Here is a 57671-nt window from a genome sequence, read left to right on the forward strand (position 1 = left end):
TGCAAGTCGATACATTGATGGTGATCGCTTTAGGTCTTGTTGCCTTCATCATGGACTCTGTAGGTGGTGTCTTGTTTGCAAAAGTGCTGAACCTGTTCAGAAAAGAGAAAATCAATCCAATGATTGGAGCCGCGGGAATTTCTGCATTTCCTATGTCAAGTCGAGTGATCCAAAAAATGGCAACGGATGAAGACCCACAAAACTTTATTTTGATGCATGCAGCCGGTGCCAATGTTTCTGGTCAGATTGCTTCAGTTATTGCAGGTGGTTTATTGCTTGCCTTACTAACCTAAGAAAGGAGAGATTCGATGTCAGCAGATTTAATGAAATCACTGGAATTATTAGTGCTAGGATGGGGCGGCGTCTTCGTGGTTATCTTGATTATCTATCTTGCTTCGATGCTGCTCAGCAAACTTTTTCCAATAAAAAAATAAAAAGATAAAGAAGAGACGTTTATGTATTCATTAAAACGGCTATGGCTAAGAGATCAAGGAGTCTATAAACAGTGGGCTTCCTTGATGGATCGAGCCGGTCTGAATAAAGAGGAAGAACTTGATTACACAGTGGGAATCTACGATAACGATTTACTGGTTGCTACTGGATCCTATTATCACAACATATTGAAATGCTTGGTTGTTTGCAAAGCCTTTCAATCAGAAAATCTACTGACGGAAATCATTCAGCATCTGGTTGATCGCTTGGCAGAAGAAGGAGAACAGCATTATTTCTTGTATTCAAAACCTAGCAATGAATTGATCTTTCGCTCACTAGGGTTTCAGAAAATCATCGCAACCTCAGAAATTCTTTTTATGGAACGAGGATTGCCAAATTTTGCGAGCTATCTTTCTACGCTGGCTAAAGGGAAAAAAATGGGGATCGGAAGCGGCATAGTGATGAATGCCAATCCCTTTACCAAAGGACATCAGTATCTTGTCGAGACAGCTGCGCAACAGAGTCAGCAAGTTTATGTCTTTGTGTTATCCGAAGATCGTTCAGAGTTTTCGACTGCAGACCGGATGGAAATGGTAAAACGTGGAGTCGCACACTTGTCCAATGTAACGGTTTTTCCCACCAATGATTACCTTGTATCTTCCGCAACGTTTCCTTCCTATTTTCTGAAAGACAGTGCCATAGAAACAGTAGCGAAGATCCAGGCAAAGGTTGATGCGCAACTGTTTAAAGAGAAGATAGCACCTGTATTAGACATTCGGACACGGTTTGTCGGAGAAGAACCCTATTCAAAGGTGACCGATACGTATAATCATGCGATGCAGGAAATGTTTGGCGACTCATTAGAATTGGTTATTTTACCTAGATTGAGTATCGATGGTGAGATCATAAGTGCTACTAAAGTTAGAGAAGCCTTGAAAAATCAGGATGACCGCCGTTTGAGACAATTTTTGCCATCAACGACATATCATTATTTAAAAAACGAGAGGTGAAACCCTATGGAAATTACACAAATCGCAGTGGCCGGTACAGTAGAGTCGAGCGACATTTTGATTACTGTCGAGCCGACTGAAACAGACGAGATCCAAATTTCTTTGGAAAGCAGTGTAGAGAAACAATTTGGTCAACAAATCAAAAAGGTGATCGAAGAGACCATCAAAAATTTAGGGATCAAGTCTATTCGAGTAGCTGCCGTTGATAAAGGCGCTTTGGATTGTACGATTCAAGCTCGAACCATTACCGCGATTCATCGGGCAGCAAAAAAAGACGAATATGATTGGAAGGAGATTGATTCATGGAACGCTTAAGAAGAACCATGATGTTTGTTCCAGGTGCAAATGCAGCAATGCTAAGGGACGCACCCTTATATGGTGCAGACTCAATTATGTTTGATTTAGAAGATGCCGTTTCTCTTAAAGAAAAAGACTCCGCGCGTACATTGGTGCACTTTGCATTGAAAACATTTGATTACAGCAATGTAGAAACAGTCGTACGGATCAATAGTTTGGAGGCAGGTGGCGCCCAAGATGTCGAAGCAATGGTTTTGGCTGGCGTTGAGGTTATTCGCTTACCAAAAACAGAGACAGCACAAGATATTTTAGATGTGGATGCGGTCATTGCATCTGTTGAAAAAGACAATCAGATTCCAGTGGGCACAACAAAAATGATGGCAGCCATTGAATCTGCAGAAGGGGTATTGAACGCACGGGAAATTGCCAAAGCGTCAGAGCGACTGATCGGAATTGCTTTAGGAGCAGAAGATTATGTCACAAATATGAAAACCAAGCGCTATCCGGATGGGCAGGAATTATCCTTTGCCCGCAACATGATTCTGCATGCAGCCAGAGCTGCAGGAATCGCGGCTATCGATACCGTCTATTCGGACGTGGACAATGTAACAGGATTCCAAAATGAAGTGCAACAAATCAAGCAACTAGGATTTGATGGGAAGTCCGTGATCAATCCACGACAAATCCCATTGGTAAATGCGATTTATACACCGACTGACAAAGAAATCCAGAATGCCAAAGAAGTCATCTGGGGCATTCGTGAGGCGGAAGCAAAAGGCTCCGGAGTTATTTCAGTCAATGGAAAAATGGTGGACAAGCCCATCGTTGAACGGGCACAGCGAGTGATTGCATTGGCTAAGGCCGCGAAGTTGATTACGGAGGAGGAGATTTAGGCATGGTCATGAACAAAGTAGGCAAAGATATTCCACAAGTATATGCGGATCAATACGGTGTGTTCGAAGGAGAATTGGTGCATATCGATACGTATCAAGAAGCGAGTCGTACCGTTACTCCCGTTCGCCCAAGAGATACCAAACTTCTTGGTAGTATTCGTGAAGCCATCGAAAAGACAGGGCTGAAAGATGGCATGACGATTTCCTTCCACCATCATTTTCGTGAAGGGGATTATGTCATGAATATGGTCTTGGAAGAAATCGCTAATATGGGTATCAAAAATATTTCGATTGCCCCGAGCTCCATCGCAAACGTCCATGCACCATTGATTGACCATATCAAAAATGGCGTTGTCACCAATATTACTTCCAGCGGATTGAGAGACAATGTAGGGGCGGCGATTTCAGCAGGAATCATGGAAAATCCTGTTGTGATCCGTTCACATGGCGGTCGTGCTCGGGCCATTGCCGCTGGTGATGTGCATATCGACGTGGCTTTTTTAGGCGCACCAAGTGCAGATGCTTATGGTAATGCCAATGGGACAGTAGGAAAAGCCACCTGTGGGTCATTAGGGTACGCAATGATCGATGCAAAATATGCAGATAAAGTCGTGATCATCACAGATACGCTGGTACCATTTCCGAATACACCAATCAGTATTCCGCAAACCGATGTGGATTATGTGGTTGAAGTGGAAGCAATCGGTGACCCACAAGGGATTGCCAAAGGGGCAACTCGCTTTACCAAAAATCCGAAAGAACTATTGATCGCAGAATACGCAGCAAAAGTGATCACAAATTCTCCTTACTATAAAGAGGGTTTCTCCTTTCAAACAGGTACCGGTGGTGCTGCATTAGCTGTTTCCCGCTTTTTGCGCGAAGCGATGCTGAAAGACGGAATAAAAGCGAGCTTTGCATTAGGCGGGATTACCAATGCAATGGTGGAACTATTGGAGGAAGGATTGGTTGAAAAAATTATTGATGTACAAGATTTCGATCATTCTTCAGCCCTTTCATTAGGAAGCAATGCCGGACACTATGAAATCGATGCCGAGATGTATGCTTCGCCGTTAAGTAAAGGCTCGGTGATCAACCAATTAGACACCGCCATTTTGTCTGCATTGGAAATCGATACAGACTACAATGTGAACGTAATGACAGGATCTGATGGTGTGATTCGCGGCGCATCAGGCGGGCACTCTGATACGAGTATGGCATGCAAAATGAGTCTCGTTATTTCCCCATTAGTGCGAGGCAGAATTCCAACGATCGTTGACAAAGTAAATACGGTGGTCACTCCAGGAACAAGTATCGATGTGATCGTGACAGAAGTAGGGATTGCCATCAATCCAGCACGTCAAGATTTGATTGAACAGTTTAAAACATTAGATGTGCCTCAGTATACGATCGAAGAGTTAAAAGAGAAAGCTTACCAGATTGTTGGAACGCCTGAAGCCATTCACTATGGCGATAAAGTAGTGGCATTGATTGAATACCGCGATGGCACCCTCATTGATGTTGTGAGAAATGTGTAGCTTGTTATTTGAGGGACCGGAAGTTTCATTAGCAGAAGTATTGGCGGCGAGAGAACAGCGTGCAAAACGGCAAAAAGAGTTACTGGAGTCGGCGCCCCAATACACACTGCTGTCGGCCACCATGAATATTCCCGGACCTGTCAAAACATCAGCTGGATTAGAAGTCGTTTTTAAAAGTTTGATGGATGAAGTCGAATTAGCTGTGGCCGATGTTTTTTCTTTCCTTCATCTTTATCGAAATGAAAAAACTGGTTATGAATATTTTCTTTTACTTCCTTTAAAAAAAGAAGAATTAAAGAAAAGGATGGTGAAACTTGAAGAAAGCCATCCTTATGGGCGATTAGCCGATCTTGATGTGCTCTGGCTAGAAGCGGGTGAAGTGCAGTCGATCAGTCGCGAAGCGTTAGACTACCCCAAACGCCGCTGTTTTGTTTGTGACAAGGAAGCAAAACTATGTGGACGATCAAGAAGGCATTCTGTCGAAACAATACAGCAAAAAATAAATGAACTCGTTTCAAAAGGAAGGATGCAAGCAGATGACTAAGAAAATTCAATTCATGGAAACAGTCTTACGTGACGGCCAACAAAGCTTGATTGCTACCAGAATGCCGACGTCAGATATGTTGCCCATCATCAAAACATTGGATGAAGTAGGCTACCATTCATTAGAAATGTGGGGCGGAGCAACCTTTGATTCATGTATTCGTTTCTTAAATGAAGATCCTTGGGAACGTCTACGGCAGATTCGCCGCGAAGTGAAGAACACCAAATTGCAGATGCTTCTTCGGGGGCAAAACTTACTGGGATACAAAAATTATGCGGATGATGTGGTGCGAAAATTTGTTGAGACGTCGATCAAAAACGGCATCGATATTATTCGTGTATTTGATGCGTTGAACGATACCCGAAATTTGGCGACTTCTATCACAACAGCTAAAGAAGCTGGCGGTCATTGTCAAACAGCGATCTCTTATACAACCAGCGAAGTGCATACCGTTGCATATTTTGTGCACTTAGCAAAAGAAATGGCGGATCTTGGAGCTGATTCGATTTGTATCAAAGATATGGCTGGTGTGCTGACCCCTCAGATCGGATTTGAATTGGTCAGTCGAATCAAAGATGCTGTGGATCTGCCATTAGAGGTCCACACCCACGCCACCAGTGGTATTTCAGAAATGACTTATTTGAAAGTTGCAGAAGCTGGAGCAGATATAATTGATACAGCAATTTCTTCATTTGCAGGGGGAACGAGTCAGCCAGCAACAGAATCTGTGGCGATTGCCTTGGAAGAACTAGGATTTGAGACAAACCTGGACAAAAAGAAATTGGCTGAAGTTGCTGATTATTTCAATCCAATCCGTGATCGGTTCCGAGAGGAAGGGATCTTGAATCCGAAAGTCAAAGATACAGAACCAAAAACATTGATTTATCAAGTGCCTGGTGGGATGTTATCCAACTTATTGAGCCAGTTGACAGAACAAGGTCTGCAGGACAAGTACGAAGAAGTATTGGCCGAAGTGCCAAAAGTGCGTGCCGATCTTGGATTTCCTCCTTTAGTTACCCCTTTGTCTCAAATGGTTGGCACACAGGCGTTGATGAATGTGATTTCTGGTGAACGCTACAAATTAGTCCCAACGGAGATCAAGGATTACGTTCGTGGTCTTTACGGTCGTCCTCCGGCACCGATCAAAACAGAGATCCAAGAAAAAATCATTGGAACAGAAGCGATGATCACCGAACGTCCAGCAGATTTGATTCCGCCGCAGCTCCCTGCATTCGAGCAAGAAATCAATGAATATGCCAAAACGGAAGAAGATGTGCTGATGTATGCACTTTTCCCAGCTCAAGCAAAAGATTTCTTGGGAAGACGAGAAGATCCGTTTTATGATGTGGCAATCCAGACAGTCGACGTAACTATCGCGATCCCATAAAAAGAAAATGACTGAAACGTTTCTGAACGAGAAAACACTTTGTTTCAACTCAGACGTTTCAGTCATTTTTTTATGGCTAATAGAAGTAAAAAGGGGAAAAAATGACCATTCAACAATTGATCGCAGCAGTGTATTTTTATTTTTGGCAAGCGAGAAATAAAAACAAATAGAAAAAAGGATTTGCTAGAGAATATTTTTTAACAAAACAAAAAGAGTGGTCAACAATCAATGGTCGACGACTCTTTTTCAATAGTTTAGGTTATCCAATTTTTTTAACTCTCCCGCCAATTTTATTTGCGAAGCGTTCGGCATCTTCTTTGCATGTATAAGTCAAAGCAATTGATTTATCTCGAGTTCTTTTTCCTTGTGCTGTCAGATAACCATGAAATATCTTGATAGCATACACTGCACTATCCACCTCCTCTACCTTTAAAGAATAACAAAAATACCGCTTACAATCAAGGGTTCTTTAACAAAAAATAACAAATTTAACAGATTTTCGATCTATTTTCGTCAATTTACCTTTTTTTGCATAACAGACTCCCTTTTTCTCGTATAAATCATGAAAGCAGGTGCCTGCTAAAAGCCTGGAGTCGGTTATAATTCCTTCACAGAGCGTATAATAAGTGAAGGAACATATACGAAAGATGTGAACAGTTATTTTAGTAATAAGACCACTGAACAATCAGGAGGAGAAAAGGGATGAAGGACTTTCAACTAAAATTTATGACCAACAAAGAAACTGTGAGATGGCTGAAGATCTTGCACGCTTTCGAGCGAACGCCGACTCGTTCAGTCAAAGAATTAGCCCAGATCACAAAAAGCACTTCTCGGACAATCATTGCCGATATCACCGGCATTCGGCAATATTTTCGGCAATCGATCCTAATTGAAAACACAACAGCAGGTTATTTTTTCAAAGAAACGATCCGTGAGGAATACCAAAAAGAAAAACGAGCTCTGCTTAAAAATGAACCACTCTTTCACATTATGGAAGGGATTTTTCAAAAGCAGATCAAAGATATAGGCGAGTGGGCAGACCAACTTCATTTCTCAGAAAGCAGTTTACTGCGCTATTTTAAAATGGTGGAAAATGAATTAGTGCGTTACCAACTGACACTGTCCTCAAAGAAAGTAGACTTCATTGGAAAAGAAGTCGATATACGCAGTTTCTTTCATGACTTTTATTATGAATCAGAAATCACACCCCATACGGTCTTACCATCGATCGCGATTCACGAGATTGCCTTTGCCTTACAAAGAAAGCATTTCTTCAGCAGCTATCCAAATATTTCCTTGGGGGATTTTAGTTATACGCTTATGATCACTTTAGAACGTGAGGGGAACTTGGTTATTGAGTCAGAGATGATCCAATCCCTAAAAGAGAAAGAGGCCTTCCAGCGCTTCTCAGTCATCAATGATGTGATCGAGGAATTCGCTGGCAAACGTTTATCAGTAGAAGAACTATTGTATCTTTATGTGATGATTTTGTGTCGGCGCTCCTTGACAGATCTTGATGGGGAAAACCAGTTTGTGCGTGAACTTCAACCTCATGAAGCGATTACCGATAGCGCCAAACAGTTTTTAGTTGCTTTTGGTCAACAAAGCAATGATCGGGAACGGGATCTTGTTTTTGTCCGCTCCTTTTTTACCATGTTGTATCTAAAAGAGCAATTATCACCGGTTACGAATCGGAACATACACGACGTTCATGAAGTCGTTCAAAGAAAATTTTTTCATATGTATACGGATTTTTTGGCTTTTTTTTCTGAGCATCATCAACGAGTGACAGGCGGCAAGACGCCGGTGACAGAAATCACCGTGATGGCCGTGCTTTTTATGGACTCTTTACAGGAAATCCATTGGGGGACACCCAAGAATATTGCTTTTTTATTGGAAGGAAACAGTCTTGTTTGTCAAAATATTCAAGCAGCCGCAATCAAATATCTTGGTCGGTTTCAACACCTGTTCTTCCCTAATGCATTAGAAATGAACTTAGATTATTTGGAACAAAATCATATTGATCTGGTAGTGACAAATTATAGTGAATATGTCAGTGAACAACTGATTGGAAGACGGTATTTACTTTTTCATTCGATTCCAGACGCAGAGGATTGGAATCGGTTATTGCGAGAGATTAATCCTCGTATTATCAAAGAATTTTCATTAAGAAATGGTCAATAACACTTATTTTCTCGCAACTAAGCAAAACAGTATTAACAGAAGCAAATAAGTGAGTCGTATTTAGAGACACATCCAATCAAAAATACGATACAAATCTGGTAATGAGGTTCTGCTTGGATAGCAACAGACCAAAGTATGTCACTACAGAATAAAATACTTATTGTTTAGAAGAGCGTATTTGTTTATGAATAGGCTCTTTGTTTGATTTAGCAATAAAGTGAGAGGAGTATTCTGCTTGAAAATCGATTTGCTGTTACCTATTTTTTTGCTATTTTTCATTGGCAGCTGTCTTAGTTCTTTTTTGATGGTCGTTGTCTATCGTTTGCCTCGTCAGGAATCACTAGGAGGTCGTTCTCATTGCGAAAACTGCGGACAGATACTTGCCCCATGGCATCTGATCCCGATTTGGTCATTTTTTCTATTAAGGGGAAAGTGTAGGACTTGTTCCGTACCTATTAGTCGCAACTATCCAATAAGTGAAATCATTGGAGGAGTCCTGTTAGTCATTTTGTATATTCTTTGAGGGATTGAGAAATAGAGGAGATGAAAGGAATAAATGAGGGAGTGAAAGCATTCAATAAGAACAATCGAATCAAAAAAATCGCAGCGATCAGTAATAAAGAGTAAACATATCTTGGCATGGAAGCAGCCAAATGGAAGCCGCTAATTGGAAAGTAACTTTGGGGTCATTAGGTGTTTTGTGACAAAAACACCCGAATAACAAGGTTGACTAGCGCAAAGTCAGCCGGGGACTTCGATGAGATCCAGCGGACTAGAGGAGCAGATCAACCATTATTCGGGTATTCAAGGGATATTGCATGTAATGGGCTAAAAATTTTGTTGCGAAGTTTAGTCTTTTTGATAGACAAATGCACCGTTAAAAATGGTTGCAGTGACTTCTACCTCAAGTAGCTCTTTTTCAGAAAGGGGAAGAATGTTTTTTGAAAGAATACAAAGATCAGCCAACTGCCCGACTTTGATCAAACCAATGTCTTGTCGACTGAGTGCCCGAGCTGCATCAGCGGTATGAGCAACCAGAGCATCCGCCACATTCATCACTTCAGAGGGCATCAATCCTTCTACTGGAGAGCCGTTTTTTTCTTTTCTAGCCACTGCATAATAGATCGAATCCAATGGAGACACATCGATCACTACTGGGCTGTCGGTTCCAAATGCTACTACAGCATCGTGGGCCAAAAAGGATTGAAAAGGAAACATTTGACTAGCACGTTGCGGACCTACTTCTTCATCTAACGTTTCATAGCCGACTAATAAATGACTAGGTTGAACAGAAAGAACTAAATTGTCTTGTGCCACTAAAGAAAGATCTGCAGGATCCATGACTTCCAAATGCTCCAGTGTATTATTTTTACCGGCAGAGAGAGGGGAGCGCGCATGACTTTCATTAAAAAAAGACAACGCTTGATGGATCGCTTGGTCACCGATCGTATGGATGCGCATCGGCCAATCTTGCTGGTTTGCCAAGAAAATCAACTGGCGCATTTTTTCGATGGCAATCAGCGGCATACCAATATCACCAGTAAAGTAAGGCGTTTCGTACTCCGATTTCAACAAAGCAGTATGGGTACTCGTTACACCATCAAAGAACTGTTTCACACCGCCCATTTGGACTTTCTCAGATCGATAGTTTTGATAGATATCAGTTAAATGCTCTATCTCCGTACGCATCGCAGGGTAAAAAACCGCCCGTAAAGTCGCTTTTTCGGCAACTTTTTGGTAAAGCTCTGGATAAATCAAGTCGTCCCAGCTTTCGCCAGTCAGGGCAACATCGCCGATTGTGGTAATGCCATAACGATTGAGCTGCTTCATGTAAGAAAGGTACGTTGAGTGACTGTTGGCTTGAAAAGATTGCAGCACCTCCGCCAAGTAATTAATAGCAACTGCCTCAAGAAAACAACCCGTCAATTCGCCATCTTCCATCAATGCTTCTCCACTGATTCCGGTAGGAACTGAATCGGTTGTGATTTCTAAGGTTTCCATTCCCTTACTGTTTAACCAAATGCTGTGGGCGTCTCCTGAGATCAGCATGACGGGTACCTCATCACAATAGTGATCAATCGTTGCTTTTGTGGGATAGACTTGTTGTCCAAAGTCACTGCTGAACCAACCAATCCCAATTTTCCAGCCATGGGTCACAGGAATTTGCGGTACTTGCTGGGCAACTGCTTCTTCAGTTGTTCCAGTAACATGAGTTAAATGCCCTGCATGAAGCAAAGCGGAAAGATAAAAGTGAATATGGGCATCGATAAAGCCAGGGATGATCATTTGGTCATGACAATCAATGATCGTTGTTTCAGCAGGTAAGTTGGTCGGTGTGGCATCCAAAGGACCCACATCCTTGATCCTAGTTCCTTCAATCAAAATAAAACCAGCAAAGGTCGTTTTTCTTTCTGTATCAAAAATGTAGGAAGACTTCAATAATATATGCATTTTATAATCCCAACTTCCATTCGAGAAAAAGATCGTTGTACTGTTCAACGGCATTTTTTCCTAAGTATTCGTAGTGTTCCATCTGTTGCATTGCTTCCGGCTCTGGATAGAAAGCTTTATTGGAGGTCAATTCAGTCGGTAGCAGTTGCTTCGCGGTCTCACTCGGTGTCGCATAACCGACATACTCAGCGTTTTGAGCGGCGTTTTCAGGACGCAGCATGAAATTGATAAACGCATAAGCTCCTTCAAGATTGCCGACTGTTTTTGGAATCGCAAAGTTATCTGTCCAGATAGCCCCACCATCATCAGGGACGACATAGGTTATAGCAGGATTCTCAGACATGACATACGCTGCATCTCCTGAATAGCCAATGCCGATCGGTGCATCGTTGTTGATCATCAATGTCTTGATCTCATCAGTGAGGACTGCTTTGACATTGGGGCGTAATCCTTCCAATTTCTTGACGGCTTGTTGAAGGTTTGCTGTATCTAGCTCATTTTGAGAAAGATCTAAAGTCTGCAAAGCCATTCCTAACGTTTCTCTTGCACCATCAACAACTAGAATATCGTTGGCAAATTCCGGGCGCCATAAATCTGCCCAGCCATGAATGGTGGCAGGATCGATTTGGTCACTATTAACCATGATTCCAATAGTTCCCCAAAAATAAGGAATAGAGTAATGATTGTTTTTGTCAAAGCGCTGATCCATCAGAAAATCAGAAAGATCTTCACTGCCGACGAGTTTATCATGTTCTAAAGGAATCAGCAGCTGTTCCTCAATCATTTTAGGAATCATCGATTCACTGGGGAAAATCAAATCGTACCTGGTACCGCCTTGTTTGACCTTTGTTTCCATTGCTTCATTCGAATCAAATGTATTATAAATCACTGAATAGCCACTTTCAGTTTCGAATTTTTTTATCAGATCGGGGTCAATATATTCTCCCCAATTATAAATAATAACCGTGTTAGCATCGTTTGCTGATGCACTTCCTGTTTCATTGGACAGTACAGATTTGCCAACAAAAAGAATACCTAGGATCGCAATGATCCCGCCAAAAAAAACGTGCAATCTTTTCAATTCATCAATTCCTTCTTTCTTATCACATTCTTATTCCTGTAGAATAAATGAAACCTTTTAAAAAGGCAATAAAAAGTTAATCAGTGAAAAAACTGCTTTTTCTGATAGAAATGGGAAAGTCGAATCATTTGTAAAATCAGGGATCATTGCCTAAGCTATGAAAGAGACCTTTCGTTTCTTTAGAAAAATGACGGAAGCTCATTTACATAATCTCAAGGAGTGATTTGCATGGAAACACGAGCAGTTGTTATTAATGAATATGGTGGTAAAGAAAAACTAGCAGAAGCGAAAGTTTCACTACCTGAACTTGGTGCGGATCAAGTGTTGGTGAAAGTTGCAGCAACTTCGATCAACCCAATTGACTGGAAATTACGCGAAGGATACTTGAAGCAAATGTTTCCTTGGCCATTTCCGATTATTCTGGGATGGGATGTTGCTGGAGAAATCGTTGAAGTTGGTCAGAAAGTTAAAGACTATCACGTTGGCGATCGGGTTTTCGCTCGTCCGGAGACGACACGATTTGGGACCTATGCGGATTATACGATCGTGGATACCAACTTATTGGCACCTCTGCCAGAATCTATTGCCTTCACTGAAGCTGCAGCTGTGCCTCTAGCAGGATTGACTGCATTACAAGCTCTATTTGATCATGGCTCGTTAAAAGCTGGCGAAAAAGTGTTGATTCATGCCGGAGCTGGCGGAGTTGGGACCTACGCCATTCAACTTGCGAAAAATGCCGGCGCCTATGTCATCACGACGGCAAGTCCTCGCAATCATGAACTTGTTAAAAAATTAGGTGCAGATGAAGTGATCGACTACCATACAACGGATTTCGAAGAAGTTCTTTCTGACATTGATTTAGTTTTTGATACAATGGGTGGCGAGATCCAAAAGAAAAGCTTCTCCGTTCTAAAAGAGCATGGCCGCTTAATTTCTGTATTGAGTATTGAAGATGAAACATTAGCCGCAACAAAACAAATTGAAGCAAAAGCAATTTGGTTACGTACAAATGGAGAACAGTTAAGTGAATTAGCTAAACTAATGGCTGATGGCAAATTAGTAAGTGTGATTGGCGAAACTTTCCCATTGACTCGTCAAGGTGTCTATGATGCCCATGCATTAAGTGAAACACACCATGCGGTAGGGAAAATCGTGCTCGACAACCAAGAGAATCTGGATAATAATCAAGTGAAGTAGAGGAACAGAGAAAATGAGATTGTGGCATGAAGCACTTTTGCCTAAATTACCCCGGCAGCAATTGCTGGGACAGCATCGGGAAGTAGCAGCGCTGAGAGGCGCTGGCTGGGGAAAGAAACATGCGACAGTCGATTATGTTTTTGATCATTCTCCAAATAAGTTGTATCAATACCATCTACTCGTCATGGCAGAGATGCAGCATCGGGGATACCGTCCAGCAGCAGCGTGGTTAGAGCCTACTTATCGCGGTCAAAAGACACCTCCTTATCAGGTGTTAGAGCCGATTGAGCAATCAGTCCCTATTTATCCTGAACATACAGCAATGTATTTAGAGGAGTGTTTAGCTAATTTAAGAAGCAAAGGGATCTATCTCTGATGGCTAATTAAAAAACAAAAAAGTGCGCGTTCTTGTTTGAAGCAAGGACGCGCTTTTACTTTCTAAAACAATTCGTACATGTTCAACTTACAAAAAGTAAGCATATCTTTCGCGTTAATAAAAAGAAGTTGTTATAGTGAATGCAGGAAGTATTTGAAAAGAGGGAAATGACATGACAATCAATAACAAACAATTAGAATTTGGGTTAGATACCTTTGGCGATCTTGCCTTTGATGACCAAACCCATCAAAGAATCAGTTACAGCCAATCATTGAGAAATATTATTGCAGAAGGAAAGTTGGCCGATGAAGTCGGTGTCGATATCCTCGCATTAGGCGAACACCATCGAGAAGAATACGCAATCTCAAGTCCAGACACCGTACTAGCTGCGCTGGCAATGGTCACTAAAAGAATCAAATTAGGAACGGGAGTAACTGTATTAAGTTCTGATGATCCAGTTCGGGTCTATGAACGATTTGCAACAGTTGATGCCCTTTCAAATGGTCGTGCGCAGATCATGTTAGGACGAGGGTCATTCACTGAATCTTTTCCACTATTTGGCTATGATCTACAAGACTATGAAGAATTATTTGAAGAAAAAGTAGCGATGTTTCACGAACTCCTTAAAGGGGAGCCACTGACCTGGAAAGGCAAATTCACTCAATCTTTAGAGAATGCCGAAGTTTATCCAAAACTCGAAGGAACACTTGATACGTATATTGGTGTGGGAGGAACACCGGAGTCGATTATTCGTGCTGTTCGCTACGGCTTTCCAGTTATGCTGGCAATCATTGGCGGGGAGCCTGCTCGATTTGCCCCGTATGTACAACTTTATCAAAAAGCAGCGCAACAAATGGGCAAACCGATTCTTCCGGTAGGGATGCATTCCCATGGGGTGATTGCTGAGACGGATGAGGAAGCGTACGAAATCGGTTGGCACTATATCAAGAAAAGTATGGATAAAATCGGAGAAGACCGTGGCTGGCCCGAGATGTCGAAAGAACGTTTCGATTTTGAAGTAGAACATGGCTCTTACTATGTAGGCAGTCCTGAGACTGTGGCACAAAAAATTGCGCGAACGATGCCGCAAGTCGGCGTCGAACGGTTTGATCTTGTTTATGGAACCGGGGGACAATTACAAAAAGACCGTTTGCGGACTATCGAACTTTATGGTACAAAAGTAATCCCTAGGGTCAAAGAACTATTGAGATCAGGTGGAAAATAATGGGAAAATCTAGAATTGGTATCTTAGGAGCCGGCAAGTTGGGGTTGGCTTTAGCAAAATTAGGAGCAGAAGCTGGGTATGAGGTCTGGATCGCTAGCAGAAAGCCAGCGGAAAAGAATGCGCTAGCTGTTGAAATCCTTGCTCCAGGTGCAAAGGTGAAGAATGTCTCAGAGATCCTGACGGAAATGCCAGTCATTTTATTAGCGATTCCTTTAAGCAACTATCCGTCGATTCCCAAAGAGCAGCTAGCTGGTAAACTTGTGATCGATGCAATGAACTATTGGTGGGAAGTTGATGGAACCAGCGAAACGTATTCGAGTGTTGAAGAAACATCTTCAGAAAGGGTCCAAAAATATTTTGACCAAAGCAGAGTTATCAAGGCATTCAACCATATGGGTTATCATGATGTTCAAGACGAAGCTCGGCCGGCTGGTTCACCAGCCAGAAAAGCCATGGCAATCGCTGGTGATGATCCGGAATCAATGTCTCAAACGGCCAAAATCGTTGACGACTTTGGCTTTGATCCGGTAGTGATTGGTCCTCTAGCCAATGGCCTTATGCTAGAACCTGGCGGTGAGCTTTTTGGCGCCAGTGAGACAAAAACAAATTTAAATCATTTAATTGAAACGTTTTATCAGAGTACTCAAGGCAAACAATTACTCGAACGACAAAATTAAAAAGAACCTCTTTAGCGAAACTCACTTTTTCAGTGAGTAGGGCTAAGAGGTTCTTTTTGTTTCTCAATCTGCTGGATCGCTTTTTCTTGAATACTGTTTGCGATATAGCCAATCTCATTTCGTGTAATAAAGATGTCTGTTGCTTTGAAAGGAACTTTCTGAGAAGGAGGGACAATATTTCCGATAATCAAATCATAGGTTGCTTTGACAGCAGGGATTGAAAAAGAATCTAACGGATTGAGAATCGTGATTTTCAGGTCATAGGGGACGAACTGTTTGATTTGTGTTCGGATCATTTCCGTATGGTCGCTATTGGTATCGTAGAACAAGGCGAGATGATAATCTGCATGTTGATCAATGATTTGTTTTGTAAATAGTGGAAAAGAAGTATGAAAAATATAAATCAAATGGTTGATCGTAGCAGGGCGAATCGCCGGTAATTCAGAATGAGTCACTAGCTGAACAATATCCTTGTTGATTGCTCGCTGGACATAATCGCAGTTATCAACAAAACGGGCCAAGCGATCATTCAAAATACAATAGGGAACATTCAAATTCGTTTCCAGCAAATATTTGAAACTAACAGCATCCAATTTTTCTTGAAAGTCTGTTTCGGTGTAATGGTATTTAAGAAAAATTTGTTTAGTCAATTGATAGAAGATTTTTTTTACTTGTTTATAGATAGCTGGGTCGGCTGTGATATGAGAAGTCAGATAACCCATAACTTTTTCTAAATAAGATCGTTTGTAGCGAGAGAATTCAGCGAGGTCGATTTTTTCTAGAAAATATTCAATTTTATTCGATTGAACTTCCGTGGCAAAAAGCCTCTCCCGTTTACTATGTACATAAATGATAAACGCTATTTTTCGTATGTCAGAAAAATACAGCTTTAATGGAGTAACTTCAGCCAAAAGTTGTGCAACTTTTAAAAATTCTTGTTCCTGATTTTTACTGGCATCTCTAAACTCATGTTGGTATTTCTCCAAAAAGAAAACCATGTAAAACTGGCGAATAGTAATTTCATTTCCAGCTATGCGGATAGGCTTTTTTTCTATATGAAAATCAAAAGGACGTATGACCTCGTTGATTTTTTTAATTAAACGAATAATTGAGGATTTGCTCAGATTCAATTCAATCGCTAGTGTCTCATAACTGGAAAAGTGGGATGAAAACAGAAGTTCCAAGAGTTTGAAAGCAGAAGAGTCAGCCAAGAAAAAACTATAGACATCCGATCGAGAAGCGAAAGAATGGAATTCCAGACTCACTTGGGAATGATTGTCTATATTTATTTGAAGAAAGGACAGATCGTGATTGATCTCTGTCACATACTTTCTGAATAACGACAAAGACAGGTCAAATTCATCCAGCAAATCAGCAATAAAACAGTGACGGTCATGCAACAAACTTTCAATCAACTGCAATTTTATTTGTGAAGCAGTTGACAATAAACCTCTGAACATAGCTTTCCTCCAATCAGTTATGTATTGATGGTAGCACGTTTTTCCAAATAGTCAAAAATATTTGAAAAATGATTTTTTTTGAACACTTAGTTTGTGCCAAATTTGGGAAAATAAGGGTGAGATAACACACGCTTTTTTATTGATATTTGTTTCTGATTTTCTATAAAAAAGGTATGTTATTGAATAAAAAAAAGGTTCTGGTCTAGCTATATCAATCGTTATGCTGTCTTCGGAAGAAAGAGGGAAGAATGCGCAGTACGGTGCCATCATAAATAATTTTATTGGTTGGTTCTTTTAGAAAGACTTATATTTTAGAAAAGTAAAAAATTAAGTTTTTCTAAAAAGTAACAGTTGTTTTTTTAGAAAGGATGAATCACTATGAATAAGAAGTTATGTGCATATTTGAGCTTGTTGATTTTGTTAGGTGCGACTTTTTGTACACCGGCAATTGCAGTAGCTGAAATGGTTTCAAATATAGAAGTTGAAAGTCAAACGAATCAATCGAATCCACCTGCGACAGATACAAAAACGGAAGAGTCAACAACAATTTCAGAAAACGCGGAGAGTACTAGTCAAACAGTCGAAGATACCTCAAACAGTCAAACGGAAAAAGCGACCACTACTACGACACCTGAGTCTTCATCTGAGGAGCTGAATCGGAATAGTATTCAGCCAAGAGCACCCAGTGAATCAGTTGAGCAGGAAGTCGTTCCCTATGCTGCTGATCCTAACTTAAACGCTCGTGGCTTACAATTGTTTGATAATGTAAGCATCACAGATATGGATGATCAGCCATTTACTGAGAGCAATCCACCATTTTATAACGATAATGTCAAAATACATTTTGATTGGTCTTTGTCTGACCAAGAAGAAATCAAAAGCGGAGACTACTATACCTATCAGTTACCAAGTTATTTTGCAGTCCATAACGAAGTGTCTGGAACACTTGAGCGTTCTGATGGCAGTGGTTCGCTTGGTGAATTTTATCTAAGCTCAAGCGGTGAGTTAAAGATTGTTTTTAATGAAGCTGCAGAAAATTTGTCTGGCAGAAGCGGGACCATTACTTTAGAAACAGAATTAAAAGTGACGTCTCAAACCGACGACGTAGTGATCGAAACCGGGATTTATGATCGAGACGGTAAAGAAATTCTGATTACTCTACCTATTTACCAAATAGATATCACAAAGAGCGGAACCGTCAACGCCAGTGGTTCTGTGGTTTGGGAAATTATTTTTAATATGGAAGGAAAAAACCTCGATAATGTCGTTGTAACAGATAAACTGCCTCAGGGGCTATCCTATTCTCATTCTTACGGCTATCTTTATGACGGACAAAATTGGGTCAGAACCACGAATCTGTATACCTATAATTCGACAACGGGAACTTTTACGTTCAATCAGAAAATTGATCGACCGGTTAAAATTGAAATCAACAGTGTGGTCAATGATACTTCTATTGAAAGTTTTAAGAACATCGCCCAAATTACGGGGGATAATTTTCATGATAAATCGGCAGAAGCAACTGTTAGCTATCATGAATCCTCAGAGTATAAACGCTTCTTAGGCTATGATGAAACCACCGGACGAGCAATGTGGGAAGTTTCATTGGATCTGAGTACGGATGGCGCAGTGATGACAGACAAAACGTATTCTGGAACTCTTTCAGAGAATGCATTACATTATTTAGTGCCTGACTCGATAGTGGTGAAAAACAAGAGTGACAATAGTGTTACGAATGATTGGCATTTTAATGAGGCAGGAGAAATCAAAAAAGAGGATCAGCTAGTTCAATTTCAAATGGTCTTTGATCATGCGGGACAATACATCATTCGTTATGAGACACAACTCTTTGATCCTGTTTTAACGAGTACCAGAATCACCAATTACCTCACGGTCAAAGATGACAAAACAAATTCGTATACTGGATCGGGAACAGTGACACCAACCAGCAAAATTGGTGTGACGAAAACGGCTGGTGTCAAGAACTATCAAGATCAAACTATGCAATGGCAAGTAGTGGTCAACCAAACCAATCAAGAAATAGCCAATCTAGTCATTACCGATCGCTATCAAGAAATTGCAGGAACAAATATCAGTGCACTAGAATTGATTGAAGATTCATTGGTTATTACCGCAACCAATAAAGCCGGAGTAAGCAGAGACTTAGATGCTTCGGAGTATGAGTTGACTAAGTTGCACGCCACTACCTCGGGTCAAAATAGTTTTGAATATGAATCAGGATTTCAAATCAAGCTCAAAGGAAGTAATACGAAGACATCAGACAAATTCACTGTAAAATTCAAAACAACTTTTAACATTCCTAAACAGATTGAATTAGGTGGGTCTCAAACACGATTCACCAATGCTGCGTTTGCGGAATATGAGATCGATGGTCACTCATTCACCGAAGCAGCGCAAGCCAATTCATGGCTGGATACGACTTGGATATTGAATGCATTAAAAGCCGGTCTCTTCATTCCTAAAGGCGGCGATGTGATAGCTTATCTCCAAGCGGTGTTTAGTAAAACTTTCCCAAATGTCTTTTCAGAAAACATTGCTTCTAGTGATCAAGTGTTTTGGATGGGTTATTCAATACCTACAAATCAACACTTCATCAAGGAACTGTGATCGAAGACCAATTACAGGCAGGGCAAACATTCAGAGAGGCATCTGTTTATTCGGTGGAAGTTTCTGGAACTGGGAATCAAGTGAAGTCTCTGAAAGAAAAATTAACGGAGGATGACTATAAGCTGACTTATGATCCTGTTACTAAAAAAATCAGTATCGAGTTGCTGAAAGACACCTCGGAAACAATCGCCGTTTTCATCGCAACTGATGCTGCGGAAGATACCTTTAGATATAAAAACATGATTTCTTTAACAGATGGCGATACTACGCTGAAAGCAGAAGCACAAGTGGATAAATCTGCTAAAGATAGCTGGATCAGTAAGACAGGTGTCCAAAATACCGAGAACAATCGTTTGCTGGACTGGGAAGTTTTGATCAACCAAGATAGCCGAACGATCAAGAATGCCGTTGTAGAGGATACGATCAACTATAATCAACAAGCTTTCTTGTATGATGAAACAGGAAAAGTAATCGTGGATGTCTACAAAGCTGTCAAAGTAGGAAATCAATGGGAAAAAGGTGAAAAAGTCACTTTCAACAATGAAAACAATCCGAAAGTCACGACAGATGGTAGTAATGGTACCTTTACTTTAAGTATTGCTTTTGAGCAAGACATTGACAGTCCTTACTTTATTGTTTATCAAACGAAACTTGATCCAGGGATACGTAATAATGAGATTGTTTCTAATGATGCCACTCTCAAGGGCGGTACCACTGAAATTCATCAAGTAACGAAAGATGTGACAGTCAAATCAACCAACGGTAGCGGCACCTCTACTGGAACGAATGGCTCATTGGCAATCATCAAATATGACGCCGAAAGCGATAAAGATAGTGGGATTTCTGAGGAGGCACATTTCCAACTGAGTCGCCAAAATGCTGAAGGAAATTATGAAATTATTTTTCCTGATCTCATTGTTAAAAACAACAAGCTGATTCAAGGAGAAAAAGAAGTAGATCGTTTATCCGACCTTCGCTACGGAAATTATAAAATCCAAGAAACGGCGGCGCCAAATGGGTATCAACGAGATGAAAACGAATATACATTCACTATTTCTAGTCAACAAGTTGATTATATTTTTGAATTGGCAAACAAAAAAGAAGCCAGAGAGACCAGTCTAGCCTTATCGGCTAAGAAGCTGTTAGAAGGTCGTTCGTTAAAAAATGAAGAGTTCACTTTTGTGTTGGAAGATGAATACAACAATATCTTACAAGAAAAGCGAAATGAATCTGAAGATATTTTCTTTGATGAAATCACCTATCAAAAGGAAGGTATCTATACGTATACGATTTATGAGAAAGAAGGAAATGATCCTACGATTGACTACGATCACACAAGATTGAATGTCAAAGTAGAGGTGAAAAATGTCGATGGACAGCTAGAAGCCAATGCCACCTATGAAGGTAACGCCGTCTTCACTAACATCTATACACCAAAAGCCGGCAGTGTAGTGCTGGAAGCTGAAAAAGTGTTGACTGGTCGCTTGCTAGTAGATGGTGAATTCACCTTTGAGTTAGTCGATCAAGAAGGACAAGTGATTCAAAGCCAAACCAACGATGGTAGCGGAAAAGTTTACTTTGATGCGATTCCGTACGACAAAGCCGGTGAGTACAACTATACGATCCGCGAAAAAGCTGGTGATGACAGTACGATTGATTATGACACGACTGAAGTGCCAGTGACTGTAAATGTGAAAGACAATGAAGGTCAACTGGAAGCTTACGCCAGTTATGAAGGCAATGCGGTCTTTAACAATACCTATACACCAAAAGCTGGCAGTGTAGTATTGGAAGCCGATAAAATATTAGCCGGTCGTTCGCTGGTAACAGGGGAAGTTACCTTTGAATTGATCGATCAAGAGGGACAAGTGATTCAAAGCCAAACCAACGATGGTAGCGGAAATGTTTACTTTGATGCGATTTCATACGACAAAGCCGGTGAGTACAACTATACGATCCGTGAAAAAGTCGGTGACGACAGTACGATTACGTACGATGACTCCGAGATTCCAGTAACTGTAAGCGTCAAAGACAATGAAGGACAATTGGAAGCAACAGCTAGTTATGAAGGTAATGCGGTCTTTACCAACGACTACACACCAAAAGCGGGTAGTGTAGTGCTGGAAGCTGAAAAAGTCTTGACTGGCCGTTCACTAGTCGCAGGAGAATTTACCTTTGAATTAGTCGATCAAGAGGGGCAAGTAATTCAAAGTCAAACCAACGATGGTAGCGGAAAAGTTTACTTCGATGCGATTCCATATGAAGAGGCTGGTGACTACAATTACACGATCCGTGAGAAAGCGGGTCAAGATGACACAGTCATTTATGATGATACGGAAGTGCCAGTGACTGTAAACGTGAAAGACAATGACGGACAATTGGAAGCAACAGCGACCTATGAAGGCAACGCCGTCTTCACGAACACTTACACACCAAAAACTGGTAGTGTAGTACTGGAAGCTGAGAAAGTTTTGACTGGTCGTTCACTAATCGCAGGAGAATTCACCTTTGAATTAGTCGATCAAGAAGGAAAGGTAATCCAAAACCAAACCAATGACGGTACAGGGAAAGTCTACTTCGATGCGATTCCGTATGACAAAGCCGGTGAGTACAACTATACGATCCGTGAAAAAGGTGGAGAAGATAGCACGATTGACTATGACACTACTAAAGTTCCAGTAACAGTAAGCGTCAAAGACAATGACGGACAATTGGAAGCGACAGCGATCTACGAAGACAATGCCGTCTTCACGAACACTTACACACCAAAAGCTGGTAGTGTGGTGTTGGAAGCCGAGAAAGTCTTGACTGGACGCTCACTGGTAGCAGGAGAGTTCACCTTTGAGTTAGTCGATCAAGAAGGAAAGGTAATCCAAAGCCAAGCCAATGACGGCACAGGGAAAGTCTACTTCGATGCGATTCCGTACGACAAAGCTGGTGACTACAATTACACGATCCGTGAAAAAGCGGGACAAGACAGTACGATCACTTATGATGACGCAGAGATTCCAGTGACCGTAAATGTCAAAGATCAAAACGGAACATTGGAAGCGAAAGCAGATTATGGTAGTGACCCAATCTTTACTAACAGCTACACGCCAGGAAAAGCTCCTGATCCAGCAAAAAATCAGAATACAAAAACACCGACGAAGAAAAACGAACTGCCAAAAACCGGTGAAACGTATCAAATCAGCTGGATGTTAGTAGGCTTGTTACTAGTAGGCATTGTAGTAGTGGTATATCGCAGACAGAAAAGAAAGTAACTAGCTAAACGATCAAAGATTCCTTGATCTGGTTTCCTATGTTGGAAACGGATCAGGGGGTCTTTTTCTTTTGAAAGAGGTCTTGCTGAACAAAAAACCTCTGTTTACCTTTTGCGTAACAAAAGATAAACAGAGGCACCCCACCTTGTCAAACCAGCACTTGGTCGTTAATTGAAAAATATAAGTTGTACGCTTGTAATTGATCAGCAGTCATTGAACTGGTCCCTGCCAGACCCCATTGGTGTACATATAAGCCTGTACCTGCTTTGTGCTCGCTTTTGACTCCCACCCAGCTGTTTTATAAATCAACAAGCCAATTTGTTTGTTGAATCTGTCCATCTAATTCACGTAAGGCTTTTGCGGTTTGATTCAAACGGTCGGTGATTTGCTTGGTATCGATCGTTCGGATCATACGAATCTCATTACGTCCCATCCGTGGAGCAACCTTGGCTGCTTCCAATGTTGCCGTTAGCATCGCATGCTGACGCCTTAAAGCTTCCCGTTTCTCTAATGAAGCAGCAATCGTTTCTTGTTCACCGATTTTGGCAACCGCATTTCGCTGATTGATCGCAATGACCAACTGGGCAAATTCTTGGTTTGTTGTTTCATAATCCAGCAGTAAGTCGTTGATGCTGCGGTCTAACGTATCGCCTTCTTGGATCACGGCACTACTGGCAATCTCTTCTCGTAACAGAGTGAGTTTGGATTCAAGATCTCTTCGTAGTAATAATGCTTCAGCAAGTTTCATTGATTTCATCCTTTCGAGCAAGGTTTCTTTTCTTTATCCTAGAAAAAAAACACTGTGCTGGCAAGTATTTGCCCTCCAAAAAGTCTCGAAGCCATTGTTGAAAAAGATTGAAAATTCTAAAAATAGTTTGACTTGAAAAAAGAGGAATAGTATACTTTTATCAATTCAGTAGAATATAGGACATCGATGAGAAGAGTAGCTTTGATGACTGTTTAAAGAGAACCCGGGTTGGTGAGAAAGGGGACAGAACGCTAAGTGAAGATGAGCTCAGAGTCTTTTAACTGGTTTACGCTGGTTAGACGGAACGCAGCCGTTATCCTGCCGAGTATGCATACGTACTGATGAGGTGTTATTTGTAAAAATGACACGAAAAAGGGTGGTAACACGAAGTCTTCGTCCCTTTGTTGATCAATGATGATCAGCAAAGGGACGAGGATTTTTTTATTTAATCAAGCTTGCAACTCGCAAGTGAAAAGGAAAGAGGAGAGTAAATGAAAAAGAGTTTGGTTGTTGTAGGGATTTTAAGTTTTTTGTTAGCAGGATGTAGCACGACTGGATCGTCCGCAAAGGAGACAGATCCAGAAGTTCAAGAGATTTCGGTCAGCTTACCGGCAGAGCTAACGACATTAGATACGACGCAAACAACGGATAAAGTTACGTTTACCGTTATCCAGCATCTTTTTGAAGGGTTGTATCGTTTTGATGAAAAGAGTCAGCCAGTTCCCGGTTTGGCGGAGGAAGCAGTCATCAGTGAAGATGGCAAGACATATACCTTTAAACTAAAGGAAGAAGCCAAATGGAGTGATGGGCAGCAAGTGCAGGCAGCAGATTTTGCTTATGCTTGGAAGAAACTGGTCGATCCTGAAACCATGGGGCCTAATGCGTATCTTTTAGACAATGTCATCAATAGTCAAGACATTCGCGAAGGAAATGCAGACATTGCGACGATTGGCTTAGAAACACCGGATGAAAAGACCTTTGTCGTCCATTTGGAACAGCCGCAACCTTCTTTTTTATCGGTGGTGTCGATTGGCTGGTTAGCGCCGCAAAGACAGTCTTATGTTGAAGAAAAAGGGACGGCATATGGGAAAACAAGTGAAGACTTGCTCTATACGGGACCTTTCATTCTGAAAGATTGGCAACAGACCGGTGCAGAATGGACGCTTGCCAAAAATCCTGAGTATTATGATCAAGCGGTAGTTAAATTGGATAAAATCAACGGTTCAACGATCAAAGAGGAGAATACCGGAATCCAATTGTTTGAAAGCGGGGAGTTGGATCTGCAAAAAATCAGCGGACTCTATGTGCAACAGTACCAAAATAATGACTCCTTAGTCACTCAAAAGGATATTGCCAACTACTTTTTAGATTTTAATAAACAGGCAAATAAATCCTTGGCAAATGTCCACCTTCGTAAAGCCATCGCTTTGGCGATTGACAAAGAGAGTCTCGTGAATGATGTGTTGAACGATGGAGCAAGCGTATTGAATGGCCTTATTCCCAGTGGGCTGTATGCCAATCCGAATACCAATGAAGATTTTCGCACTTATAGCGGGGACTACAATGAATACGATAGTAGCAAAGCACAAGCAGAATGGAGCCAAGCACAATCAGCTATCGGTGACAAAATCGAACTGACTTTATTGGTAACAGATGATGATCATGGACAAAAAATCGGTGAATATCTGCAAAATCAGCTTCAAGATCATTTGCCTGGTTTGACGATTACCATCAATAAACAACCACGAACGAATTTGAATCAATCACGAGCAGATGGTCAATATGAGTTGTCGATTTCTGGTTGGATCGCTGGCAGCAGTGACTTGGACTCTTATTTCAATTTATATAAAAAAGGCTCTTCTTACAATTATGGTGGCTATGTCAACGAGGACTATACGGCATTGACAGAAAACGCACGTACCGTGGATGCCAATGATCCAGATAAAGTATTTGAAGATTACAAAGCAGCAGAATCAATTCTGTTAGCAGAAGATGCAGCTCAAGTTCCTCTGTATCAAAGCGCGTCGAATTATTTAATCAAGACAACGATCAAAGATATCCAATTTCCCGCATACGGTGCCTATTTTTATTTCCGTACGGCATCTGTAGAGAAGTAATCAAAAAACGCAGCCCTACGCTTGCTTGGGCTGCGTTTTTGTGAGCTGCACTTAACAACAATGATCAATAGTTACTCATTTTCTGTGGTCATTGCAGCTTCCTTAAATAAGAGAACTTTACTTTCTGGATAGGTTGGAAAGTGATTCATTGGAATCTTCCAATCTTGTTCAGGAACTTCAAACTGATAGTGGTTGACCAGTAAATCACTGAACACGCGCAACGTATGCAAGGTGATCCATTCACCAGCACAGCGGTGTATTTTGCGGAAATCACCGCCTCCTTGTGCGATCATTTCATATTCTTCCTCATAAGAAATGGCTTGTGTACGTCCGACAAAGCGATCTACTTTGAAGTCATCTGGCTGATCAAAGGTTCTCGGATCATGATTCGTACCATAAATATCTTGAACGACCCAGCTATCCTTAGGGATCAGATAACCATCGACGACAACATCTTGCAAGCTAATGGCGGGCATCATTGGAAAGAAAGGATAAAAGCGGCGTAATTCTTGAATAAATGAATCCTGTAACTCCGAAAAGTTTTGTTTAAGTGCTTGGTAGATAGTCGTTGTACTAAAAAGGGCATGTCCCATCAAAGCGATCCAAACGGTCAAAGCAACCGTAGGGCGGATGATATTTAACAGATCGACGGCTGCAACTTCGATCGGTAGTAAATTACCTTCAAGATCAGTGGCAGTAGCGAAAGTATAAAGTGCTAATGATTCTTTGCCAGCAACAGGATGTTGACGCGCTTCTTCAATCAATCCTTGAGCCCATTTCTCAGATTTTTTACGATCTTCGACGCCTTTTAAATGGGCGACAGGGGAGGTGACAGTCCCGCTGAACATAGCAACTTGATAATCAGCTAACTCACTGATCTCTGATTGAGACAGTGAGGCTAGATTGATTCCTGACCATTCACAAATCGTTGTGAATAGAACATTTTTTGTGAGTGAAAAAAGCTCAAAGGTACCGGATTGTTTATCCAGTTCATGAGAAAGGTTTCGTTCCAGCAAATCATGGTAATCGGTCATTCTCTCAGGTGTCATCAAATCCATAAAGTAGTTTTTCCGATGGTGATGTTGTTCCCCGTCTAAAGTTTGAACCCCCTCTTCTCCTAACAAGGTTGAACGGACGAGTTTAGGCATTGCTCCTTCACGTTTAAAATTTCGTGGATCATAAAAAATTTTTGCTGCTTCTTTTCCATAAATGGCAATCACTTCTTGATTCAGAAATTTTGCTCTAACGACTGGAGCGTTCACCTCAGACCGTAATTCTCCTAAGATTTCATAACCAGCATCAAAGAGTTCTTTGACCTCAGTTAATTTGATTTTCGCTGTTGGTACTTCTTTCATTGGATTTCCTCCTGTCTTTTTCCTATTGATATACTTCTAGCTTAAGCTTTTTTCTTTATTTAGACAAAAGAAACACATAAAAAAGAGCAGATCATCCAAGATGATCTGCTCAAAATGCGGAAGATGGGAGTTGAACCCACACGAGATATACTCACACGCGCCTGAAGCGTGCGCGTCTGCCATTCCGCCACTTCCGCGCATAAATAACCTTAGCGCATTTTGAGAATTTTGGCAAGAAAAAAATAAGTCTGTCAGCGGGGACTGACAGACAAGGAGTAAAAATGAAAAAGTTGGGTTGTTTGTTGGGTTATTTATATAGTAACCGGAAAATATGAAAAAATTGTGATCAACCCTTAGCGTTTTAAAGAATAAAACTGGCGAAAGGTTAAAAAAATCTAAAATAGCACCATGATAAAAAAGGGCCTGCCAGCGGGGACTGGCAGGCAAGGAGTAAAATGAAAAAGTTAGGGTTTGTTGGTATGAATAAACTATACCGCCCAAATGTGAAAAAAGAGTGACCAAAAAGGAACGTTTTTGTTATGATCCGTAGACCAAATCAAGGTTTTTTTCATTGAAGGTGTCTCCATGCTCCAAATCACCATATTTGAACCCCCGGTTGAACCATTCAACTCGTTGTTTTGAAGTCCCATGAGTAAAACTATCTGGTACGACATATCCTTGGTATTCCTTTTGTAACGTATCATCACCAATGGCATTAGCAGCTGTGATAGCCTCTTCGATATCACCAGCTTCTAAAATCGGTTGGCCATTATAAGTTTTTCCTTGTAGATACTTGGCAAATGTACCGGCTAAATAATCCGCTTGTAGTTCCAAACGAACACTATATTGATTGTATTCTTTTTCAGAAACCTGTTGGCGGATCTTATCGAGTTGCTGTGTAATACCAAGTTCGTTTTGTACGTGATGACCAACTTCATGAGCAATGACATAGGCCATGGCAAAATCCCCGTTGGCCCCATACTTTTGAGAAAGTTCTGTTGCAAAGCTGAGATCCAGATAAACATTTTGATCGGCAGGACAATAAAAGGGACCAACTTGAGAAGTCGCATTTCCGCAAGCCGATTGAACACTTCCTGTAAATAAAACCAGTTTAGGATCTTGATACGTAGTCTGTTCTGCTTCAAAAACACCATTCCAATAATCTTCCAAATGACCGAAGACGACAGCGGAGAATTCTTTTTCCTCTGTATACTCGTCTGAAGCCACATTTTCTGTTTGATAATTAGCGGCTTGTCCGCCTCCCAAAATATCTGTGACGGAGTTTAAATCACCCCCACTGAATAGAAAAAAGAGGACTGCGATAACAATCGTACCGATACCACCGCCGGCCATTATTTTTCCTCCTGAACCTGCGGAACGACCAGAACGGTCTTCCACATTGGAACTTTGTCTACCCCCACGCCATTTCATTTTGTTTCCTCCTCATTTGACTGTTTACATTTATTATAAGAGAAAACGAGGAAGATGAGAAAAGTTTGGCTTGCTTGAAGCGATTTTGCGGAACAAACGACCGATATTGCTTTCAAGAGAAAGGGTGTGCACACCTTTTAATCATTTTTTAATCTAACAATTGGTCTTCATATTTGTTAAGGTATCACTAGAATAAAGGTAGAGGGTGAGCAAATGAAAAACAATTATTCTTTGATCGAAGACCGACGCATGCAAATTTTTAAGCGGCTGATCAATGGGGAGCACTTGAGTTACCAGCAACTTTCTGATGAGTATTATGTTTCTAGGAGCAGTATCGCCAAGGATATCGCTTATCTAAAAACACTGTTTGTCAAAGAAAATTTACTGTTGCGCTTTGATAATTCAGGCACTTATTTTCAAGGAAGCGAGTCACAAATCCAACGAATGTTGAAGCGATTTATTCTCCTTACTATGGAGCATGGGGAGAACCTTTCTGTTCTGACAAATGTGTCATTATTTGAAAAGATAAATGCTGCTTTTCGCCATTCGATCACCGAAAAGCAAATGGAGATCCCAGAAAGCTATATCCAAAGCATCGTTGTTTCGATCTTGCTGATTGTCGAGCGCTCAAATCAGGCAAATCAGCTGGATATAGAAGAGAAGCGCCAATTTGGCAAATTGTTTTTGGAATTTGACAAGTATCCGTTGATTTATGAATTGTTGAAAGAAATTGAAGAACAAGAAATCTACCATTTTTCATCGAAAGAAGTTCAGTACCTAACCTATCTCATTGTAGGTAGTGGCTTACGCTTTTTTATGAAGAATGAATCGATTCCATTCTCTTTTCGAGGGAAAGTCAGAAATCTGATTCAGAAAGTCAGTGAAGGCATCCAGATCGATTTGACACAGGATAGTCGCTTAGAAGAAGATTTGACGATTCATTTGTACCAGCTGTTTTTACGCATTGAGGCTCAAACTACTGTAGTCAATCCATTGCTAGATGAGATCAAACAGCATTATCCGGCATTGTATGGGGTCGTTTGGTTTTCTTTGAACGACTTTCTAAAGGCCTACCATATTGGAATATCTGAGGATGAAATCGGGTTTGTTTCGATTCACTTTCAAGCTGCAGTAGAACGGATGCGGCAATTGAATAAAATCGTCTTTGTTTGTCCGAATGGTGTTGGCACCAGTTCATTTATTTCTGCCAAGATTCGGCGGATATTGCCTAATGTCGATAGTATTGAAACCGCTTCTGTCGCTAAGCTCAAAGAGATGGATATTTCTGCCATCGATTTCATTATTTCCACGATCGATTTACCTGATGTTTCCAAACCAGTCGTCCGCATCTCGCCGATGGTGACCAATCGAGACATGAAACGGATCATGAATCACTATATCGATTTGATTATTGATAATGAACCGATTGCGGATAAGGTGAAAATCCTGCAAGATACACGGATGTTGATTGCACCGAAGATTTATTTTGAACGATTTGAGACCAAAGAACAAGCACTGGATTTTCTGATCAGTCAAAATGACTTTTCGTCGGAAAATCAGCGAACGGACTTTCAGCGTTCTGTCTTAGAACGAGAAGCATTGCAGTCGACCTATTTAGATAACGGTTTTGCCATACCTCATGGCAATCCTGAGTTTGTTTCAAAAAAGACCTTTTCTGTATTGATTTTGGATCGCCCTGTTGATTGGGGCAACCAAAAAGTCGATATCCTCGTGTTACTAATGATACGAGAAGATGAGGCCCAAGAAGTAGAACCTGTCATGAAGTTGATCATGCAAGGGATCGAAGACAAAGAATGGTTCATTTCAAAAATGTTGGAGGTAAAATCATGATCAATTTAAAAAAATTACTGCCTGAGGATCATATCGAGACCACGCATCAAATCCTCACTTGGCAAGAAGCAGTTCAATTGGCGAGTCAGCCGCTATTAAATGAAAAAGCCATCGATCAACAATATGTCGCTAATATGATCCATAGCGTTGAGGAGAACGGCCCGTATATGGTATTGGCTGATTATTTTGCATTGATGCATGCTCGTCCGGGGGAAGGTGTTTTTCATCAAGGGATGAGTTTGCTAGTGACTAAAAACGAAATCGATTTAGCTGGCAAGCCGGTCCGTATTTTTCTTGTTTTAGCTGCAAAAGACAATCAAAGTCATTTGCAAAGTTTACAGGAAATCATGGAAGTGTTTATGGATCAGGAAAAGTATCAACTTATTTTGAATGGTGACAAAGAACAGATTTGCCAATTATTCCAATAGGAGGAAAAGAAGATGAAAATTTTAGCTGTGTGTGGATTTGGTGTTGGAAGTTCAATGGTGTTAAAGATGACGATCGATAAGGTGATTAAGGAGCTGGGGCTGAAGGCGACTGCTGAGAATACGGATTTGTCTACTGCAAAAGCAACTCCTGCAGATGTTTATTTTACAAGCCACGAATTATTGAATGATTTGCAAGCTTCAGTCAAAGCACCTGTCTATCCCATCAAAAAATATATGGATGTCGCTGAGGTCAAAATGCAAATGGAAAAGTTTTTAGCTGAAAGAGAGGGATAATCATGAGTTTTGTCACAGATCATATTTTAAAGAATCCGCCAGTGTTGCTCGGACTAATTGCAATGATCGGGTTGATCGTGCAACGAAAACCTTTTGCCGAAGTGGTGAAAGGCTCGTTGACAGCAGCCTTTGGGATGGTAGCATTGACCGCAGGGGTCAATATGCTGACGGGAACGATCGCACCAATCAACACAGCGGTTCAGACACAGTTGGGGGTTCAAGTAGCCGATGGACTTTCTGATGTGACCTTCACAGCAGAATACGGGGGAACTGTTGGGTTAGCTATGTTTTTCGGATTGATATTGCACTTATTGATTGCTCGTTTTACACCAGTTAAGACGATTTTCTTGACGGGTCATATGTTATGGTGGTTCCCATTTGTGATCGTTGCGGGTGGGGTTGAAGGTGGAATGTCGGGGATTCCGTTATTGATTTTAGGGGCTGTCTTATCTGCTTGTTATTGGTCATTTATGCCTTGGATCATGCGGAAATATGTTTGGGATGCCACTGGCGATGATTCGTTCTTGATTGGACATCCTACAGGGATCTTATCGATGGTGTCCGGCTTCGTGGCAAAACGAGTAGGAAACAAAGAAAAATCGACAGAAGATTTAAAAGTACCAGAAAACCTGTCCTTTTTCCGTGAAATATCCATTACAGGTGCCTTGGTGATGTTTTTGATGAATATTGTTGTAGGAATTATCGCACCAGTTCTTGTCCCAGAAGGTGGGAATCTGGTCATGTTTGCTGTCCAAGCAGGTTTGAACTTTGGCGCAGGACTCTTGATCATGCTTTATGGGGTCCGTCTCTTGATCAACCAAATTATTCCAGCTTTCCAAGGAATCGCCGAAAAAGTCGTCCCTGGAGCCAAACCAGCTTTTGATGTACCGATCCTATTCAATTATCGTCCGAATGCCGTGATTATTGGTTTTATCGTAGCTATGATCACCTCAACGATCCTTGTGATCATTGTCAATACGACGAATGTTTTTGGAATCTTGATCGTACCATTAGTTATTACCAGTTTCTTTGAATGTGGCGGCGCAGCAGTTATTGGAGAAGGACAAGGTGGCTTGCGTGGCGCAGTCATTGGTACCATTGCCGCATCATTTGTGATGGTCTTGTTAGTTGGTGTATCTGCCGTTCTATTCAGCACAACGATTCAAAACTGGATTCTGATCTTTGGAGGAAATGACTTGTCACTTTGGGGAATCATTGGCCGTGGTCTTGGCAGTCTATTTGGGGGAATTTAATATGTATCAATATGTTGATAAAATCCATGCGTTACTAGAAATCATTGAAAAAAAGGAACAGCATGCAATCGATGAGGCGATTTGTCTCTTGACTACAGCAAATCTAGAAAAACGTTCGATCTATATTTTTGGGGCTAGTCATGCGGGGATCTTGGCAGAAGAAATGTATTATCGCGCGGGAGGGATGATGACGATCAATGCGATCTTTGGGCGAGAACTGATGTTGGATCGCAGTCCCATCACCTTTACTAGCAAAATGGAACGACTAGAAGGTTACGGCACCGCATTAGCGGAAATCCAGCCGTTCAAAGAAGGGGACGTGCTGATTTTACACTCAGTTTCAGGTCGTAATCCCGTCATAATCGATTTAGCACTAGCAGCAAAAGAAAAAGGCGTCAAAATTATCGCTTTAACAAACAAAACGTATTCGCAATCAGTCACTAGCCGCCATTCTTCGGGCCTTCGTCTGTTTGAAGTCGCTGATCTTGTGATCGATAATCATGGGGAAATTGGTGATGCAGGTTGTCAGATTAAGGGGATGGATCAAAAAGTAGGACCTACTTCAACGGTTATTGGTGCTACGATCCTCAATACCATTATCGTCGAAGTTTGCCAACAATTGAAACAAGCAGGAATCGATTATCCGCCCATCTTTTATTCCGCAAATATGGATGGCGGCGATGAATTGAACCAATCATTGTTTGAACAATACAAAGAAGCCATTCATTATCAGTTGTAACGATGATTGTACAGAAGTTTTAACTCAGAAAAAGAACTGTGAGAAAAGCATAATCCAAATGAAAACTGATCGTGTCAGAAGTTTTTACTTCTCATAAAATAGCAGCAAGACTCCAGTAGAGCCTTGCTGCTAGTAGATCTAAGGAATTCAATTGGGGCAAGTCATCTCGCAGTTCTTTTTTGTGATCATTCCAGCATTCCTATAATTGATGAGAGCCTAGTCCTTCGGGAGCTTTATGCTGTTCTCACTTTACTCAAACTCTTCATATTCATTCGGATCTTGACCTTCAATACGTCCATCTTCTTTATTCAAGCGATTGATTGCATTGATTTCTTCTTCAGTCAATTCAAAGTCAAAAATAGCTAAGTTTTCTCGCTGATGGCTCAGGTTTCGGGATTTTGGTAGTGGTAGAATCCCGCGATCGACGTGCCAGCGTAAGATGACTTGACCCGCAGATTTTTGATATTTATTTGCTAGATCAGTGATGATGGATTCTTTGAGCGCCGCGCTGCCGCGACCTAATGGACTCCATGCTTCAGTAATGATCCCGCGTTTTCTGTTTTCTGCTACCATTTGTTCTTGGACCCAGTAAGGATGGATCTCGATTTGATTGATGGCTGGTGTGACACCAGTTGCTTCAATAATGGCATCTAAATGTTCAGGTTCAAAGTTAGACACACCAATAGAACGAATCAAACCTAATTTTTGCGCAGTCACTAACGCCTGCCACGCCTCGATGTACTTGCCGCGTTTTGGCAGTGGCCAGTGGATCAAAAAGGCGTCAAAGTAATCTAATCCCATGCGCGCCAGCGATTCTTGAATACTAGTTAGTGCATCATCATATCCATGATATTTTCCTGGTAATTTTGAAGTGATATAAAACTCAGAACGAGGGACACCGGATCGCCGAATCGCTTTACCGACGATTCCTTCATTGTCATAGTTCGTTGACGAATCAATCAAACGATAGTCATCTGCAATCGCTGCTTGCAACTGGCTTAAGCCTTCGCCACCGCGAATTTGATAGGTACCGATGCCCACGGCTGGACGCAAATTACCGTCATTTAGGGTAAGTAAAGGTGCTTTCATATAATGCTTCCTCCTTTTTCTTATACATTCTACTCTAACGCTTTTTTAGCTTTAAGGTAACCAACTTGCTCAATGAGACAAGAAAAGAGCAATGATTCCTTTTGAATGGAATCATTGCTCTTTTTATTCGTTTCGATCAATTTATTTTTCAGGTGGCGTGCCATACATTTTTGGTGTGACAGGATCTAGTTTTGGCGCTTTGCCTTCAACTTTAGGAGTAGAAAGCCATTGGTATTCACCTTCGCCATCAAGTGCTTTTCCTTTTGCCCAAGAGCCTTCTTTACTTTGATCTCCTTCAGAGAAATTGTAAAAGTCATAGGCGATGTCTAACCGTTCTTCATTACGAGGGAAAGTGCTCGGTACTAAGATTGTACCCTCTTTTTCTTCAAGTTCTTTGACAGCTTGTGCCCAAAGGTTTTGGTGATAGCTGTCCCGAGCTAATAGCACGGATAAGAGATCTTTAACTCCACGGTCATCAATCATTTCATAGATTCGAGCGACTTGTAATCGTCCTTGTGATTCTGCATTTAAATTGGCACGGAAGTCTGCCAGTAAATTACCGCTGGCAATGATGTAAGCGCCACTCCATGGATTACCGACACTGTCAGCTGGACGTGGTCCTAAGCCAGCAACAATCGCATGCTGTGGATTCATTCCAGAGATAATTGCGCCAATTGTTGGGTCTTTTTTCATTGCGGCTTCTTGATCTTCTACCGGTGCACCTTCTAATAAACGAGCAACCATTGTAGCAAGCATTTCAACGTGTCCAATTTCTTCCGTCGCAATGTCCATCAACATATCTTTGTACTTTTCTTCTCCACGGCAGCTCCAGCCTTGGAAGAGGTACTGCATTGCTACACTCATTTCGCCATACTGGCCACCGATCAATTCTTGAAGATACTTCGCAATTAATGGATTTGGTTTGTCTGGTTTTGCTTCGAACTGTAGTTCTTTCTGATGTAGAAACATAGTTGTCCTCCTCTAAAATGATTTTTATTGGGCCCAAAAATATTCTCTCACGTTTATTTAGAATGGTCTAATCAAACGCTTGCTTTATTTCCGTATTAATAAAAACCGTTGAAATAGCGCTTTTTCTTGACAAAAATCAGTCGCCATTAGATAGTTGAAGAGAAGTGAAGGAGTTAAAGGAGAGAGGCAAAATGTATTCGTACTATAAAATCGAACAGAACCAAATCAGAGAATCATCTGAAGAAGACTATAATTGGTTGGTAGTCAAACATGGAAATGAAGAAGAAAAAAAAGAGTTGCTGACACTTTTTGATTTACCGGAAGATATTTTTATCGGTTCCGATGAACCAGAGGAAGTTTCCCGATTAGAACATTTACGAGACACTAAATTAAACAATCCATTTCTTTATACATTGATCGATCTTTCTTCAAATCATCAAGAACGCATTGAAAAACGCCTTGAACCTGTCACATTTATTCTTTCTAAAGGATTGATGATCACCTATGTTTCTAGAGAATCGAATCTCGTTGAGCGATTGATCGAGAAACATGGAAGTGAGCTTCGACATTTTGAGGATATCATTGCTTTTGCCACATTAATGATCTATACCCACTATATCAATGGGTTGAAAGAGATTAAAAAGCAAATCGACCAATTGGATGCGGCTGCCCGTAAAACAACCGAAAATAATGAACTATTTAATCTGGCAGACACAGAACGAGATATGGTTTATTTGGATCACACATTGAAAGATCAGAATCTTACAGTCAATCACTTGATGGAACGAAAAGAGTTTTTAGACAAATTAGATAATGAATCGTTAGTTTACGACATTAAACTGCGACAGAAATTTGCCAACAAGCTTGTCACGATCTATCGCGATTTATTGGAAACCATCGGTGGTCTATTCTCGGATATGATGGACAATAATTTGAACCATTTGATGAAATATTTAGATTCAGCAGCATTAGTGGTTGCAGTGCCATCATTGATTGCTGGACTTTGGGGGATCAACACTGGCGGACTGCCTGGGAAAGATAACACGATAGGAACGATTCTAGTCTTTGGGTTAGCTGTCTTGGTAGGCATCCTTACTGCTGTCTATCTTTCAAAGAAAGACTTTTCAAAAACAAAATAAAGAAGCAACTTTGCCTAGCATTGAACGCTGGGCAAAGTTGCTTTTTTACGTGACTTCGCAATCGCGAAGACTCTCCAATAAGCAGAGGGAAGAAGCGAGAAATGAGAAACATTAAGAAGAAAGGTCGGGGTACAATCCGAACAATTTATTTTTTTCTTTACTCGCTATTGCATACGCTCACTTCTATCGCTGCTTTTTTCTCATATTCCTTTTACACAGTGAGGGGGAACAGGTTTCAAATACAAAAAGCAGAATCAAAGGAATGTCAATTGTTTTGATGTTTCATCAGAAGGATGTAGTGAACGAGGTGTGAACGACAATCAGGTTTCTTTGATTGCTTTTAAACATAGGGAAGATGACGATTGAAAGCAGACAATGAAAGAAAATCGTACATAGTCTAGGTACCCTTTATCAGAAAATAACTTTCTGTCAATCGAAACGCTTTCAAAGAGCTGCGGCAGTTTTTTTGACCTCTTGCAGCGCGTGTTAACGATTCCAAAAAAGTTGATTTATCCTTAATATAACAACGTTTTAAAATTTTTTTGTTTTTTTAAGAGCAAAATTTTTGTGTATTTTTAAGAAGAAGCGTAACATAATATGTGTAATAAATATTTCACAGAAAGAAGGAGAAAATTATGCATTGGTTATGGGTATTAATCGTAGGAGCTATTATCGGTTTGATTGCCGGAGCAATTACAAATAAAGGTGGATCAATGGGATGGATCGCTAACATCGTTGCAGGTTTAGTTGGTTCAGCAATTGGACAAGCATTGTTAGGTAGCTGGGGTCCTCAATTAGCAGGAATGGCTTTGATTCCTTCTATCATTGGTGCGATCATCGTTGTTGCTGTAGTATCATTTTTCTTGGGACGTTCAAGAGGTTAATCGTTAAACATATCAGCAATTTTACCTATTATCTTAAGGAGCAGCTTTTCGCTGCTTCTTTTTTTGTATAGACAAACTGCTTCTATCACTGACCATCGATGTTGTCTAACCGATGTCGCCGAATGCAAGCATTACCTTTGTCAGATTAAAAAATACTCGTTACACTTAATATAGAACGACGAAAGAAAGGATGATCTCAATGAAAAAAATGTACGAAACAGCAATGATCAATCGTGGAGGCCGTGATGGCGAGGTTGAGGCACCAAACGGAAGTATGCACATGAAGATCGACCGCCCAGGAATCCATAGTGAAGGGACAAATCCGGAACAACTATTTGCTGCTGGATACGCATCTTGCTTCAACGGCGCGGTTCAACACATGCTGGAAGAAAATAATCTTGAGTCTGATTCTGAAGTCAAAGCACGGGTATCTTTATTTCAATTAGAAGATGGGGGCTACCAAATCGGGGTTGTTTTAGAAGTTTCTTTGCCAGGGCTTGAGAAGGACCAAGCAGAGAAAATCGCAGAAGAAGCTCACGCATTTTGCCCATATTCTAAAGCAACAAGAGGCAATATTGATGTGGAAGTGACTATAGTAGAATAAGGGATTCTTAACGTTACTATAAATGAGAGTATGAAAGATCCAATAAAGATACGCTAGTAAAAGAAACATGTAGTTACTGTAATTAACAGCGGTATATGTACGATTGATCGAATAGAACGAGGAGGCAAAAAAATGACACAGCGGGTAGCAATAATGATTTTAGTGTTGCTGGTCATTGGCCTCCTTGTTTGCTATGTCCTAAAGTTTAAGGATTGGAAGCAGCAACGAATACATCAGGATATTGAAAAAAAGTTAAAACGGTATCCTATTGTTCAAGCAGCTTGGGAAAAGGCTGAAGCAAAACAATATAACATTCCTGGATTAACAGAAACAAGAATGATGGTGCCGGAAACCGGCGAAAATGAGCTTTGTCAATGGATGACGCCGCAAGGGTTGGCTTTTTCTCAAGATTTTGTGTTTATTTCTGCCTACTGTTATGACCATCAGCATCATTCTGTTATTCATGTACTGGATAGAGAAACAGGACAGCCAATCAAACTGCTGATTTTACCTAAACGGCCACATGTAGGGGGCTTAGTATATGATACAAAACGGGAACTTTTATGGTTGACAATCACAGGATCTGCTACTGGACGAGTAGCCGCATTACGTTTGATCGATATCTTAGCAGATACATCTGAAGCGACGGGACAGCCAATCACTTATTGGCTGACAACTGATCTCTTAGAGATTCCACAAGCATCGTATTTGACTCAAAACAATGATCAACTGGTATCTGGCAACTTCACACTAAAAGGTGAAGGACAGTTGACTTTCTATCTATTGCCGACGATAGCTGAAATGAAAACAGCAATTCGGCGCAAAGACAAAATCCAACCAACTGTGACAATGAGCAGAAAAACACCTGATAAGATTCAAGGTGTGGCTTTTTATGGCCATTATCTCTTAGCCAGTCGTTCTTATGGTCCTTATACCTCGGAACTCTTAGTGTCCGAGCGGGACTCTCCTAGCCGGATCCTAAAACGAATCAAATTTCCACCGTATTTGGAACAAATCGTTGTCGTAGAAGATCGTCTGGCAGTATTGTTTGAAAGTGGCGCCGTAGCGTATCGCGAGAAAGCCAATCCTGTGTTAGCCAATGTTTTATTACTAGACTTAGCAACGTTGCTTCACGCAAATAAGCGTTCCAAAAAGATTGCTGCAACTAAAAATAGTCGGACACCTCAGGATGATCACTGTTGTTCATAAAGAACGACAAGAAAAATCATCTAGCGATGTTCGACTATTTTATGAGTTTGAATCATTGAGCGTCTGTTGTATAGCAATGCGTATTAGTCAATGATCGATCGTTGAATATCCAAAACAGTTCCTGTTTTCGCATCTGCTAAAAATTCGTAAGTGATCAGTTGTCCGTCTTCGGTCCGAGTAATACCGCCGGTATATCCTTGAGATGTCACTGCAAATTTACGAAGCGGTTGCTTCTCAAAATTGATCCAGGAACCTTCGATCGGGCCTTCTTTTAAAAATGCTGCTTTGATTTGATCGAGGACGTCATCTGCATTCATCGATTGTTTTTTCTTCATCCATAATGTCGAGAAGATCCCGCCTGCAAAACCGACACCCACGCCGATGGCCAGGCCGTTTTTAAAATAATTGAATGGACGTTCATTGATCATAAATGTTGTGCCTCCTTGAAGACTTCTCCTATCCTGTTAAGGAATAAACGGAAATCCTTTTGTCTGTTTAGATTATTTTACCATAGTTTAGAATTTTTCTATAAGAAAAGAACCAGAATGAGTAATTTGCGTTATAATAAATATAGATTTGCAAGAGGAGGGAAGGCTTGTTTCGATTCAAGCCGAAAAAAGTATGGAAGAAAAAACGTTTCAACGAATCAAAGAATTAACAGAATTGCAAGGAACTAGCGGATTTGAACATGATATCCGTGCCTATATGCGGGAAGCGATGACCCCATTAGTGGACGAAATCCAACAAGATGGACTTGGCGGGATCTTCGGATTACGGCATCATCCAGATGCAGATGCACCACGCGTGATGCTAGCTGCTCATATGGACGAAGTTGGGTTCATGTTGACACAAATCACCGAACGCGGGTTATTTAAAGTGACACCTCTTGGCGGTTGGAACCCTTATGTCGTTTCAGCACAACGCTTCACTTTAAAAACTGCGAAAGGCAACTACCCATGTATTTCTTCATCAGTGCCCCCACATTTACTACGTGGAACAGCTGGACAAAAAGCAGTAGAAGTAACGGACATTCTATTCGATGCTGGTTTTGATTCTAAAGAAGAAGCGGAAAGTTTTGGCGTACGACCAGGTGACACCATCGTACCTCAAGTAGAAACAATCAAGACAGCGAATGGCAAAAACATTATTTCAAAAGCTTGGGATAATCGTTATGGCTGTACGGTTGTATTAGAAGCATTGGAAGCATTGAAAGAAGAACAACTGGGTCACACATTGATTGCTGGTGCCAATGTGCAAGAAGAAGTTGGCTTACGTGGTTCAAAACCTTCTGTCACGAAATTCCAACCAGATCTATTCTTCGCTGTTGACTGTTCACCAGCTGATGACACAGTGACGAAGAATGGGACTTTTGGGCATTTAGGTGAAGGGACACTGATGCGTATCTACGACCCAGGAATGATCATGTTGCCTCGAATGAAAGAATTCTTGCTGGACACAGCAGAAACAAACAATATCCCTTACCAATACTTTGTGTCTAAAGGTGGTACGGATGCTGGTGCAGCTCATATGGCCAATGAAGGAATTCCAAGTTCTGTGATCGGTGTACCAGGACGTTATATCCATACCCATCAAACACTATTCAGCATCGCTGACTTTGATGCTGCGAGAGAAATGGTGATCCAAGTCTTGAAAGGTTTGGATAAATCAACAGTTGCTACAATCGTAGAAGGAAAATAAATATTAAGAGCTGTGATACGACTCAACGCTAGATCAGACCTATTTGGTTCAATTTTTGATCTGTTATTGTAACTGTTTACGATAATCAGGAAATGGACCAACTACTAGGGTGCTGTTTTCAGTGACTAGCAGGGGCGTGATCACAGCTCTTTTGCTTGTGAGTTGGTTCCCTGTTTTAAAAGGTGTATAATTTGATTAGAGAAAAGAAAGTGGTGAGCGTGTGATTGTTCCAAAAAATTTAGAAGAATTGGCAACATATGTCGAAAAAGGAAAGAATGTCTTCTTTTTTACAGCAGACTGGTGTGGGGATTGCCGTTATATTAAACCGCAATTGCCTGAGATCGAATCAGATTTCCCTGAATTTCAATTTGTTGAAGTTGATCGTGATGCTTATATGGATGTGGCTGTTGAATGGAATATCTTTGGAATTCCAAGTCTTGTAGTGATCGAAGACGGCAAAGAACTTGGTCGTTTAGTCAACAAAGATCGAAAAACAAAAGCAGAAATCGAATCTTTCTTATCAAGTCTAAATTAAACTTTCGAGGTGAAAAACATGAGTGGGCAAAGATATCAAAATATTTTAGTAGGTGTCGATGGCTCCGACCAAGCCAATGAAGCGTTCAAAAAAGCAGTTGAAGTGGCACGACGCAATCAGGGGAAAGTTTATGTAGCGAATATCATCGATCAACAGATCCCCACGATGATGGGATATGCTCCTTTAGATACAACGATCATTGAGCAGGAGAAAGATACTGCCCAAGAATTAATCGAATCCTGTAAACAATATGGTAAATCCGTTAATTTTGATTTGATCGAAGGGATCATTGCTTACGGCTCTGCGAAAGAAGCGATGGCCAAACAGTTACCAGAAAAATATGGGATTGATTTGATCATGGTAGGCCAATCCGGACTGAATGCAGTTGAGCGGTTTATTACCGGGAGCGTAGCGAGTTATATTATTCGCGAAGCGAAATGTGATGTGTTGGTTGTCTCTCCTAGCGAAGAATGAGCAAAAGACAAAGCTGTGACAGAAGATACAGAGACAGGAAAAAAGAGCAAGCGAGTGCTTTTTCATTCACTAGCTGCCTGTTGGTCTGATTTCTGTCGCAGTTTTTTTATGGATTGGGAAGTGCAGCGATTGTAAACTAAGAAAATTCCCATGACGAACAGACAAAAATTTGTTAAGATTATGGGCGGAATAAGTAAGAGGAGGAAGATAAGTGATTTTTGCATACAACAAAGAATATGTGGGCGATACTTTGATCGTGATCACAGCAGATGATAAAGGGCTGGAACAAACGGCTGAACGAAAAGGAAATGTCGCTCAAATCAAAAATGAAGAAGGTACGATCGTAGGTTGGAACTTCTTTCACATTTCTGATACAGTTGCCATTGAAGGAAACGGGCAAGTAGTTTTGACGAAACAACAAGTGGAAACTTTGAACCGATTGATCACAGAAGCTGGTTTTACGGAGCAATTGGCAATTGATTTAGAGCCGAAAATCGTTGTGGGCTATGTCAAAACATGTGAACCACATCCAGATAGTGATCATTTATCTGTGACAGAAACAGAAGTCGGAGAAGGAGAGGTCCTGCAAATCGTTTGTGGTGCTGCCAATATTCGCAAAGGCTTGAAAGTCGTTGTTGCTAAACCAGGGGCAATGATGCCGGATGGGTTATTGATCTGGCCAGGAACGCTTCGTGGTGTCGATAGCTACGGCATGATCTGTTCTGCTCGTGAACTGCACTTAGCAAATGCACCATTGAAAAAAGGAATTCTTGAATTACCACAAGATGCCGTTGTTGGTGAAGCTTTTCCAGTTGGTAAATAATAAAAAAGATCTGCCACGTCCTGTTTGTGTGGCAGATCTTTTTTTGACTTGAATTTAGTTGCTGCTGTCAGTCGATTGTTCATTGATCGAAGTATCTACAGATAGAACGACTTTGGCTGTTTTTTCTTCTTTGCCGCGGTAGAACGTCACTGTGATCGTATCACCGACTTTGTGCTTGTACAGAGCAGATTGTAGATCTGTGGTTGTGCTGATGTCGGTATCATCGATTTTCGTGATGACATCGTATTGTTTCAATCCTGCTTGTTCAGCTGGTGTCGCGTTATTTACTGAGTATACGACTACTCCGTCAGTGACAGAAGATGGTACTTTCAAGATTTGTTCTTGTTGTTGCGAAGTGATTGAGCTTAAGTTGATTGTTCGAATACCCAATGCTGGACGAACAACTTTGCCGTCTTTTTCTAATTGATTGATAATATCGACAACATCGTTACTTGGGATCGCGAAGCCCATTCCTTCTACGCTGACACTTGATGTTGATTCAGAAGTGCTAGCGATCTTGCTAGAGTTGATTCCTATCACTTGTCCTTCAACGTTGATCAGTGGACCACCAGAGTTTCCTGGGTTGATCGCTGCATCTGTTTGAATCGCATTGATGCTGACTGCTTCTCCAGATTCGTTTTGGTTTGTTACTTGACGGTTCAGAGAAGAAACAATCCCTTGCGTTACGGAGTTTGCAAAGCTAGATCCTAATGGAGAACCAATCGCAATTGCTGGCTCGCCAACTTTTAGTGAATCAGAATCGCCGAAAGAAGCAACCGTGTCTACTTTATCAGAAGAGATACGTAAAACAGCAAGGTCAGTGTAAGCGTCTGTTCCGACTAATTCAGCTTTGACTTTTGTGCCATCAGAGAGAACGACTTCCAAACCATCTTGTCCTTCTACTACGTGGTTATTCGTAACGATATACGCTTTGTCACCATCTACTTTATAAATCACGCCACTTCCTTCAGAAGAAGCTTCTAGTGAACTGTCATCGCCTGAATTCTCAGTCCCTGATCCTTGACCACCTTGCTGACCAGAGCCAAATAACCCTTCGAGTCCATTCGCATTATTTTGTTGTAAGTTGATGATCGAAACGACTGCTCCTTGCACTTTTTCGACTGCTTTTGTTACATCGCTGTTGACATCATATTTAACATTGGAGACTTTCGTTTGTCCATTGTTATCTTGAACGCCGCTGGTTGCAGTCGTTCCAGGTGAAGTCAAAGAAGAGCCCATCGCCAGATAAAGTCCGCCGAAGGTCAACAAACCACCAACGACTCCGCCAAGAATGCCAATACCTAATTTTTTTAATAAACCGGAAGAAGGTTTTCTTCCTGGTGTCACATTTTTTCGTACCATTTGTTATTCCCCCTATTGAATTGTTTGTATGTATTTATTATATTCTTTCTTTCTGACAATAGTCTACTAAGAGATTTTGAAAAAAATATGAAGAAGATAGGGAGGATTTAGACTAAAACAATGAAATTTCTTTTTTTAGACTACCAATCATTTTTTTAGCAAGAAAAGAGTCACTTGAAACGATTCGTGGTACCAATGGTACTATAGAAGAAAAAATTGGTACGCGACATATATTCTGAAAAGAAATTCAATTATAATGATAGCGGAAGGTGAGTGGTCATGAATATTAAAATCGTCACAGTAGGCAAATTAAAAGAGAAATATCTGATTCAAGGAATCAATGAATACGTGAAACGATTAGGCGCTTATTGCAAAATCCAATTCGTGGAAGTTCCTGATGAAAAAGCTCCAGAAAGTATGAGTGAAGCTGAAATGCTTCAAGTGAAAGAAAAAGAAGGCAAGAAAATCTTGGCAAAGATCAAAGACCAGGAATACGTCTTTGCATTAGCGATTGAAGGCAAAAATCCCACCAGTGAAGCTTTTGCCCAGCAGATCGAGCAACTAGGAATCCAAGGCAAAAGCCAACTAGTCTTCGTGATCGGCGGCTCCTTGGGTCTCAGTCAAGAAGTGATGCAGCGTAGCAACACCCAAATCTCTTTCGGCAAAATGACCTATCCCCATCAGTTGATGAAACTGATTCTAGTCGAACAAATCTATCGTGCTTTTCGCATCAATACAGGCGCGCCTTATCATAAGTAGGGCTAATGATACCGTGGTATATGAGAATACTAAAGCATTTCATACTGACGTGTAGCTTGTGAAAGAATGATGGGCAAGCTAAAGAATCCTATCTAATCTAATCATCTTAAGTGACCCCCAAAGTTAGACAAAAAATCTAATTTTGGGGATCACTTCATTATGAGAGATTTTTTGATTTAATTTTTCATAAAAAAAGGCTTGTAAATGACCCATTAAATCTAATCGCAGTCACGGGAATGTAAGAATACATATCAATCTCATGTATGAGGAAGTCGTGAGAAATAATTCTTCAAAAATTTAGTAACCATTTTGCCTGTTGTCTGCTACTATGTGTACACCAAATACTCTATAAGAGAGGTCTTACAAGTGAAAAAAGTTCTAGTAACAACGATGGGTCTACTGCTTCTTTTGGGTGGCTGTTCAACAAATAAGACAGAAGAAACATCTACTCCAGAAAAAGCTGCAACAACTGAAACAAGCACGACTAAATCAAGTACCACCCAATCAAGTACAGCTAAAGCTTCTAAATCTACGAGTACCGAAGTAACTAACCTAAATACAACTGAGTCATCCGAGCGCCAATCGACAAAAGATCAAAGTGCGTCAGTCGTTGCTCAACCAAAAACTTCCTCCAATCAAGCACAAACCAAACAACCAGTGAAGCACGTTTTGTGGGATGCTTCCAAGTCTGCAGAGCTTGCGACGTTTATGCAGAGTTGGGGACAAGAAATGGGGCAGCAATATCGAAGCTACGATGACCATGTGCAAGCGAATTACTATGGTCTCCAAGTACCTCAAGATATCTTAGATGGTAAATGGACAACCGTCATCAATCAAACCCCTGTCTCAGTAGAGTGGACAGAAACTGGCGAGGGAACAGCCGATTTTCAGATCGTGGCAATCTATTCGGACATCGACCATGCTACACCAGCTGGGGGACATCTCTATTTCTTTGGCTTCCAGCAAAAGCAGCCAAAAGTTCTAATCACGCAGCAAAACCAAGGAAACCAAAATAATTACTTGTATTTTAAAGAAACAGGGAATGAATCATTGAAAAACGAATTTATTCAGCTTGCCAATCGCTAAATGCTATAAAACACTTGGAAGTGGAATGAATGCGTGGTTGCGCACTGTCAATCAGAGGTGACCAATCAGGTGATGAAAGAGATTTTGAAAAAATTGTTGGGCTTTCTGAGCCAGACAAAAGAGGGTATCCAATGAAGAAACACTACTTTATGGCTTTTTTACTTAGTTTATTCTTTTTATTTGCTCTGCCAGTGCAGGGAATGGCAGTTGCTGGAGGACACGGCGGTGGTTCGACCAGTCGTGGCGGATCCGGTGGAGGTTTTGGCGGTGTCACAACATTTGATGACTATTCGGATCATTATTCCAGAGCTTCTTGGGGAAGACGAGGGTACGGCTACTATAGTCCGTATGGTTCAACAGGTATAGACGACTATGTTTTGATTGGTGCCTCAGTAGGCGGCGTAGCGATTCTTTCTCTCGTTAAACGAAAAAAAGACCAAAGAGCAAGAATGAATGATTTATTCGCTCAAATTCCAGGTAAAAAGAACGAAAAGAAAAAATTACTTCATGAAATCCAACAGACCTTTTTTGCTATCCAAACAGCTTGGGAACAAGAAACACTCGAAAAAGCAAGCAGCTATTATACTGAAAAATTATTGGTGGAACACCATCAAGTACTGCAACAGAATAAAGAGGCCGGCATAAAAAATCATACAAAGAAAATCATCCTGCAGCAAGTAGAGAATTATCGACAACTGCGTGAAGATAGCTTTTCCATTCGGATTGATTTTAGCTGCTATGATTATGTGGAAGACCAGATAAGTAAGCAGGTCCTCTCAGGATACAAACATCGAAAACAATATTTTTCTCAACTATGGTATTTTAACTATTCTGAAAAAGAGGGAAAATGGCAGGTTGATTTTATCCAACCGATTGACTTGAATGAAACAAGAGCGGGCTCGTTATGACCGTGTTTGTTGTGTGAAATTCAGACAGGCGATCGTTACCTTTCTGGCAAAAGGTCTAGTAAGTTAAGGCCTTCAGTGGTCAAGAGATATCGACTAATAGGGCAAGAAGATTTGTAGCCGAACCGACTGCAGGCATTGTGCATAAAAAATAGGCGTTTCTATACGTGAATAGTTCAAAAAATTCTTTCGATCGGATAGACGGTTACGAACCGCTTCATCCAGTCGAAAGAATTTTTGTTTTATAATGATTATTTTTTGGCTAAAGGAGAGTCAGTCGGCTCAATTGGGTAGAATCAAAAAAATTAACCGTTTCACGAGTGTCCATTCCTATAAAAGTAAATGATAATATAACATTTTTAGTGTGAACCAATCATTTTTGAGAGAATCCCCAATCAATTACAGCGTCCTTGCTGGATTTGTTTTTCATCAATGGATCAGTGCCTCTTCGATTCTGCAGTCCGCAAGGCATACGCGTCGAGCAAGATTCTAGCAAGGATCGAGAGAGGCAGTCTTGAACGAACTTCATAGTCTGGAAAGAAGGAGCCTTCTGATTTGAAACCAACAAAAGGAATTTCGATATGCGCCATCAAACTAGAGTGTCGGTTGGCAGTGAGCAGAATGGTCCCGATCTCCGCTTCATAACAGTTTTCAGCTGCGGTGATCAACTCCTTGGTTTCACCATTTAATGAAACGAAAATCACGATATCTTCTTTAGTCAATTTCTTACTGATGTTTTTGATGATATTGGGATCGGTATGCATCTCACAGTATTTACCAGTCAGTTGAAATTTGACCATCATCTCCTGAGCGATCAATTCGGAAAATCCGCGAGCAAAGAGCATGATTCGTCTAGCTGCTTTGATTCGCTGGATCGCGTCTTCGATATTGCCGCTTTCCACCATATTGATCGTGCGGATCACTTCTTGTTCATTCTTCAGAATCGCTGTTTTTATTCCTTCATCTACTTTATCAAGCGCCGCAAAATTGATATTGGTATTTTCTTTTTCTTTTAGTGAATGCTTGAAAGCAGTAAACCCCTCGTATCCTTTTTTCTTCATAGTACGAACAACAGTCGCCGTTGAAACGTTTGCATATTCACTTAATTTTACAATGGAGCAAGACGGAATCTCAAGGATGTGACTTTGGATAAAATCCCACAGGTATTGCTCTGACTCACTTAATTTTGTATCCATGTTCTGCCTCCCTTCAGCTAGTCTTTATTGTAAATCGAATGATTCACCTACTTCAAGGTCATGGAGTATTTCTTGTAAAAGTTTTCAGCGGTTTTGTTTATTTATGAAAACATTTACATCAAGTAGTGATCCATAATAAGTTTGTAGGAAAGGAGGGGCGCAAATGGCTGTTTATACATGTACGTTAAATCTAGCGATCGATCTTTTTATCGAAACAGATGAGATGAAACCATTTCAAGTGAATCGCACAAAGGATGATGATATCCAAGCCAATGGAAAAGGGGTCAATGTCTCATTGATCATGAAAAAACTGGGCATCGATAGCACAGCATTGGGATTCAAAGCGGGGTTTACTGGTAATTATATTGAGGACTACTTGCATCAACAAGCGATTCAGACCGATTTTATTCCCGTTCCGGGATTTACGCGAATCAACGTTTTTACGCATGTAAATCGCGATAATAAGGAGTACAAACTTGTGAATAAGGGATCTGAAATTTCAAAAAAGCAGATCAATCTTTTGCTAGACCAAATTAGACATCTGCAAGCTGGTGACTATCTCTGTGTATCGGGGAGTATGCCACAAGGTGTCTCGCCCAAAATTCTTATAGCAATCAGTCGTATTTGCTTTGAAAAGCAAGTGAATCTGATTATTGATTCAAGTTATTCAGAGGTGTTGGAATGTCTGCCTTATCAGCCTTTCTTGTTAAAGCCCAATGAAGAAGAGTTGCAAGCATGGTATCAGACCGAAATCAATGATCGCAAAGGCTATATCGACTACGCCAAGCGATTGGTGGCTAGTGGTGCGCAAAATGTGCTGCTCTCTTTAGGAGGAGAAGGCGGCCTTCTCTTGACAAAAGATACGGTCTACTCTGGAAACTCTCCTAAAGGCAAAGTAGTGAACACAGCATGTGCTGGAGACACGTTATTAGGAACATTTCTTGCAGGGTATTTAACAGGTGAGCCGCTGGATGTCAATTTGAAGAAAGGATTAGCTGCTGGAAGTTCAACCGCTTTTCGTAAGGGACTAACTGATTTTTCGGATGTTGCAGAGTTGGAAGAACAAATTGAAATCAAAAGAAGGAGCGAATAAAAAATGACCACTTACAAGATTGTTGCTGCAACGGGCTGTCCCACTGGGATCGCCCATACCTATATGGCACAAGAAGCGTTGGAACAAGCCGCCAAACGCAAAGGAATAGCTATTAAAGTAGAGACTCATGGACAAGTGGGGATAGAAAACCAGTTAACGCCAGAAGAGATAAAAAATGCAGATGCGGTCATTATTGCTGCAGATAAAGATGTCCAAGCGGAACGTTTTGCGGGAAAACGCGTGATCAATGTTCCAGTCAGTAAAGGAATCAAAGATGCCGATCAGCTAATTGAAGAAGCATTGAGAGGGTCGATGATTGCAGAAAACAAGACGGTCGATGCATTGGAGCAAGCAGATGGGGGAATGGCTGCTGGAATCGGACATAGTATTTATAAAAATCTGATGAATGGTGTTTCTCATATGTTGCCATTTGTCGTAGCAGGGGGCGTGATCATCGCCATCTCATTCGCGATTTGGGGTGTCTACTCTTTTGATCCCAATGACCCAACATATAATCCAACATCAGCGATGTTAAAGGGAATTGGGGATACGGCAATGGGAATGATGGTCCCTATTTTAGCAGCGTACATTGCGGAAGGGATTGCTAAACGTCCTGGTTTGGTTGTGGGATTTGTCGGCGGTTTGTTAGCCAATGCTGGTGGCGCTGGTTTCCTAGGCGGGATCTTCGCGGGATTCTTAGCTGGGTACTTTATTCTGCTCTTGCAAAAAGTCATGAAAGGATTACCGAAACAATTAGATGGATTGAAGGCTATTTTCTTATATCCAGTGATTGGTGTATTAGTCATTGGTGTGGTGATGTCTTTGTTAGCAAGCCCGATGGAAGCGATCAATCAAGGTATGATGGATTTCTTGGCAGGATTCCAAAATTCGAATCCATTGATTTTAGGCATCATTGTTGGCTGTATGTCCGCATTTGATATGGGCGGTCCCGTCAATAAAGCCGCTTACGTTACGGGTACGGCATTGTTAGCTCAAGGAAACCATACCTTTATGGCAGGTGTTTCTGCGGCATGTATCGCGCCACCATTGATTACGGGATTTGCTGTCTTATTTTTTGGAAAATATTTTGATACGAACGACCGCAATGCAGGGCTAGTCAACTTTATTTTAGGATCAACGCATATTACTGAAGGGGCGATTCCATTTGCAGCCAAAGATCCTCTGCGTGTTCTGCCTACGATGATGTTGGGTTCATCGATCGCAGCGGTTTTGACCTATATGTTTGGAGTCCAAGTGCCTGCTCCTCATGGCGGCTTTTTAGTATTGCCGGTTGTCACGGGAAAAATTGCTTGGGTAGGTTCGATTTTACTTGGCTCGATCATAGGTGGAGTAATTTTAGGATTCATCCAAAAACGCAGTGTAGAAAAACGTGAAGCAGAAGTGTCAGCTGTTGAATGGAAAGAAACAGCGAAAGAATAGAAAAGAGGAAGACAAATGACGTTGATCAAAACAGACCACATTTTTATGAAGCGAGATTTTGTGACACAAGACGAAATAATGACCTTCCTTGCAACGCAAGCAGTTACTCTAGGCATCAGCAGTGATCAAGCTGCTGTTTATAGAAAATTGCTAGCAAGAGAAGAAGAGAGTACAACGGGGATGATGGATGGATTTGCTATTCCTCATGCGAAAGATCACAGTATCGAAGAAGCCAATGTCATCATCGTCCAATTAAATAGCAAAATCGATTGGAAAAGTTTGGATGGAGAAGGGACCGATTTTATTATTGCTCTTTTTATACCTGATTCAGAAGCGGGAACGACTCATTTGAAACTATTGTCTCAAGTGGCACGGCTTTTGATGCATAAAGATGTGACAAATTGTTTGAAGCAAGCACAGTCTCCTGCTGAAATTGCCGAAATTTTGAATGGAAAACTGGCAGAAAACTAAAAAAGGAAGTAGTGAAAGCATGACATTATCAAATAAGCAAGCATATATCCAACAGCTATGTAATGAAAATGGCATTATTAGTGCATTAGCCATTGATCAACGAGGGGCTTTGAAAAAAATGATTGGCAGATTCCAAGACCATTCAGTCACGACAGAGCAAATCAGTGCCTTCAAAAAAATCGTGTCAGCCGAGTTGACGCCCTATGCCTCAGCAATTTTATTAGATCCAGAGTACGGATTGCCAGCAGCCCAAGTTCGGGATGAACAAGCTGGACTATTGTTAGCCTACGAGAAAACCGGTTATGATGCTTCAACTCCGGGGCGTTTGCCCGATCTTTTGTCCAACTGGTCTGTGAAACGGCTAAAAGAAAATGGCGCGGATGCTTGTAAGTTTTTGCTCTATTATGATGTGGACGAACCTGACGAGATCAATGATCAAAAGAAGGCATTTATCGAACGGATTGGTTCGGAATGCCTTGCTGAAAATCTACCATTTTTCTTAGAACTGGTTTCTTATGATGCTGCTATCCCAGACACCACTTCGAAAGAATATGCTTTGAAAAAACCTCATAAAGTAAATGATATGATGCGAGAATTTTCGCAAGCACGCTATGGCGTTGATATCTTGAAAGTGGAAGTCCCTGTGAATATAAACTATGTAGAGGGCTATGCGGAGGAAGCTGCTTATACTAAAGAAGAAGCGGCGGCTTATTTCAAAGAGCAAGCGGAAGCGACGGGTCTGCCCTATATTTTCTTAAGTGCAGGGGTTTCAGCTGAATTGTTCCAAGAAACACTGCAATTTGCCAAAACATCCGGCTCAAAATTCAATGGCGTACTTTGTGGACGAGCAACCTGGGCAAACGGTGTGGAGCCTTTTGTGACTCAGGGAGAAAGTGCGGCGAAAGAGTGGCTGCAGACTCAAGGACGTACAAACATTGAAGCGCTAAACAATGTTCTGCAAAAGACTGCTACACCGATTCACTTGTAATAAAAACGTTCATTAGAAACAACTGAAAATCAATCCGATTGGTTCCTTCGTTCTCTTCAGTGAATGAAGGGCCTTTTTGTTTGGATGAACCAAACGAATAGCAGTCAAGAATTTCTAGTTAGGTGGTAGAATAAAGCTAGTATTCGTTGTTGCAGATAAATAAGGATGCGTTCTTTTCCCGAAAATCTGAGATAACAGTAGGAAAAATGTTGTGTCATAGAAGAAAGGAGTTTTCGATGGAAACCCGTATATTAAAGTATTTTTTAGCTGTAGCTGAGGAACAAAATATTACCCAAGCAGCTAAAAAACTGAACATCACGCAACCCACTTTAAGCAGACAAATCAGAGAGTTTGAAGAGCGGCTGCATACAGAATTGTTTGTCCGCCAAAATAAGAAACTTTATTTAACAGAAGCAGGTCTGTTTTTAAAAAAGCGCGCAGAAGAAATTCTTGAATTGAATCAGAAAACAGAACAAGAATTGTTCAATTATCAGGAGACGATTCTGAATGGACAAATTGCGATTGGTTGTGTGGAAGCAGAAAACTCCTATTTGCTCACACAAATCATCGAAGAAATGGTTACTGATCACCCCCAAGTGTCTTTTACTATTTTTAGCGGAACTAGTAATGATATTCTGGAAAAACTTGATAAAGGCTTGCTTGATGTGGCGATTTTGATTGATCCTGCAACGACGGATCAATACAATCGGCTGACATTGCCTAAGAAAGAAGTCTGGGGGCTGTTTGTTGCGAATGAACACCCGTTGGCTGATCGAAGCAGTATCTCACCTGCAGACATCCTCAACACACCGTTGATTTGTTCGAGTCGTAATGAAGTTTTGGAAATGTTTTGCACGTGGGGCGGATTCGTTGAAGAAGAGTTGACGATCGTCGGGAGATACAATTTGATTTTTAATGTCCTTTTATTGGTCGAAAACAATGTTGCTGCTGCTTTAGCAATTGCTGGAGCGATTCATCATCGAGAAAAACAAACAAAATTCATCCCCTTTGCGCCACCCCTGGAAACGAACTGTGTTCTGGTATGGAGAAAAGAGACGATTTTGGCGCCGACAGTCCAAACATTTTTGAAGAAATTCAAGCATGCTTTGCAAGCATAGAAATCAGCTTAACAAGTATTGGACGAATGGTAAATCAAGCAGTAACATGAACTTGTAAGTTATTGAAAGGATTGTCGCTTTATTGATTGTGAAAGCTGACAAAATGGCATAATGGTATCAGACAAAGAGGTATGCAAGGAGGAGACAAGCAATGGCAAAATTTGAAGAAGTAAAAGATGGCGTGATTTTCCCAAGTGGCACAAAAAATGAAGCGTATGCCCAATACTTTGTTGGACAAAGTTATTTAAACACTTTAGTTGCAGACCCCTCGATCAATGTTGGCGTTGGGAATGTAACTTTTGAGCCAGGGTGCCGCAACAATTGGCATATTCATCATGATGGTTATCAGATTTTGCTGGTTACTGGTGGTGAAGGTTGGTATCAAGAAGAAGGAAAACCAGCCCAATTTTTGACAGCAGGAGATATTGTCGTCACCCATGATGGCATCAAGCATTGGCATGGCGCAGCAAAAGATAGTTGGTTTGAACATCTGGCAATTACTGCCGGAACGCCTGAGTGGCTCGAAGCTGTGGCGGAGGAAGACTATCAGCAGTTAAAAAAATAAGGAGGCAATGAGTATGAAAAAACAAACAGCAGGAAGCGAACGATTAGGTGACTTCGCCCCTCAGTTTGCGGCATTGAATGATGACGTATTATTCGGAGAAGTGTGGTCTAGAGAACAAGAATTGTCCGCCAGAGATCGCAGTTTGATCACTGTTGCCAGCCTTCTGACACAAGGTGTGCCTCAATTAGAAGCTCATTTACGAATCGCCAAAGAAAATGGTGTGACTCAAGCAGAGATCGTTGAATTGATCACACACTTGGCTTTCTATGCCGGATGGCCTAAAGCATGGTCGGCATTCAATTTAGCCAAAGAAATTTATGCGGAAGAATAATTTTTCAGTCCTTTTTACCTGCAGGTTGATTAATTGGTTTCTCCCTTTTTCTGTAGTAGAGTAAAGATAAGCACTTACTAAGGAGGAGGAGTATCATGAAGGAAACACAATTGACGATCGAGACATTGCAACGGGCCCAAGAACGATTTGAAGAGACGTTGGCGCAAATGAGTATCGCGGAAGCGAACACGATGCCGGAGCCACTGATCAAGTCAGTCACTTGGCTGATCTGGCATACCGCTCGCGAAATCGATCTGCAGATTTCCGCATTGGCGGATCAAGAACCACTTTGGCTAGCGGACTGGACGAAGCGATTTGCATTGGATTTGCCTGACGATACAGAAGATTGGCGTCATACACCAGAAGAAGCCGCCAAGGTAATCGTTAATCAAAAAGAACTATTAGTGGATTATCTTTCCGCTAGTGTAGAGTTAGCAGTTAATTACCTTCAGTCTATCGATGAAACTAGCTTATCAGAAGTGATTGATAAGAACTGGACGCCAGCTGTGACACGACAAGCTCGGATCGTCTCCATCGTCGATGATGCAGTCATGCATTCGGGCCAAGCAGTCTATACAAGGAGATTAGTGATTGGGAAATAAAAGTTTTTAACGACATCAGAAATTTGAATCTTTGGCTGTTTTCTTGAAATATCGCTAAAATCTTCTTTAGAGCATTTACACCGGTGACGGGTTCCCTTATGATAAGCAAGGGAACCCGTTTTTTTGGGTAAATCATTGATGACAGGAGCAATTAAAATAAATGAGAAATATTAAACTTACGATTGAATATGATGGCAAGCGCTATCTGGGTTGGCAACGTTTAGGCGATTCTGATCGAACGATCCAAGAGAAAATTGAAAGTATTTTGACACAAATGACAAATGAAAAAATCGAAATCATCGGGTCTGGACGTACAGATGCAGGGACGCATGCCAGAGGTCAAGTCGCCAATTTCAAGACAGCAAGCGATTTGTCCCCCGAAAAGATGTTGCAATTCCTGAATCGCTACCTACCTCAAGACATCGTCATCAAAGAGGTGGCAGAAGCCTCTGAACGGTTCCATGCCCGTTACAATGCGACCGGCAAACAATACAGTTATTATGTCTGGAATAGTCCGATTCCAACCGTATTTGAACGTCATCGGAGTTTTCATTGTCCGCAAGAGCTTGATTGGGACAAAATGCAAGCAGCTTGTGAGAAGTTTCTTGGCACTCATGATTTTATTGGCTTTTCTGCATTAAAAAAGACCAAAAAATCCACTACTCGTACAATCGAGGAACTCTCACTCACAAGAGAAGGCGATATGCTCCGTTTTCGTTTTAAAGGTGATGGCTTTCTTTATAAAATGGTACGGATCATCACCGGGACGATTTTAGAGATTGGTGCGGGTACAATGGACATTTCCGCGATCGATGAGATATTTACGAATCAAGTCCGAAAAGCAGCCGGAGAGACAGTGCCTTCCCAAGGATTGTTCCTAGATGCTGTTTACTACCACTAAAAAATAGAGCTTAAAAGTAAGGTGACGTTATGGAATTTGCTAAGGAAGATTTTGATTTATTCGACCGTGAGGTATTTGCCTTTAAACAACTCAAAGACATTTACCCACCAGAAACAATTCAGCGGCTGAAAGAGGATTATCAAATGAGTTGGCAAAAATGGAAACATATCCAAATGACTGTCGCAACCAATGTATCAGCAGACCTTCAGCCGAAAGTTGAGAGTTGGACGAATGGTTGGAATTTGCGCAGTCATTTTTGGTGTGCTTATCGGAATGAGGCACATCCGAATCAAAATGCCTGCCTAGCTGCATTGATCAATCAAAAGCAATATCAAGTCTATTTAATGTTCCAACATTACAAAAGTGACCAACGTTCAGGGAGTTTAGCAGCCTATAATGACTTACGCTGGCAGATTGAACAATGGAGCAAAGACAAAAATTTGGCTGATTATTATATTTGGCCACAGGTGGAACATGAACTAGAAGATCATTGCCCATTAGCTGTATACCTCTCAGAGCCGCAAAAACAAAGACAACTTGAAGAAAAGCTGCAAGGACGTAGTTTTCAAATCGGCAAACTTTGGTTTCCATCAGAGAGCATCGAAGATGTTGAGAGATTGACGACTGAAGCATTAGAAGAATTAAGCCCATTGTATTTTTCACTAACAAGATAAACAATGCTCTTAAGATAACCAAACAGCAAAATACCTCAAACTGAACGATAGCTGATTTCTGTTCTACAGGAATTTCAGACCTTCCCCCTATGTTGATGGTCTGTACCGCTATTTGTTCGGTTTTTTTGTCATTTAGAGAATTTTTTCTTTGGTCAGAAAGCGAATCAGTAGGCCAGATGAAGGAAATATGGTAATTTGCATATAAATCATTTCAAGTAATTGCAAGAGGATGGAACAATTCAAAGTTTTGCTGGCAGAGAGGATGAGAAGGATGGACGAGGAACGATTAAGTCAGCTTTACAATTTGATCATCAATCCGGGGACAAGAGATTGGGAGCGATCCCAATTGTTGGCAGCCCGAGATCGCTTAGAATCCGGGCAAGAACAAAAAATGGTCCTATCAGAGTTGGAAGCTGCTTTACGACCATTGGCACTTCGAGGCAACTTGACACCGGATTTACAGGATTTTTATGATCAGTTAACAGGAATAGAAACAACTCAAACCACTCAAAAAACAAAGACACATCAAATCACTGACTGGAGTCATCAAGAAACAGCCATTTTTGCGGGGGGTTGTTTTTGGTGTATGGTGGAGCCTTTTGAACAGAAAACAGGGATCACTTCTGTTCTTTCAGGATATACCGGCGGGAATATCCCGCATCCCACGTACGATCAAGTCAGTAGCGGGTTAAGCGGACATGTAGAAGCAGTGGAAATCATTTTTGACAATCGGTTGATTACGTATGAGGAACTAGTCTCATTGTATTGGCAGTTGACGGATCCCACAGATGCTGGTGGACAGTTTCAAGATCGGGGAAAGCAGTACCGACCAATCATTTTTGTCGGAGATCCGCAGCAACAAGTGATTGCTGAAGCGTCAAAAGAACAGCTGCAACGGTCAGGTCATTATACAAAACCAATCATCACAGAGATTAGACCAGCCACGACTTTCTGGCCAGCCGAGAATTACCATCAAGGGTTTTACCAAAAAAATCCTCATCGGTATCGCCGGATTCAACGTGCCCGCAAACAATTGCTGGCTTATCAACGGATTAAGCGTTTCTTCAGTGGAACCAGATAATTGATAAAAGTGGCTGGTCAGAATAGGCAGGACAGCTGCTTTTTTTTCACTTTGATACAAATGATTTAGACAATTGGCTAAAAAAAGATCGTTTTTTTTAGAATAACGTCCAAAGAAAGCGGATTCACATTCGCGTAAAATAGAAAACAGGAAGATAGGCAGAAAAGGACAAAAGGAAGAATCATTCCCACAAAAAAACGGTGTATTTGTAGTCCGACAACTTCAAAAGGATTCACCAATGGCATCTTGTGGCCGTTTATTAGTAGTGGATAGTGCAGTGAATGATTCTTAGGGAGGAGTGGCTCAGAGAACTTGTAGCTGAATAGCAAGTAGTGAAAGGGGCAGTTTTTTAAGAGTGATCTCATTTTGATTTCAATAGGTAATCGGCAGTAATTGTTTTATAGAAAGAAGAAAGCAGGTCCCGTTTGAGTATCTCTAAATGGAATAACCTATTTTGTTAGTTACGTAATAGACTGAATCATTCGTTTTTTTCAATGCATTTATTTTTATCCAAAAAAGGACGTGGAAAAATGAAAACATTTAAAAAATGGGTCTTTTTGCTTGCTGCTATGTTTGTAGGAATGTTTTATGGCATTGCTGTACATGCAGAAGAAGCAATTGACCAAATCGTTGCACCAACAGGATTTAAAGCTATTTTGGTTTTAGTTCCATTGGTCTTGGTTTTAGTTCTTTTATTTAGAAAGGTAGATATGATCATTGCTGGACTGGTTGCTGGTATACTAGCAATGATTATCGGAGGGATCAGTTTAGCAGAAGCCAATACGCAACTGTTGGAAGCTGTGCCAACGATGTTGAGTA

The 57671-nt window shown here is 41.0% G+C and carries 57 protein-coding genes and 1 tRNA gene (2 of these 58 cut by a window edge); 45 read left to right on the forward strand and 13 right to left on the reverse strand.

The annotated features are described in order from the left end of the window. The 8 genes in view from EG2_RS09460 to EG2_RS09490 are tightly spaced (at most 21 nt apart) and all read left to right on the forward strand, a layout consistent with a single transcriptional unit that may run on beyond the window. Nucleotides 1-293 carry the 3' portion of a sodium ion-translocating decarboxylase subunit beta gene (locus EG2_RS09460; RefSeq protein WP_060814508.1) on the forward strand. 823 nt of this gene lie to the left of the window's left edge, so the window shows 293 of its 1116 coding nt (coding positions 824-1116); its start codon lies off the left edge, out of view; its stop codon occupies nt 291-293. Between the two features lie 15 nt (nt 294-308). Next, nucleotides 309-434 carry an OadG-related small transporter subunit gene (locus EG2_RS19585; protein ID WP_005470670.1) on the forward strand — a complete coding sequence of 42 codons (126 nt, stop codon included), beginning with the start codon at nt 309-311 and terminating at the stop codon, nt 432-434. 21 nt (nt 435-455) lie between these two features. Further along, a complete protein-coding gene (gene citC / locus EG2_RS09465; RefSeq protein ID WP_060814509.1) occupies nt 456-1442 on the forward strand; it encodes a [citrate (pro-3S)-lyase] ligase in 987 nt (328 codons plus the stop codon). A 6-nt stretch (nt 1443-1448) separates the two neighbouring features. Continuing rightward, on the forward strand, nt 1449-1757 hold the full coding sequence (citD, locus tag EG2_RS09470) for a citrate lyase acyl carrier protein (RefSeq protein WP_060814510.1): 309 nt from the start codon (nt 1449-1451) through the stop codon (nt 1755-1757). After that, on the forward strand, nt 1745-2632 hold the full coding sequence (gene citE / locus EG2_RS09475; protein ID WP_060814511.1) for a citrate (pro-3S)-lyase subunit beta: 888 nt from the start codon (nt 1745-1747) through the stop codon (nt 2630-2632). The genes citD and citE overlap by 13 nt, the downstream gene beginning before the upstream one ends. Before the next feature lie 2 nt (nt 2633-2634). Further along, nucleotides 2635-4167, forward strand: a complete 1533-nt coding sequence (gene citF / locus EG2_RS09480) for a citrate lyase subunit alpha (protein ID WP_060814512.1) — start codon at nt 2635-2637, stop codon at nt 4165-4167. Next, a complete protein-coding gene (gene citX / locus EG2_RS09485) occupies nt 4160-4711 on the forward strand; it encodes a citrate lyase holo-[acyl-carrier protein] synthase (protein ID WP_060814513.1) in 552 nt (183 codons plus the stop codon). Before citF ends, citX begins: the two co-directional genes overlap by 8 nt. Next, nucleotides 4704-6098, forward strand: coding sequence for an oxaloacetate decarboxylase subunit alpha (locus EG2_RS09490; protein WP_060814514.1), 1395 nt, complete (start codon nt 4704-4706; stop codon nt 6096-6098). Before citX ends, EG2_RS09490 begins: the two co-directional genes overlap by 8 nt. 259 nt (nt 6099-6357) lie before the next feature. On the opposite strand, the gene EG2_RS19145 is transcribed toward EG2_RS09490, so the two are convergent. Beyond that, on the reverse strand, nt 6358-6504 hold the full coding sequence (locus EG2_RS19145) for a hypothetical protein (RefSeq protein WP_086269049.1): 147 nt from the start codon (nt 6502-6504) through the stop codon (nt 6358-6360). Nucleotides 6505-6800: 296 nt separating this feature from the next. Between EG2_RS19145 and EG2_RS09495 the strand changes: the two genes are divergently transcribed. Together EG2_RS09495 and EG2_RS19950 are read left to right on the forward strand one after the other, a co-directional pair. Beyond that, on the forward strand, nt 6801-8282 hold the full coding sequence (locus EG2_RS09495; protein WP_060814515.1) for a helix-turn-helix domain-containing protein: 1482 nt from the start codon (nt 6801-6803) through the stop codon (nt 8280-8282). A 217-nt stretch (nt 8283-8499) separates the two neighbouring features. Continuing rightward, nucleotides 8500-8805 (forward strand): prepilin peptidase, encoded by a 306-nt coding sequence (locus tag EG2_RS19950; protein WP_409359865.1) that lies wholly within the window; start codon nt 8500-8502, stop codon nt 8803-8805. A gap of 326 nt (nt 8806-9131) precedes the next feature. Here EG2_RS19950 and EG2_RS09500 read toward each other — a convergent pair whose 3' ends face one another. Then, nucleotides 9132-10733 carry an amidohydrolase gene (locus EG2_RS09500; protein WP_060814557.1) on the reverse strand — a complete coding sequence of 534 codons (1602 nt, stop codon included), beginning with the start codon at nt 10731-10733 and terminating at the stop codon, nt 9132-9134. Between the two features lies 1 nt (nt 10734). Next, nucleotides 10735-11814, reverse strand: coding sequence for an ABC transporter substrate-binding protein (locus EG2_RS09505; protein ID WP_060814516.1), 1080 nt, complete (start codon nt 11812-11814; stop codon nt 10735-10737). 228 nt (nt 11815-12042) lie between these two features. On the opposite strand from EG2_RS09505, the gene EG2_RS09510 reads away from it, so the two are divergent. The 4 genes from EG2_RS09510 (at nt 12043) to EG2_RS09525 (ending at nt 15289) form a co-directional block, all read left to right on the forward strand. Further along, nucleotides 12043-13011 (forward strand): NADP-dependent oxidoreductase, encoded by a 969-nt coding sequence (locus EG2_RS09510; protein WP_060814517.1) that lies wholly within the window; start codon nt 12043-12045, stop codon nt 13009-13011. A gap of 13 nt (nt 13012-13024) precedes the next feature. Next, nucleotides 13025-13387: a TIGR02328 family protein gene (locus EG2_RS09515; protein WP_060814518.1), complete on the forward strand. Its 363-nt coding sequence runs from the start codon at nt 13025-13027 to the stop codon at nt 13385-13387. A 172-nt stretch (nt 13388-13559) separates the two neighbouring features. Then, a complete protein-coding gene (locus EG2_RS09520; RefSeq protein ID WP_060814519.1) occupies nt 13560-14612 on the forward strand; it encodes an LLM class flavin-dependent oxidoreductase in 1053 nt (350 codons plus the stop codon). Beyond that, nucleotides 14612-15289: an NADPH-dependent F420 reductase gene (locus EG2_RS09525; RefSeq protein WP_060814520.1), complete on the forward strand. Its 678-nt coding sequence runs from the start codon at nt 14612-14614 to the stop codon at nt 15287-15289. Before EG2_RS09520 ends, EG2_RS09525 begins: the two co-directional genes overlap by 1 nt. A gap of 29 nt (nt 15290-15318) precedes the next feature. On the opposite strand, the gene EG2_RS09530 is transcribed toward EG2_RS09525, so the two are convergent. Beyond that, nucleotides 15319-16749, reverse strand: a complete 1431-nt coding sequence (locus EG2_RS09530; RefSeq protein ID WP_060814521.1) for a helix-turn-helix domain-containing protein — start codon at nt 16747-16749, stop codon at nt 15319-15321. Nucleotides 16750-17127: 378 nt separating this feature from the next. Between EG2_RS09530 and EG2_RS19590 the strand changes: the two genes are divergently transcribed. Both EG2_RS19590 and EG2_RS19595 read left to right on the forward strand, forming a co-directional pair. Then, nucleotides 17128-19377: an Ig-like domain-containing protein gene (locus EG2_RS19590; RefSeq protein ID WP_249024293.1), complete on the forward strand. Its 2250-nt coding sequence runs from the start codon at nt 17128-17130 to the stop codon at nt 19375-19377. After that, nucleotides 19326-22640: a Spy0128 family protein gene (locus EG2_RS19595; RefSeq protein ID WP_255210076.1), complete on the forward strand. Its 3315-nt coding sequence runs from the start codon at nt 19326-19328 to the stop codon at nt 22638-22640. Before EG2_RS19590 ends, EG2_RS19595 begins: the two co-directional genes overlap by 52 nt. A gap of 298 nt (nt 22641-22938) precedes the next feature. Here EG2_RS19595 and EG2_RS09540 read toward each other — a convergent pair whose 3' ends face one another. Beyond that, on the reverse strand, nt 22939-23388 hold the full coding sequence (locus tag EG2_RS09540; RefSeq protein WP_060814522.1) for a DIP1984 family protein: 450 nt from the start codon (nt 23386-23388) through the stop codon (nt 22939-22941). A 491-nt stretch (nt 23389-23879) separates the two neighbouring features. On the opposite strand from EG2_RS09540, the gene EG2_RS09545 reads away from it, so the two are divergent. Further along, nucleotides 23880-25505: a peptide ABC transporter substrate-binding protein gene (locus EG2_RS09545; RefSeq protein ID WP_060814523.1), complete on the forward strand. Its 1626-nt coding sequence runs from the start codon at nt 23880-23882 to the stop codon at nt 25503-25505. Nucleotides 25506-25576: 71 nt separating this feature from the next. Here EG2_RS09545 and EG2_RS09550 read toward each other — a convergent pair whose 3' ends face one another. From EG2_RS09550 to ypfJ, 3 genes are all read right to left on the reverse strand, one after another. Next, the gene (locus EG2_RS09550; RefSeq protein ID WP_060814524.1) at nt 25577-26860 is read right to left on the reverse strand and encodes a cytochrome P450; all 1284 of its coding nucleotides are present in this window, start codon (nt 26858-26860) and stop codon (nt 25577-25579) included. A 115-nt stretch (nt 26861-26975) separates the two neighbouring features. Further along, nucleotides 26976-27057: transfer RNA gene (locus tag EG2_RS09555), tRNA-Leu, on the reverse strand. A 340-nt stretch (nt 27058-27397) separates the two neighbouring features. Next, nucleotides 27398-28291 carry a KPN_02809 family neutral zinc metallopeptidase gene (gene ypfJ, locus EG2_RS09560; RefSeq protein ID WP_060814525.1) on the reverse strand — a complete coding sequence of 298 codons (894 nt, stop codon included), beginning with the start codon at nt 28289-28291 and terminating at the stop codon, nt 27398-27400. 213 nt (nt 28292-28504) lie between these two features. Between ypfJ and EG2_RS09565 the strand changes: the two genes are divergently transcribed. Genes EG2_RS09565 through EG2_RS09585 form a run of 5 tightly spaced genes read left to right on the forward strand, consistent with a single transcriptional unit; the run spans nt 28505 to nt 32856 of the window. Further along, on the forward strand, nt 28505-30142 hold the full coding sequence (locus EG2_RS09565) for a BglG family transcription antiterminator (RefSeq protein ID WP_060814526.1): 1638 nt from the start codon (nt 28505-28507) through the stop codon (nt 30140-30142). Further along, complete coding sequence (locus tag EG2_RS09570) at nt 30139-30570, forward strand: PTS sugar transporter subunit IIA (protein WP_082709547.1); 432 nt, start codon at nt 30139-30141, stop codon at nt 30568-30570. The genes EG2_RS09565 and EG2_RS09570 overlap by 4 nt, the downstream gene beginning before the upstream one ends. A gap of 12 nt (nt 30571-30582) precedes the next feature. After that, the gene (locus EG2_RS09575; RefSeq protein WP_002301437.1) at nt 30583-30864 is read left to right on the forward strand and encodes a PTS sugar transporter subunit IIB; all 282 of its coding nucleotides are present in this window, start codon (nt 30583-30585) and stop codon (nt 30862-30864) included. A 2-nt stretch (nt 30865-30866) separates the two neighbouring features. Then, nucleotides 30867-32117: a PTS ascorbate transporter subunit IIC gene (locus tag EG2_RS09580; protein WP_003125789.1), complete on the forward strand. Its 1251-nt coding sequence runs from the start codon at nt 30867-30869 to the stop codon at nt 32115-32117. A 1-nt stretch (nt 32118) separates the two neighbouring features. Next, a complete protein-coding gene (locus tag EG2_RS09585) occupies nt 32119-32856 on the forward strand; it encodes a sugar isomerase domain-containing protein (protein ID WP_060814527.1) in 738 nt (245 codons plus the stop codon). Between the two features lie 249 nt (nt 32857-33105). On the opposite strand, the gene EG2_RS09590 is transcribed toward EG2_RS09585, so the two are convergent. Beyond that, entirely contained in the window at nt 33106-33945 is an 840-nt protein-coding gene (locus EG2_RS09590; RefSeq protein WP_060814528.1) for an aldo/keto reductase, read from the reverse strand. A gap of 141 nt (nt 33946-34086) precedes the next feature. Further along, nucleotides 34087-34914, reverse strand: coding sequence for a manganese catalase (locus tag EG2_RS09595; protein ID WP_060814529.1), 828 nt, complete (start codon nt 34912-34914; stop codon nt 34087-34089). A gap of 191 nt (nt 34915-35105) precedes the next feature. Between EG2_RS09595 and EG2_RS09600 the strand changes: the two genes are divergently transcribed. From EG2_RS09600 to EG2_RS09615, 4 genes are all read left to right on the forward strand, one after another. Next, a complete protein-coding gene (locus EG2_RS09600; protein WP_060814530.1) occupies nt 35106-36053 on the forward strand; it encodes a magnesium transporter CorA family protein in 948 nt (315 codons plus the stop codon). A 635-nt stretch (nt 36054-36688) separates the two neighbouring features. Next, nucleotides 36689-36937, forward strand: coding sequence for a GlsB/YeaQ/YmgE family stress response membrane protein (locus tag EG2_RS09605; protein ID WP_002292290.1), 249 nt, complete (start codon nt 36689-36691; stop codon nt 36935-36937). 199 nt (nt 36938-37136) lie between these two features. Beyond that, on the forward strand, nt 37137-37541 hold the full coding sequence (locus EG2_RS09610) for an organic hydroperoxide resistance protein (RefSeq protein WP_002292291.1): 405 nt from the start codon (nt 37137-37139) through the stop codon (nt 37539-37541). 132 nt (nt 37542-37673) lie between these two features. Continuing rightward, nucleotides 37674-38750, forward strand: a complete 1077-nt coding sequence (locus EG2_RS09615; RefSeq protein WP_060814531.1) for a hypothetical protein — start codon at nt 37674-37676, stop codon at nt 38748-38750. A gap of 83 nt (nt 38751-38833) precedes the next feature. Here the strand turns inward: EG2_RS09615 and EG2_RS09620 are convergent, their stop codons facing one another. Next, on the reverse strand, nt 38834-39178 hold the full coding sequence (locus tag EG2_RS09620) for a PepSY domain-containing protein (protein WP_003125823.1): 345 nt from the start codon (nt 39176-39178) through the stop codon (nt 38834-38836). 193 nt (nt 39179-39371) lie between these two features. On the opposite strand from EG2_RS09620, the gene pepA reads away from it, so the two are divergent. The 4 genes from pepA (at nt 39372) to ytpR (ending at nt 42280) form a co-directional block, all read left to right on the forward strand. Continuing rightward, a complete protein-coding gene (gene pepA, locus EG2_RS09625) occupies nt 39372-40448 on the forward strand; it encodes a glutamyl aminopeptidase (protein WP_060814532.1) in 1077 nt (358 codons plus the stop codon). 220 nt (nt 40449-40668) lie between these two features. Further along, nucleotides 40669-40983, forward strand: a complete 315-nt coding sequence (locus tag EG2_RS09630) for a thioredoxin family protein (RefSeq protein WP_060814533.1) — start codon at nt 40669-40671, stop codon at nt 40981-40983. Nucleotides 40984-41001: 18 nt separating this feature from the next. After that, complete coding sequence (locus EG2_RS09635) at nt 41002-41457, forward strand: universal stress protein (RefSeq protein ID WP_005470736.1); 456 nt, start codon at nt 41002-41004, stop codon at nt 41455-41457. A 211-nt stretch (nt 41458-41668) separates the two neighbouring features. Then, entirely contained in the window at nt 41669-42280 is a 612-nt protein-coding gene (ytpR, locus tag EG2_RS09640) for a YtpR family tRNA-binding protein (RefSeq protein WP_060814534.1), read from the forward strand. A 54-nt stretch (nt 42281-42334) separates the two neighbouring features. On the opposite strand, the gene EG2_RS09645 is transcribed toward ytpR, so the two are convergent. After that, entirely contained in the window at nt 42335-43642 is a 1308-nt protein-coding gene (locus EG2_RS09645) for a S1C family serine protease (protein ID WP_060814535.1), read from the reverse strand. Nucleotides 43643-43921: 279 nt separating this feature from the next. On the opposite strand from EG2_RS09645, the gene rlmH reads away from it, so the two are divergent. From rlmH to EG2_RS09660, 3 genes are all read left to right on the forward strand, one after another. Then, complete coding sequence (rlmH, locus tag EG2_RS09650; RefSeq protein ID WP_003125832.1) at nt 43922-44401, forward strand: 23S rRNA (pseudouridine(1915)-N(3))-methyltransferase RlmH; 480 nt, start codon at nt 43922-43924, stop codon at nt 44399-44401. 366 nt (nt 44402-44767) lie between these two features. Next, complete coding sequence (locus EG2_RS09655) at nt 44768-45487, forward strand: DUF4767 domain-containing protein (RefSeq protein WP_060814536.1); 720 nt, start codon at nt 44768-44770, stop codon at nt 45485-45487. Nucleotides 45488-45618: 131 nt separating this feature from the next. Beyond that, complete coding sequence (locus tag EG2_RS09660; RefSeq protein WP_060814561.1) at nt 45619-46395, forward strand: TIM44-like domain-containing protein; 777 nt, start codon at nt 45619-45621, stop codon at nt 46393-46395. Between the two features lie 434 nt (nt 46396-46829). On the opposite strand, the gene EG2_RS09665 is transcribed toward EG2_RS09660, so the two are convergent. Continuing rightward, complete coding sequence (locus tag EG2_RS09665; protein ID WP_060814537.1) at nt 46830-47588, reverse strand: MurR/RpiR family transcriptional regulator; 759 nt, start codon at nt 47586-47588, stop codon at nt 46830-46832. Between the two features lie 163 nt (nt 47589-47751). Here EG2_RS09665 and pfkB point away from each other — a divergent pair, with 163 nt between their 5' ends. From pfkB to EG2_RS09725, 12 genes are all read left to right on the forward strand, one after another. Further along, on the forward strand, nt 47752-48681 hold the full coding sequence (gene pfkB / locus EG2_RS09670; protein ID WP_060814538.1) for a 1-phosphofructokinase: 930 nt from the start codon (nt 47752-47754) through the stop codon (nt 48679-48681). Nucleotides 48682-48684: 3 nt separating this feature from the next. Further along, nucleotides 48685-50121 (forward strand): PTS fructose transporter subunit IIC, encoded by a 1437-nt coding sequence (locus tag EG2_RS09675; RefSeq protein ID WP_060814539.1) that lies wholly within the window; start codon nt 48685-48687, stop codon nt 50119-50121. A 15-nt stretch (nt 50122-50136) separates the two neighbouring features. Next, nucleotides 50137-50592 carry a fructose PTS transporter subunit IIA gene (locus EG2_RS09680; RefSeq protein ID WP_060814540.1) on the forward strand — a complete coding sequence of 152 codons (456 nt, stop codon included), beginning with the start codon at nt 50137-50139 and terminating at the stop codon, nt 50590-50592. A gap of 19 nt (nt 50593-50611) precedes the next feature. Then, nucleotides 50612-51580, forward strand: coding sequence for a tagatose-bisphosphate aldolase (lacD, locus tag EG2_RS09685; protein WP_060814541.1), 969 nt, complete (start codon nt 50612-50614; stop codon nt 51578-51580). Between the two features lie 236 nt (nt 51581-51816). Continuing rightward, a complete protein-coding gene (locus tag EG2_RS09690) occupies nt 51817-52698 on the forward strand; it encodes a LysR family transcriptional regulator (protein WP_060814542.1) in 882 nt (293 codons plus the stop codon). A gap of 151 nt (nt 52699-52849) precedes the next feature. Further along, nucleotides 52850-53263: a cupin domain-containing protein gene (locus tag EG2_RS09695; RefSeq protein WP_060814543.1), complete on the forward strand. Its 414-nt coding sequence runs from the start codon at nt 52850-52852 to the stop codon at nt 53261-53263. Between the two features lie 13 nt (nt 53264-53276). After that, nucleotides 53277-53594 (forward strand): carboxymuconolactone decarboxylase family protein, encoded by a 318-nt coding sequence (locus EG2_RS09700; RefSeq protein WP_005470766.1) that lies wholly within the window; start codon nt 53277-53279, stop codon nt 53592-53594. 95 nt (nt 53595-53689) lie between these two features. Beyond that, nucleotides 53690-54196, forward strand: a complete 507-nt coding sequence (locus tag EG2_RS09705; protein WP_060814544.1) for a DinB family protein — start codon at nt 53690-53692, stop codon at nt 54194-54196. 160 nt (nt 54197-54356) lie between these two features. Further along, entirely contained in the window at nt 54357-55097 is a 741-nt protein-coding gene (truA, locus tag EG2_RS09710; protein WP_060814545.1) for a tRNA pseudouridine(38-40) synthase TruA, read from the forward strand. A gap of 29 nt (nt 55098-55126) precedes the next feature. Then, complete coding sequence (locus EG2_RS09715; protein WP_060814546.1) at nt 55127-55771, forward strand: glucose-6-phosphate 1-dehydrogenase family protein; 645 nt, start codon at nt 55127-55129, stop codon at nt 55769-55771. Nucleotides 55772-56033: 262 nt separating this feature from the next. Continuing rightward, nucleotides 56034-56852, forward strand: coding sequence for a peptide-methionine (S)-S-oxide reductase MsrA (gene msrA / locus EG2_RS09720; protein ID WP_060814563.1), 819 nt, complete (start codon nt 56034-56036; stop codon nt 56850-56852). 581 nt (nt 56853-57433) lie between these two features. After that, nucleotides 57434-57671: the 5' portion of a citrate transporter gene (locus EG2_RS09725; protein ID WP_374188600.1), read on the forward strand. It continues 1073 nt past the right edge of the window; 238 of the gene's 1311 nt are visible here — the first part of the coding sequence; the start codon lies at nt 57434-57436; its stop codon lies off the right edge, out of view.

The organism is Enterococcus gallinarum NBRC 100675 (assembly GCF_001544275.1).
In the GTDB taxonomy this organism is placed as follows: Bacteria; Bacillota; Bacilli; order Lactobacillales; family Enterococcaceae; genus Enterococcus_D; species Enterococcus_D gallinarum.

Excerpts from the sequence above, each read along its gene's own strand:
- EG2_RS19585 (WP_005470670.1), top strand. The coding sequence starts at position 309 with ATGTCAGCAGATTTAATGAAATCACTGGAATTATTAGTGCTAGGATGG.
- citC (WP_060814509.1), top strand. The coding sequence starts at position 456 with ATGTATTCATTAAAACGGCTATGGCTAAGAGATCAAGGAGTCTATAAA.
- citD (WP_060814510.1), top strand. The coding sequence starts at position 1,449 with ATGGAAATTACACAAATCGCAGTGGCCGGTACAGTAGAGTCGAGCGAC.
- citE (WP_060814511.1), top strand. The coding sequence starts at position 1,745 with ATGGAACGCTTAAGAAGAACCATGATGTTTGTTCCAGGTGCAAATGCA.
- citF (WP_060814512.1), top strand. The coding sequence starts at position 2,635 with ATGGTCATGAACAAAGTAGGCAAAGATATTCCACAAGTATATGCGGAT.
- citX (WP_060814513.1), top strand. The coding sequence starts at position 4,160 with ATGTGTAGCTTGTTATTTGAGGGACCGGAAGTTTCATTAGCAGAAGTA.
- EG2_RS09490 (WP_060814514.1), top strand. The coding sequence starts at position 4,704 with ATGACTAAGAAAATTCAATTCATGGAAACAGTCTTACGTGACGGCCAA.
- EG2_RS09495 (WP_060814515.1), top strand. The coding sequence starts at position 6,801 with ATGAAGGACTTTCAACTAAAATTTATGACCAACAAAGAAACTGTGAGA.
- EG2_RS09500 (WP_060814557.1), bottom strand. The coding sequence starts at position 10,733 with ATGCATATATTATTGAAGTCTTCCTACATTTTTGATACAGAAAGAAAA.
- EG2_RS09510 (WP_060814517.1), top strand. The coding sequence starts at position 12,043 with ATGGAAACACGAGCAGTTGTTATTAATGAATATGGTGGTAAAGAAAAA.
- EG2_RS09515 (WP_060814518.1), top strand. The coding sequence starts at position 13,025 with ATGAGATTGTGGCATGAAGCACTTTTGCCTAAATTACCCCGGCAGCAA.
- EG2_RS09520 (WP_060814519.1), top strand. The coding sequence starts at position 13,560 with ATGACAATCAATAACAAACAATTAGAATTTGGGTTAGATACCTTTGGC.
- EG2_RS09525 (WP_060814520.1), top strand. The coding sequence starts at position 14,612 with ATGGGAAAATCTAGAATTGGTATCTTAGGAGCCGGCAAGTTGGGGTTG.
- EG2_RS09530 (WP_060814521.1), bottom strand. The coding sequence starts at position 16,749 with ATGTTCAGAGGTTTATTGTCAACTGCTTCACAAATAAAATTGCAGTTG.
- EG2_RS19590 (WP_249024293.1), top strand. The coding sequence starts at position 17,128 with ATGAATAAGAAGTTATGTGCATATTTGAGCTTGTTGATTTTGTTAGGT.
- EG2_RS09540 (WP_060814522.1), bottom strand. The coding sequence starts at position 23,388 with ATGAAACTTGCTGAAGCATTATTACTACGAAGAGATCTTGAATCCAAA.
- EG2_RS09545 (WP_060814523.1), top strand. The coding sequence starts at position 23,880 with ATGAAAAAGAGTTTGGTTGTTGTAGGGATTTTAAGTTTTTTGTTAGCA.
- EG2_RS09550 (WP_060814524.1), bottom strand. The coding sequence starts at position 26,860 with ATGAAAGAAGTACCAACAGCGAAAATCAAATTAACTGAGGTCAAAGAA.
- ypfJ (WP_060814525.1), bottom strand. The coding sequence starts at position 28,291 with ATGAAATGGCGTGGGGGTAGACAAAGTTCCAATGTGGAAGACCGTTCT.
- EG2_RS09565 (WP_060814526.1), top strand. The coding sequence starts at position 28,505 with ATGAAAAACAATTATTCTTTGATCGAAGACCGACGCATGCAAATTTTT.
- EG2_RS09570 (WP_082709547.1), top strand. The coding sequence starts at position 30,139 with ATGATCAATTTAAAAAAATTACTGCCTGAGGATCATATCGAGACCACG.
- EG2_RS09575 (WP_002301437.1), top strand. The coding sequence starts at position 30,583 with ATGAAAATTTTAGCTGTGTGTGGATTTGGTGTTGGAAGTTCAATGGTG.
- EG2_RS09580 (WP_003125789.1), top strand. The coding sequence starts at position 30,867 with ATGAGTTTTGTCACAGATCATATTTTAAAGAATCCGCCAGTGTTGCTC.
- EG2_RS09585 (WP_060814527.1), top strand. The coding sequence starts at position 32,119 with ATGTATCAATATGTTGATAAAATCCATGCGTTACTAGAAATCATTGAA.
- EG2_RS09590 (WP_060814528.1), bottom strand. The coding sequence starts at position 33,945 with ATGAAAGCACCTTTACTTACCCTAAATGACGGTAATTTGCGTCCAGCC.
- EG2_RS09595 (WP_060814529.1), bottom strand. The coding sequence starts at position 34,914 with ATGTTTCTACATCAGAAAGAACTACAGTTCGAAGCAAAACCAGACAAA.
- EG2_RS09600 (WP_060814530.1), top strand. The coding sequence starts at position 35,106 with ATGTATTCGTACTATAAAATCGAACAGAACCAAATCAGAGAATCATCT.
- EG2_RS09605 (WP_002292290.1), top strand. The coding sequence starts at position 36,689 with ATGCATTGGTTATGGGTATTAATCGTAGGAGCTATTATCGGTTTGATT.
- EG2_RS09610 (WP_002292291.1), top strand. The coding sequence starts at position 37,137 with ATGAAAAAAATGTACGAAACAGCAATGATCAATCGTGGAGGCCGTGAT.
- EG2_RS09615 (WP_060814531.1), top strand. The coding sequence starts at position 37,674 with ATGACACAGCGGGTAGCAATAATGATTTTAGTGTTGCTGGTCATTGGC.
- EG2_RS09620 (WP_003125823.1), bottom strand. The coding sequence starts at position 39,178 with ATGATCAATGAACGTCCATTCAATTATTTTAAAAACGGCCTGGCCATC.
- pepA (WP_060814532.1), top strand. The coding sequence starts at position 39,372 with ATGGAAGAAAAAACGTTTCAACGAATCAAAGAATTAACAGAATTGCAA.
- EG2_RS09635 (WP_005470736.1), top strand. The coding sequence starts at position 41,002 with ATGAGTGGGCAAAGATATCAAAATATTTTAGTAGGTGTCGATGGCTCC.
- EG2_RS09645 (WP_060814535.1), bottom strand. The coding sequence starts at position 43,642 with ATGGTACGAAAAAATGTGACACCAGGAAGAAAACCTTCTTCCGGTTTA.
- rlmH (WP_003125832.1), top strand. The coding sequence starts at position 43,922 with ATGAATATTAAAATCGTCACAGTAGGCAAATTAAAAGAGAAATATCTG.
- EG2_RS09660 (WP_060814561.1), top strand. The coding sequence starts at position 45,619 with ATGAAGAAACACTACTTTATGGCTTTTTTACTTAGTTTATTCTTTTTA.
- EG2_RS09665 (WP_060814537.1), bottom strand. The coding sequence starts at position 47,588 with ATGGATACAAAATTAAGTGAGTCAGAGCAATACCTGTGGGATTTTATC.
- pfkB (WP_060814538.1), top strand. The coding sequence starts at position 47,752 with ATGGCTGTTTATACATGTACGTTAAATCTAGCGATCGATCTTTTTATC.
- EG2_RS09675 (WP_060814539.1), top strand. The coding sequence starts at position 48,685 with ATGACCACTTACAAGATTGTTGCTGCAACGGGCTGTCCCACTGGGATC.
- EG2_RS09680 (WP_060814540.1), top strand. The coding sequence starts at position 50,137 with ATGACGTTGATCAAAACAGACCACATTTTTATGAAGCGAGATTTTGTG.
- lacD (WP_060814541.1), top strand. The coding sequence starts at position 50,612 with ATGACATTATCAAATAAGCAAGCATATATCCAACAGCTATGTAATGAA.
- EG2_RS09690 (WP_060814542.1), top strand. The coding sequence starts at position 51,817 with ATGGAAACCCGTATATTAAAGTATTTTTTAGCTGTAGCTGAGGAACAA.
- EG2_RS09695 (WP_060814543.1), top strand. The coding sequence starts at position 52,850 with ATGGCAAAATTTGAAGAAGTAAAAGATGGCGTGATTTTCCCAAGTGGC.
- EG2_RS09700 (WP_005470766.1), top strand. The coding sequence starts at position 53,277 with ATGAAAAAACAAACAGCAGGAAGCGAACGATTAGGTGACTTCGCCCCT.
- EG2_RS09705 (WP_060814544.1), top strand. The coding sequence starts at position 53,690 with ATGAAGGAAACACAATTGACGATCGAGACATTGCAACGGGCCCAAGAA.
- truA (WP_060814545.1), top strand. The coding sequence starts at position 54,357 with ATGAGAAATATTAAACTTACGATTGAATATGATGGCAAGCGCTATCTG.
- EG2_RS09715 (WP_060814546.1), top strand. The coding sequence starts at position 55,127 with ATGGAATTTGCTAAGGAAGATTTTGATTTATTCGACCGTGAGGTATTT.
- msrA (WP_060814563.1), top strand. The coding sequence starts at position 56,034 with ATGAGAAGGATGGACGAGGAACGATTAAGTCAGCTTTACAATTTGATC.